The sequence below is a fragment of the Mycoplasmatota bacterium genome, assembly GCA_018394295.1.
GTDB lineage: Bacteria > Bacillota_I > Bacilli_A > Haloplasmatales > Haloplasmataceae > JAENYC01.
The window spans coordinates 634,386-692,056 of sequence record CP074573.1; the positions used below are offsets into that span (position 1 = coordinate 634,386).

The following is a 57,671-nucleotide window of genomic DNA, read 5'->3' on the forward strand; positions in this document are numbered from 1 at the left end:
ATAAATATTTCTTCAATGTGATAATTAAATATTTTAGCTATTTTATAAGCTAAAGTAATTGATGGATTGTACTTACCATTTTCTAGAGAGATAATGGTTTGTCGTGAGACATTGATTAAATCCGCTAAATCTTGTTGTGTCATATTCTGATGGGTTCTAAGTTCTTTAATTTTATTTTTCATGCAACCTCCTTCATATAATCGATGTAAAGTTAACTTTACATCGATTATATAATAGGGGATGTGCGATGTCAAGCTAACTTTACATTTATTTAAAAATTGTTTATTTTCATTATGAGTGATTAATTATAACATAGTAAATTGTATATTTAGCAACTCAAATCAAGATTTTATGATACGCTTCTTGTAAAATAGAATTAAATAAGGAGTGTGATAGAATATGAATATAGTGTTTGAAGAAAATGAACGGGAGGTTATATTTAGAGTTAAGGATTTTGAACCTAAATATGAACCTGTATTAAAAATGTGTTATTATGAAAAAGATGGAGATAGTTATATAAAGAAATACAGCGATCAAATAAACAATATTAAGATAATCCAGGAAAACTTTAAAAAGCATGCTGAAGTTATGTTTAATCAAGTTGGTTATTTTGAAGAAATTCCTTGGGAAAAAGCTTTATTAGCTTTTAGCGAAAGAATGAACAAATATCATATTGATTGGTGGCTTACAGGGAGTTGTGCTGCCTGTATAAGAGGGATTCCATTAAAGCCACATGATGTTGATATTATGGTGGATTCAAAAGATGTTGTTAAATTAAATCATCTATTTACTAATTGGATGATAGAACCTTTTATTGATACAGGTGGTTGGGTGACTAAAGATTTTGGTGTTTTATTTAAATATGCTAGAATAGATATAGCGTCTGATCCTAGTCCATCATTAGACCAACCAGAACCAGTTGATTGTGGACCTTATGCTAAGGATCATTTAGAAACTGTACAATTTAAAGGCTATCAAATAAAAGTACCACCACTACAGTTATTAATAAATGCAAACAAAAGACGGAATAGATTAGATCGAGTCAAATTACTTGGATCATATTTAAATAAATAATCTTGTTTAGAGGTGAGGAGACATGTTTGAATGGAATAAGAGTGTGCAAAAGATGATTGATATAATTGAAGAACATCTTACTAGTACAATTACACTTGATATGATTGCTGATAAATTAAATTATTCATCTTATTATTGTACAAGACAATTTCATCAATTTGTAGGAATTAGTTTAAGGAATTATATTCGTTTAAGAAAAGTAAGTGCAGCTGCGCTTGATTTAAGAGATACCGATGATAGAATTCTTGATATTGCATTTAAATATGGTTTTTCCTCACAAGAAGCATTTTCACGATCTTTTAGAAAAGAATATGGATTAAGTCCGTTTCAATATCGAAAGATGCTTAATCCATTACCTCTTTTTATCAAACGTAATACCTATAATCCTTATTTTTTAGGAATTGATATCCCTATAAAAGATATGAACAAGAAAGAAGTTAATATAAGTATTCAAGTGATTCCTAAACATCAATTCATTGGGATAAGAGACAATAACGTAGATAATTATTATGATTTCTGGGCTAGACAAGAAAAAGAATATAAGAGAGAATGTTATAAGGTGAGTGGATTACTTGAAAGTATTAAAAGTTATAATGGGGTTGTAGGTGGCTGGTTTTATGAAAATAAACAAAAAGGATACCTTTATGGAATAGAAGTTCCTTGTCCTGTGAGTCCTGTAATCCCAGTTTATTTTGAAAAATTAATAATACCTAAAAGTATATATGTTATTTTTCATTATCCACCTTATCAGTATAATGAAGAAGATAATATAGTGTATCATTTATTAAAAGAGAAAATGGATTCTTTTAATCCTAATGACTATGGATACGAGTATCATCTATCTAATCCTATTTATCAAAGACATAATCCAGAAAAATATGGTCAGGCTATCTGTGTACCGGTAAAAGTAAAGGAATAATTTTAAGTATAATTAGAATTCAATATATCTATTTAGAAGAAATGATTCTTTTAAATAGGTATTTCTTTAATTTTTTAGTATTAATTAAAGATTTTGTGGAAAAATACCATAATATGGAGAATATTCCAATATTATTACTGTACTTGTTGATAGAAATACTATATAATAAAGAAAATATAACAAAAAAGTGTAGATATACTGATATTAATTTGAAAGAGCATTTCAAAATGTACTGATTGTATGTTAATTAATGTTTGAATATAATTCATAAAATGGCTATTTAAGAGAGTTAATTATTCTTATATTCAAATTAGTTGCATATTTAAAACGTACTGTTATAATTATGCTGTATTTAAGAAAGAAAGAAAAAAATACAATAAAGAAAAATATAAAGGAGGAAAAAATGTATAAATGTGTAAAATGTGGATGTGAAGAATTTGAACAAGATCAAATGAGAGCTACAGGTGGGGCATTTGCTAAGATATTTGATATCCAAAATAAGAAATTTGTGACGGTATCATGTAAAAAGTGTGGCTATACTGAGATTTATAAGAAAAAAGGTAGAGCTATTTCTAATGTAGCTGATTGGTTTATTGGTTAATATTTGAATATATTACCAAAAATGGTGATTTAAAAGGTATTTTTTATTTTATATTCAAATATATTGCATTTTAAAAATGTATTGTTATAATTAGTTTGTGAAAAAAATAATTAATTGGAGGTTAAGGATGTTTTCTTTAAATTTTAAAAAGGATTGGCGAATGAACAAATCAATGTTAATTAGTTTCTTCGCTATAACACTTGTATTTTTTGCGGTAAATGCTATATTTTATGGATTATTGAAGTGGGGATCTTTCAGTGGTAGTACATTTAATATTTTACTTGGTATATGGGGAGTTCTAGCAAGTCTAGCAACATTATTAGGGACCATTCTAGTAATTGTTTTAATGTATTTTGTATTAAAAAATGACTTAGGTAAAACAAAAATTCAATACTCTATATTTACACCACAATCATTATTATCATGGTACTTACCAAAAGTCTTGTTTGTATTTATAGTTCAAGGATTATTTGGGCTTATCAATTTAGGATATACTTACTTTATCTTTGATATAACAAATCCTACTTTACCAGCTGCAGATCAAACTCATTTTAATGTATGGGATAATATAACTTCATTATTAACTCAAACATTCAACTTCGGATTCTTTGCGTTAATGGCATTATGTATGGCATTATATTATTCTTTTAGAAAAAAAGGTAGAGCATGGACGTTTATTGTTATTGCTGTATTAATTTATTTTGTTGGTAATATATCTTACCCAATTTATCAACAAATACAAGAACAAGTAAATCATGTTAAATTTGATAATATTCCAACAATGGTTATACCATATGTAATTAAAAATGTTATTGGTTTAATTTATGCGTTTATTTCACTTTATCTATTTGATAAGAAAATAGAATACTAACAGGAGGGAAAATAATGATAAAAATTGAAGGTTTATCTCAAAAATTTGGAAATAAAGTTGCTGTCGATAATGTAAATTTAGATATAGCTGATGGTGGAATTATTGGTTTAATTGGACCTAATGGTTCTGGAAAATCAACCATTATTCGCTCAGTTATGGGGATATTGAAACCAACTTCAGGTAGAGTATTAGTTGATGATCAATTAGTGGACCGTAAAATAAGTGAAAAAATCGCTTATATGTCAGATGTGAATGATTTATATTTACCTACAGTTCAAGATAATATAGATTACTTTACACAATTGTACAAAGATTATGATGTAGATTTAGTGATGAATATTATTTCTAGTCTTAATATTGATTTTAAAATGAATGTTAAAGGTTTATCTAAGGGTCAATGTGTCATTATTCGTTTCGCATTAACTGTAGGAAGAAAAGTTGATTATATCTTATTTGATGAACCATTAAGTGGTTTAGACCCAGTATTCCGCGAAAGTTTCATCGATCGTTTAATGAAATTCCGTAAGGATAATCCAAAAGTGACAATTATCATCACATCACATATGCTAAATGAAATTCAAGATTTATTAGACCATGTTATCGCAATTTATTTTGCGGAAATATTAGCTTATGATACTAAAGACAATATTTTAAAAGATAATACAGATTTAGAAACATGGTTTAAAGATCAATATGTAAAAGCAGGTATTACATTCTAGTAATCCTTTGCATAAAAATATCTCTATTTTTAATAGAGGTATTTTTTTATATAATGAAGTTTATTTTCATAAACTTAGTTATGAAAAGGTATTTTACTTATGATACTATAAGCAGGCTATCTATAGAATATCTATTGAAGGAACTTATTAATTAAGATATAATGAAATTAACCAATATAAAAAAATTTCAATTAGTTTGTTTATGTAAACAAAATAATCTATAATAACATTAATTTTTCATTTATCAGATTCAAGCAGTATATAAATATAACTAAGGAGGAAACAAAATGAATGTTATTGAAGTTAATCAATTAACAAAGTATTATGGGAGTGAAAGAGGGATTATTGATGTTAGTTTTAATGTCAAAGAAGGTGAAATATTTGGATTTATTGGACCTAATGGTGCTGGAAAATCCACTACGATTAGAACCTTATTATCTTTAATTTATCCAACTAGTGGTAGTGCCACTATATTTGGAAAAGATTGTGTTCTATATGCTCCTGAGATTAAAAATGAAATTGGCTACCTTCCATCAGAAGTTTTCTATTATGATAAAATGAAAGTTATTGATTTATTAAACTATTCTGCCAGTTTTTATAAGAAAGACTGTCGAAAAAGAATAAAGGATTTAGCGGAAAGTCTAGATTTAGATTTAAATAGAAAAATTGATGATTTATCATTTGGAAACAAAAAGAAAGTAGGGATTGTCCAAGGGCTATTACATGAACCAAAATTGATTATATTAGATGAACCAACCAGTGGTTTAGATCCACTGATGCAGGAAAAGTTTTTTCAAATATTGAAAGAAGAGAATAAAAAAGGCGCGACTATTCTTTTCTCATCACATATTTTAAGTGAGGTACAAAAATTATGTGATCGAGTTGCGATTATTAAAGATGGAACAATTATAAAAATAGAAGATATGAAAAAGTTAAAAGAAGATAATTATAAACGTATTAGATTAGAAACGAATATCACAATTAAAAAAGATTTCTTTAATATGGAAGGAATTACAGATTTCAATATTAAAGATAATATCATAAGTTTTCTTTTCAAAGGAGATATAAATTTAATCACAAAAAAAATTGCGGAAATAAATATTAATAATCTCTTAGTAGAAGAACCAAATCTTGAAGAAATCTTCATGCATTATTACAAGAAAGGAGAATAATATATGAATATTTTTCGCCAAGAGTTTAAGTCAAACTTAAAATCAACAATTATTTGGACTATTTCAATTGTTGGTCTAATTGTATTATATATGTCCTTATACCCAGGGTTTGCTAAAGATGCCCAGATGGTTAAAGATATGATGGCTAATTTACCAGAACCGGTTAGAAAAGGATTAGGATTTAATCCTGATTTATTTCTATCAATACTTGGCTTTTATTCATTTACCTTTTTGTATATCTTACTATTAGGATCAATTCAAGCAATGAATTTAGGGATATCTATGTTGTCAAAAGAAACTAGAGAAAAGACAGCTGATTTTCTTTTAACAAAACCTGTAACGAGGGAACAAATTGTTACTGCTAAGCTTTTATCTGCATTAACCTCTCTTATTATTACCAATATAGTATTTATTGTGGTATCTTATTTTACGATTGAACTCGTTAAAATAGATGATTACAAGTTCAATATTTTTCTGATGATTTCAGTAACCTTGTTTTTTGTACAATTATTATTTATGTCGCTTGGATTTATTTTGTCCGTCCTAATCTCTAAAATAAAATCAGTGATTTCAATTTCGTTGCCAATTGTATTTGGGTTTTTCATTATTAGTATGTTAGGGTCTGTAATTGGCGATGAACTAGTTAGTTATATTACACCTTTTAAATATTTTGATAGAGAACATATTATTTTTCATGGAACTTATGAAACTTCATATATCATTTTAGAGTTAGTTATCATCATTGTTTCAATAATAGCTACTTATATCGTCTATCACTTTAAAGACATTCATTCTATATAAAAAGGAGGGAAAATGATGAATATATTTTTAATAGAATTAAAAGCAATTCGTAAATCACTTATATTTTGGTGCTTAGGAATGGTTTTTATGGTATTTGCTGGAATGAGCAAATATAAAACCTTTGATTCAACCGGCGTATCAATTAATGAGATGATGAAAGATTTTCCTAAATCAGTCACAACCATTCTTGGATTAGGAAATTTTGATTTAACAAAGGCTAGTGGATTTTATGGTGTGTTATTTCTTTATTTAATTATTATGGCAACCATTCATGCTGTCATGCTAGGTGCGAATATTATTGCTAAAGAAGAACGTGATAAGACAGCAGAGTTTTTATTTGTTAAACCGATTTCAAGAACAGATGTGATTACCGCTAAATTATTAGCCTCTTTAGTGAGTATCTTTATTTTAAATATAACGACTTTATTATCATCAATCATTATTGTGAATAGTTATAGTAATGAAATTGGTGTTAATGGTGATATTACCATATTAATGTTTGGAATGTTCATTTTACAATTAATTTTTCTTTTTTTAGGAACTATGATTGCTGCTTATAGTAAAAATCCTAAACTTGCAATGTCAATTTCAACAGGAATCTTATTACTAACTTTTATCTTATCTGTTATTATTGATATGACAGAGAAAATTAATTTCTTGAAATATTTTACTCCATTTAAATATTTTGAAGCTAAAAATTTAATGGGTGGAGGGAATCTAGATATTATTTTTGTGTTAATATCTTTTATATTAGTAGGTATTTTCATTTATTTTACTTATGTTTTTTACAAAAAAAGAGATTTAACAATCTAAGAATAACTTAAAATAATAATATAAAGAATAATTTAAAGGAGTATCTATGATTTATATTACTGTAGGAATATTTGGAATAATTGGTGCATTAATTCGCTATTATTTAGGCGTTACAATTAATACATGGTGGGTCTATTCATTTCCTTTAGGAACCTTAATCATTAATTGTCTTGGAGCGTTAATTCTAGGTTGGTTTACTTATTCTATCACAAAATCAAAATGTCCTGAATGGTTTCGTTTAGGATTTGGTGTTGGTTTAATTGGTTCATTCACAACCTTTTCTACCTTTAGTGTTGAAACCCTTACTTTATTAAATAGTGGATTGATTTTTTATGCTTTTATGTATGTCTTATTAAGTTTATTAGGTGGTTTGTTCTTTTCTTTGCTAGGATATAAAATATCTTTGCACATGAGAAAAGGAGTGGGAATAAAACATGCTGATTAATGGTCTCTATATCGCAATAGGCGCTTTTTTCGGTGCAATTAGTCGCTTTGTTGTAAGTAAAAAAGTCAAACACAAAATACATTCAAAATTCCCTTTTGGAACGATATTAGTCAATTTACTTGGTTCATTTTTATTAGGTCTATTATTTTCCTTAAAAATGAATGATTCGATATCTTTACTGCTCGGAACTGGATTTATGGGTTCATTTACTACGTTTTCGACCTTTCAAGTCGAGAGTTTAAAACTTGGTCTTGAAAAAGAGTGGAGTTTATTGTCTAAGTACCTACTACTTAGTTATGTTTTGGGGATTACCTCTGCGTTCATGGGTTTTATAGTAGGAAAACAATTTTAATTATAATAAATTTTAGTGAAGGGTTGGAAATTAGATGGAGAAAATTTATCCAAATTGTTTTAATATAATTCCAGTACCAACAGAAGAAGGATATCTTGTCTTTCGTTGTAATGAATGCGGTGAAAACTGGCTTTATCAAGTTAAACAAAAAGAATTAGATGAAGTCAAATGTCCTTACTGTGGTAGACTAGATACATTGAATCATTATTATGAGTATGCTTATCAAGATAGTATGGAATATTACCATATGATAGCTTTAAAGAACCTTTTATCACTTATTAATGTTGAAGTAGATCTTAATGAAATAAAGAATGGAAGGTATAAAGTACAGTTTATGAATGTCAAAGAACCTAATGAAAGTGAAATGAATCATTATGTTACTCTAGCATATCAAGAACTAAAAAAACGTTTAGAAGAAAAAACAATTGAAATCAAAACGAAAATACCTATACAGGTTCAAGATATTGTTGATTTAGATGGATTTACTGAAATTAAAACCACTTGTTGTAATAAACCTTTAAAAGTAAAAGTAGATAAAAAAATCCATCATTGTATATATTGTAATAGTGATTTAAAGTAAAAGTTAGAATCTATATTAATGTTGTGGGCTAATACATTTAATTATTTATATTTGTATTAGCCTTTTTTTGCATGAATAAGTCATATTAATAATATATTTTATTATTGAGATTTGAGGTGAATATGTGTGAATAATACTTCATTTTATAAAAAATCATCATTACTGATTTTAGTTAATTTAACAACCGGTTTACTTAGTTTTTTATTTTCTGTCATCCTATCACGTAAGATAGGTGCCGAAGGGATGGGATTATATAGTTTAGTTTTACCGATTAGCAGTTTACTATTAAGTATAATATCTGGTGGGTTACTTGTTGCTGTATCTAAAGTTGTGGCTGAATATCATGCAAAAAAAGAAATGAATAACCTGCATAAATGTATAAAAATTACAATCATATTTAATTTAATATTCTCATTTATTATTATTTTTTTCGCTTATCTACTATCTTATCAAATTAGTATTTATATTGTTAAAGATTCAAGAACAGTGTATGCCTTAAGGTTTATTTTTATTTCCATTATTTGTATGACACTATCTAATACCTATAAAGGTTATTTTTATGGAAGGACAAATGTAGTTGTACCTGCATTTATTGATATTATTGAAAAAGCAACCCGGATAATATTATTACTTTTTTTATTTAAATTAAGAGTAATATCAACCATTACAGAATCTATAACAACTGCTTATTTAGTTTTTTTTATTGGTGAATTTGTTTCCTTAATATTACTTTATATATATTATCAGCTAGATCAGAAGGAAAAGCCCCAGAAGAAGGAAAAAACAGAAGATTTCATACAATTACTGTATAATATATTTTCAATTTCTTTGCCACTGATGATGACAGAATTAATTTCTTCTTCGCTTTTTACCATATCCTCACTCTTATTACCTAGAAGACTATTAAAAGCAGGATTTCCTTATAACGAAGCACTTTCTCTTATCGGTCGTTTTATAAGTATGTCCATGCAAATTGTCTTTTTTCCAATGATAATAATTTATTCTATTTCAGCGATATTAATTCCTGACCTATCAAGTAATATCAGTAAACAAGATTTTTATACTGTTGAAAAAAGGGCTTCTCAAGTCATTAAAATCTCCTTTATATTAGGAATATTTGTATGTATGGTTTGTTTGTTATTTGGTGATGGATTAGGAAGGATGGTATTTAAACGTAATGATTTAGGAAATTATATTCGGTTTATCGCATTTAGTGCACCATTTATTTATTCAGGACAAACAGCGAGAGGGATTTTAAACGGGTTAGGAAAACAAAAAGTAATCCTAAAATATTCGATTGTAATTTCATTTCTACAAGTAATTTTACTTTATTTTTTAGTAGCGATACCTAGTATTAATATTTATGGATTCGGAATCACATTGATATCAACAACATTTATCTCATTATTTATCTATATAAAGGAAATTAAAAAAGTTATTCATTTAAAATTATAATAAAAATAATAAATGCTTCAAATATTACTTTATTCGAAGCATTTATTTACTACAACATCTACATAGAAGAAGTAAAAGGCATATTCCAGTAATTACCCAACACCAAGGGAAAAAACAATATCGTCTACAAGTATAACATCTTCTTCTGTAAGGATATCCATACCATGGTCTAAAACGTCGGTAATATTGATATCTTTGAAAAACACAAAATCTTCTCCACATCGTACCACCTCTTTATTACTATTATATGTTTTAAATGGTATTTGAATTGTGTTTATTACTAGGATAAATGGGATTTAATATATAATCTTGTATTTATAATTAGGTGTTTAGGTAAGAATAAGCCGTTCTCTTTCTTCTAGATTATTTTAGATACATCCAAATAATATTCCTAATACTACACCAGCTGAAAATCCACGAAATCCATGGCAGCCACAAGGAAATCTACGATGAGGTCTATATCTATGGTGACATGGTCTACAACATATTGGACGACAAATACAACAATTTCTTCCATGTCCATAATAAGGCATCTTATCACCTCCAGTGTTTTTATATATTAATATATGTTCTATCTAATATTATAGCGTGTATACATCACCTTAAATATACGTAAATAATCTAAATATAACAGGTACATTCAGGGAGTTTGTAGTTTTTTATATGTTAATAAAAAAAAGGTAATCTTCATAATTACCTTAAAAGACTATCGCTTAAATAAATTTCTAAGCACATTTCCAAAATTAAATAAATTAGGTATTTGATTGTTAATTGGATTAAAATTAGGTTGATTTTGATAAGGATAATTGTAATAAGGGTTTTGAGGATTAAATTGATTTTGATTAGGATAATTATAATATGGATTTTGAGAATTAAATTGATTTTGATAAGGATAATTATAATAAGGATTTTGAGGATTATAATGGTTTTGATAATGATTATTATAATAAGGATTTTGAGGATTATAATGATTTTGATAAGGATTATTGTAGTAAGGATTTTGATTCATATATGGGCCTTGCTGATAGGGATTCAAGTAAGGATTATTTGGTTGATTAGGGAAAAAACCATTATTTCCACCCAAAAATTGTTTAACCATTCCAACACCACTTAATAATGATTGAATGGTTCCAATATTTTTTAGTCCAAATGAGAGTAAATTCATATTATCACCTTTTTCAATTATTCACCTAATATAAAGTATGAGAAATAAATTGAGATTGTAAGGACAATTGTATTGAATATTTTAGTGATTATTAAAAATATCAAGTTATTTTATATACAATTAACGGCATTTAAAATATAATTATCTTAGTATAATTTAGATTGGAGATTCACTATGTATAATAAAAAATCTATTGAAAAAGTTGAAAAATCAATTTTTGAAGGTCCATTTAAAAAAGTTGTAAATGATTATTGTTTATCGAATATACCAGGTACAATATTAAATAATTTTGGAATATCTAGTGAGAAGCAATTACCTGTAGATGTTTTTGGGAGTAAATATAAAAAATTTGATAAAGTGGTTTTATTTGTGGTCGATGCCTTAGGTTATTCTGCTTTTGAACGATATTATCATCACTCAAAGTTTTTAAGAAAAGTTGTGAAAGAGGGTGTTGTTTCAAAATTGACTACGCAATTTCCTTCAACAACAACAGCGAATGTGACAACATTTCATTCAGGGATTCCAGTAAGTCAAAGTGGTGTCATTGAATGGTTTTATTATGAACCATTAATTGATGCGGTTTATAGTCCCTTACTATTTAAAAAAGCAAAAGAGGATGATATATTAACCGTAGAAGCTAGTAGTCTATTACCAAATAAAAATCTGTATCAAAAGTTAAATGTCGCAAGTTATGTCTTTCAGTATCATTTATATAATGAAGGACCTTTTGGGAAACAGATGCAAAAAGGGAGTCAATCGATTGGATTTAAGAATTTAGAAGATGGATTAAATCAGTTAAAAAAGGTATTACAAAAAGATGAAAAATCGTATAGTTATTTTTATCATTCTGATTTCGATTCCATTTCACATCAATATGGACCAAATGCGTTAGAAACAGAAGAATCCTTCATTTCAATATTTAAGTCATTCGATCAATTTTTTGAAGATGTCTCAAAGATGGATTTTAAAAACACCCTTTTTTTATTGACAGCTGATCATGGTCAAACAACAGTTATTAAAGAAAATGCAGTTTATATAAACCTAGAATATCCTGAAATCTTACCCTATCTAAAAAAGAACAAAGCAGGTGAATATATTATCCCTTGCGGGTCATTTAGAGATTTATTTTTACATGTTGAAAAAGACCATATAGATTATGTCTGTGCTTTTCTTAAAGAAAAATTAGATGGGAAAGCAGAAGTTTATCCTGTAAAGGAAATCATTCAAGCAGGTATATTTGGTGAAGAAAAACCATCACAAAAGTTTTTAGAACGAGTAGGTGATATTGTTATCTTAGCCTATCAAGACCAAGCGATTTGGTGGTATGAGGAAGATAAATTTTATGTTCATCACTTAGGAATGCATGGAGGATTAACGAAAGAAGAATTAGAAATTCCTTTCTTAGTTTATCCTTGTGAATAAAGAGGAGAGATGAAATGAGTAAATTATTCGCTCTAATTGGTTTTATATTTTCGATTATCTTTTTTTCAATGGTTTTAGGAAGTGCTTTGAATAGACATGTTTGGACAGATTGGGTCAATGTTGTTTTGACTTTTATGATTACGCTATTTTTTGCTTATTTTTTAAGATATAGAAAATAAATTTTCCTTGTAGATTCTATATTATATATTAATTAAGATATAATGATTTATTCTTTATTGAATAACTTCTTTATATCTTTTTTATTCAAATAACAAAATTTGAAAAAGTGTTTTAAAATAACATTTAAGTAAAATAATAATGATGGAAAGGATGATTCCTATGAGTTCATATAAAAAAGTATCACGAATATTAACATTGGTTTTACTAGCTAATCTTTTTATAGCGATTATGAAATTGGTTGTGGGATATCTGGTTAAAAGTGAAAGTATATCCGCTGATGGATTACATTCACTGACAGATTCAACCTCAAATATTATTGGACTTATTGGAATTCGGATAGCTTCTAAACCAGCGGATACTAAACATCCTTATGGTTATAAAAAGTATGAATCCTTATCAGGCTTATTTATTGGAGTTATGCTTATTTTTGTAACTGTAAAAATAGTTTGGGGAGCTATACAATGGTTTTTTAATCCCTATCAACCAAATATTACAATTGTAAGTTTAATTGTGATGATAATTACTTTAATAATTAATATTACTATATCTTCGATTGAATATAAAAAAGCGAAAGAGTACAATAGTGCTATTTTATTATCAGATTCAATGAATACTCGAAGTGATATCTTAGTATCATCAAGTGTATTAATAACCATAATCGCAATCAAACTAGGCATATCACCTATAATTGACCCAATATCATCATTAATTGTCGCAGCAGTTATCGTCTATGCTTCAATTGAAATTTTTAAATCAACGACGGATGTACTTGTAGATAGAAGAGTTTTAAATCCTGAAAGAATAAAAGAAATTGTTTTGGCTTTTCCTGAAGTAAAATTTGTAGATAAAATAAGGAGTCGTGGAAGAAAAGATGAAATTTTTATCGATTTACATATAAAAATTGACCCTGATATGCATATAATGGAATCTCATCGATTAAATCATGAGATAGAAGAAAAATTAAAAAATGAATTTGATACTAATATTTCATTAATTGCGCATTTAGAACCAAGTGATAAATAAATGGTTGAAATAAAGTATTTAATTAAATGTTAATGCATAAAATATAAGCAAATGTCATATTTATAATATAATTTGGAGAAAGGATTGATAAAATGAAAGCTTTAGTAAATAAAGATACGTGTATAGGATGTGAACTATGTCCTTCTATTTGTCCTGACATATTTAGAATGGATGATGATGGCTTAGCTGTAGCTGAAGATACTGAAATTTCTGATGAATTAATGTCAGAAGTTAAAGAAGCAGAAGATTCTTGTCCTGTTGCTGCAATTACAATTGAAGATATGTAAAATTTATTACTATAAGTAAAAAAGATTTACGAAATTCGTAAATCTTTTTTATTATTCAAAATAAACTTTTCAATAACTTGTACAATTCCATCTTCATCATTAGAAGAAGTAATGTATTTAGCCTTATCTTTAACTGGCTTACATCCATTTCCCATTGCAACGCCTAAACCAACTGCCTCAATTAAAGAAATATCATTATATCCATCACCACAAGCAATTACTTCATTTTTATCAATATTGAGCTTTTTTAATAAAATAGATAAACAATTTCCTTTATTAATCCCTTTTGGCATGCATTCAATGAAGAAAGGCATAGACCTTGAAATAGATAATTGGTTTTGATACATGGCTTTAAGTTGTATTTCAACATTAGCTAAATGAGTTGGTTCTCCTGTCATTAAACATTTTACACTGGTTGTTTTAAGTGCATCTTTAAAATTATCAACTTGATTAATTACTAAGTCATTAATTTCAGATTCAATTTGAATGTATTGGTCATTATCTTCTGTTAAGATAGATTGATCATTATAGGCTAATAGAGAAGTATTGAGTAGTCTTGATTTATCATATAGTTCTAAAATCGTATTCATATCTAAATAGGAGTCAAAAATGAGTGAATCATCTTTCATATCAATAATTTGTCCTCCATTATACGCTAAAAGATAACCACCATATTTCTTTAATTGTAATATTTTGCTTGCTTTAAGTAATCCATGCATGGGTCTTCCTGAAGCTAAGATTACTTTTATTCCTTTTTCTTGAATTTTGATTAACATATTTTTTGTTTTATCAGGTATTTGATTTTTAGAGGTCATTAAGGTACCATCTAAATCTAATACAATGGCTTTATAAGTCATTATGATCACGTTCCCTTTCTACACATAAATCTTATCATATAACATTTTTACAAAAAAGAAAAGACATTTTATAAATTTACTATTATATTCTAATGATAAAATCCCAATGAACAATAAATAGTCAATAAAACCTATAATAGAAACACAAAATATGTTATTATAAATAAAAAATAAAGGGAGGAGAAGAAAATGATAAAAAAAGAACTTCCTATATTAGAATTCGATGAAAGTAAAGTAGCACATATAGAACCAAGAATTAAATCTAAGGTTTCTGTTCCTAATAGACTTGTTATCACTTTCTTTCGTGAAGTCATTGAGAAATTAGTAGAAGATAAAAAAATTTCTCCTTTAACAGGTTTGCAAGCAGAAGATGGAGAATTAGTGATTTATAAATATGTAGATTACGATTGTTTAATTATCCAAGGAAAACTAGGAGCACCTGCATCAGCGGGATTGAATATCGATTATATTAAAGGTAAGACCTGGACAACGGATGCCTTTTATAGAGAAACCAAAGAGAAAATAAAACTTAGAAAAGAAGAGGGATGTGTAATTGTTGAAATGGAACAATCAGCTCTCTTGGCTGTTTCGCAATTTAGAGGAATAGAATATGGAGCAATTATCTATGGTGGTGATGATTTATCTAGAGCAGTTTGGGATAATAGAGAGTGGCAATCAAGAACAGATGTAAGAACCAATTTAATAGATATTTGTCGTGAGATTGTTTTAAAAATGTAAATATTGTAAAATCCAAAGTTTTAAATAATTAAAAGATGTTATATAAGAAAAATATAACGTTTTTTTGATTTATTTAGATATTACAGGATGAAATCATTAAATTGTTTTAACACCTCATCATTTTCTTCAAAGAATACTACTAATTTACGAATTGCTTGCAAGGTATCTTGACTTAATGTGTGTTCGATTTTCTCTGCCTCTTCTATTAAATTTCCTTTAATATCTAATATTTTAAGAAAGTGTTCAACACAATTATGCCTATCTAGTAAAGCTTTTCCGAATTCTTCGCCTTGAATTGTTAGTTCAATCGTTCCATATTCAACATGTTTAATTAATTTTTTGTTAGATAATTTTTTCAACATATTGGATACAGAAGGAGGTTTAACATGAAGGGCATTTGATAAATCATTTACACGTGTGTATTTAGTGGATTGACAGAGTCTATAAATCATTTCTAGGTAATCTTCTTCATTAGCTGTTAATGCATTTTCTTTCATGTATTCGGAGAATGTATAAAAGCTATCTTTAACCATTTTTATCATTCCTTTATTTAAACTATTAAATACTATGCTAAATAATCTAGAAATATAGCAATAGCCTATACATTGTTTACAATACTACATATATTGATATTAGTATTTTAGCCAAGACTAACATAATTAGGCTAGGCTAACAATAAAGGAGATAAAAGAAAAATGCATTATTTAAGTCATATAGATGTTGGTAAGGTTGTTAAAGTTAATGCTTTACTGGCGAAGGATTTATTGAAAGAAAGGTTCTTAGCTTTAGGACTGACAAAAGGTGCTAAAGTAGAGGTCATTAGAAAAGGACCCAAAAATAATTTAACTGTTTTTGGAATTAGAGGAGCAATGATTGCTTTACGTAGGGAAGAATCTAATTTAATTATGGTAGAGAAGGAGGATTAGAGTGGGGTTAACAAAAGATTCGATTAAAAAAAATGCTCTTGTTGATTTGTTTAATATAGATTTAGCAGATAATGAACATTTAATCGCTTTAGCAGGTAATCCAAATACCGGTAAAAGTACGGTGTTTAACCAATTAACAGGTTTAAATCAGCATACAGGTAATTGGCCTGGAAAAACAGTGACGAATGCAAGAGGGAAATTTAAGCACAATAATCAAACCTATAGTTTAGTTGATGTGCCTGGTGCTTATTCGCTTTTTGCATCAAGCGAAGAGGAAATAGTAGCCAGAGATTTTATTTGTTTTGGAAATGCTGAGACAGTTATCGTTGTAACTGATGCAACTTGTTTAGAAAGGAATTTTAATTTAGTTTATCAGGTAATGGAGCTAACTGATAAGGTAATACTTGTCATTAACTTAATGGATGAAGCAAAGAAAAAAAATATCACAGTTAATCAATTAGGGATTGAACTCGATTTAGGAATTCCTGTTGTTTTAACTTCTGCTAGAAAAGGAGTTGGATTAGATAAATTAAAAGATACCCTTGATCAAGTGATTAATAATCAGTATAATTTTCATAATAAAGAAATTAAATATAATGAAGCATTAGAAGAGAAAATATCATGGGTACAATCTAGACTTGAAGGTAAAATTAATCATATTAAACTTCGTTTTTTGGCACTTCGCATCATCGATGGTGATGATCGTTTCTTTGCTTCAATGAATCGATTTTTATCAGATGATGAATTAAGTTTGATAAAAGAGATTAGAGATGAAATTAAACAAGAGATTAATCAAGAAGAAATTAGAGAATATATCAATGAAATTAATTACAAAGAAGCAGAAAAATTAAAAAATAAATATGTTAAAGAAAGTTCAAATAAGTTTCGAAGAGATCGAAAAATTGATGATATATTAACTTCAAGAAGATTTGGTATACCAATTATGTTATTACTATTAATTGGGGTTTTCTATATAACTGTTACAGGAGCCAATTATCCTTCTATGATGATAGGTAAAGCATTATTTAGTTTTGAATCGGTATTAACTCGTTGTTTAATTATATGAATGCTCCGAATTGGTTACATGGTGTATTGGTATTAGGACTATATCGAACTCTGGCTTGGGTTGTTGCGGTTATGTTACCTCCAATGGCAATCTTTTTTCCAATTTTTACTTTATTAGAAGACTTAGGGTACTTACCAAGAATTGCATTTAATTTAGATCATCTGTTTAAAAAAGCATGTGCGCATGGGAAACAATGTTTATCAATGTGCATGGGATTTGGATGTAATGCAGCAGGGGTAATTGGAACTCGAATTATTGAATCTAAACGGGAAAAAATGATTGCAATCTTAACAAATAATTTTGTGCCATGTAATGGACGATTTCCAACCTTAATTGCTATCGCAACGGTATTTTTTGCTTATGTTTCCTATGGAAATTATAATCGGGTAATACCAGCATTAGTAGTTACAGGACTTGTTGTAATTGGAATCATGGTTACACTGATGATATCTTACTTATTATCAAAAACAATTTTAAAGGGATTACCTTCCACTTTTACCCTTGAATTACCACCATATAGAAAACCACAACTTGGGAGAGTTGTCTATACCTCTATTATTGATCGAACCATATTTGTTTTAGGAAGAGCATTAGTAGTGGCTGCGCCTGCAGGAGTTATCACATGGATTTTGGGGAACACGTTTATTGGTGATATAAGTGTTATTCAATATATAGCTAACTTCTTAGATCCTTTTGCGAGTTTATTAGGGCTAGATGGTATCATCTTAATGGCATTTATTTTAGGATTACCTGCAAATGAAATCGTAATTCCTATATTAATAATGGCTTATATGTCTAGGGGAAGTATGGTTGAGTTTGAAAGTTTAGATTCCTTAAGACAACTCTTAATTAGTAATGGATGGACTTATCTTACTGCGATTAATTTACTATTGTTTAGTCTACTGCATTGGCCATGTACTACAACCTTATTAACAATTAAAAAAGAAACGGGTAGTTGGAAGTGGACATTTGCTGGATTTATCATTCCAACAGTTGTCGCAATTATTGTTTGTATGATGACAACTGGAATATATCATTTAATTATATAAATGTTTAAATTATACATAAAAAAACCTATAAGGTAATTAGTGGTTACTTTATAGGTTTTTTTGAACTGACTATATTTGTCTATATATATGATATGTTTAATTTATTAATTATATAATGAAACTTGTTAAGTAATTACATAATAACAATAATAATAATTGTGAGAAATTAAATAAAAAAACAAACGATGTACTAAATAAAAATCCTGTTGTAAATCTTTTTATGTTATTACTGTTGTATTTTGTTAGATGTTGTAAAGTGCCATCTATTATTAAGGGTAATCCCATTAATAAATAATAGATATAGTTATCAATAAAGTAGAAAATGAATGGACAAAAATAGATTCCCACTAATATTCCAGTACATCTAGCACAAATAATAAAATATTTATCTTTTATTCTAAAACTTCTCGTGACCTTTTGATGACAATTAAAAAAGATTGCTAAATAGTTCTTTTTTATGATAAAACTGAATATTAACAAAACACTCATTATGATAATAAGCGTAAAAACACCTATAAATAGATAGGTGTTTTTAATATAATTTATTCCATGTAAATAGAATATAACAACATTAATAAGCATGGGTAATATAAAAATCAATAGGTAAAGAAAAACTTTTTCTAATTTTGAAAGTTTTATATAAGATAAACACTTACATTCATTATTAATTTTTCTTCCACATGATGTGCAATACATAAAATCACCTAGTGTCATTTAACTATTTTATAAAGTTGATATAATTTAAGTTACATTTGAAATAATAAGCCACCTGAAATTAATATAAATACAAATATAATATAAATAATCATAATGAAAACTCCCAAAATAGCACTAATTAAAGCACCAATACCAGCAGCTTTTGCTGTTTTTGGTTTTTGATCCATCCATAATAAATAGATAACAAGACCAGCAACTGGAACCAAGAAACCTAATAGACCCCATAAAAAACCTCCATTATCTTTTCCAGTTCTTATCTGTTTTGTTGAAACACCACAATTTAAACAAACTGCTTGAATTCTATCAACTTCTTTACCACAATTTGAACAATAAGGCATTATATTTCACTCCCCTAAATTAATATAATATATTTTTTATTGAAAAAAAGACTCGTGTATAAACGAATCTTAAATTCTTAGATATTAAGCTGCTCCTGCAGCTGCAGCTAATAAGATAACATAGAAGAAAACCCCTAGAATAACACTTACTAAGGCACCAATACCAGCAGCTTTAGCTGTACGAGGTTTTGTTTCGTTCCAAACTAAGAATAAAACTAGACCAACAACTGGGATACAAAATCCTAATAACCCCCATCCAAATCCTCCATTATCAACTACATAAGTATCGGACGAATTAATAGATGCACCACAGTTTAAACAAACTGCTTGATTATCATTTACTTCTTTACCACAATTATTGCAAAATGCCATACCCACATCCCTTTCTAAATATTAATTAATTTTATAATAACAAAGAAGGAAATATTTGTCAATTTAATATCTAGTAAATTCCATCTATTTCGACAAAAAAATACAATTTCAATGTTAGTAAGTAATCAAAGTCAGTTTCATAAAAGTGATACAAACGGTTATCTATCAAATAGACATTAATTAATAATATGCATATCTACTAGATGAAAACTAATTTATATTTCTTATATATTAATTTTTTTAAGTGAAGACAATTATTTCGACAGATTTTTATATAATTATTCCGTACAATAAAGATAAGGAGTGACTGATAATGCTTAAAGAAATATGTAATATTATTAATTTAACTGACGATGAAAATCAAAGAATTATATCACCTAAAAAAATATATAATGAAAATTACTTATTAAGTTTAATAATGTATTGGTTTTCAAATAATAACCAATTAATCGTTAATTCTGATTCAGATCGTAAAATATGTAAAGCATTTCAATATATTGATGATGCAAAATATTATACCAATGCAACGATAGAAACTCCTTTTAAAGTTAGAGTTAAAGGTGAAAAAGATCCACTAGCTGAAAATAGTTCAACTGTTAGTGGTGTAGTGGGTCATTTTAAAGTTATCTATGGAAAGAAAAAAGAAAGACTTGTTTTATTACCCGATGCATCACAGTTTATTGTTTTAGAAGCAACGATGATAAAACCACTTAAAAAGGAAACCAAAAATTTCAAAAAATATCATCAGATTGCTCGAGATATTGGTTGTATGATTCAAACATTAAGTCATCTCGAAAATAAATTTCTCGAACATTTAGGTTTATATGTCATTGCTCCTGAAAAAACCTTAAAAATAGATTCGTTTAAAACATATACCTATAAACAAAATATTGAATCGTTAATAGAGGAAAGAGTATCTCCTTATGGTGAAGATGAAATTAAAATAAAATTTTTAGAAGTATTTAAAAAATTGTTTCAACGTATTGATATGGATTGCATTTCATTTGAAGACATTATTCGTTTTATAAAAAAGAACGATGGTGAATTTGGTGAAAAACTAGTAGATTTTTATAATCATTGTTTAAAATATCATGGGTTAAAGTAGCATTCTAAAGGGATGTTACTTTTTGTTTTAATTCTTAAATAATTATTTTTGTAATTTTCCTCGACAAAGCATTATTTAAAGAGTAAGATAAAAATGAATTAATAAAATAAAGGAAGGTTTTAAATGAGTTTTTTTGAAATTGGCATGTTAATTTGTTTTGGTTTTGCTTGGCCGGTATCTATTTATAAAAGTATTACAAGTAAAAGTGTTTCAGGTAAGAGTGTTTTCTTTTTATATGTAATATTGTTAGGTTATTTTTTTGGAATTGTTCATAAGATTTATTATGATTTTAATTCGGTAATTTATCTATACATCATAAATGCTTTAATGGTGTTTATTGATATCATATTATATTATCGTAATTTACATTTAATTAAAAAGAAAGAATTGAACTGATATAGTTCGATTTTTTTATTTATTAAATAAATATATAAAAAACTTTTAAATAATTGATTTTTTGCAGAAAATAATATGAACTAATATTATTTGTAATTCCAAAGCTATGATATTTTTTAGGAGTCAATTAACATGCAAAATAATAAACTAAAACTATATGGATTTAATAATTTAACCAAAACCTTGAGTTTTAATATTTATGATATTTGTTATACCAGGTCTGAAGAAGAAAGAATTAAATATATTGAATATATAGATGAACAGTATAATTCTGAACGTTTAACTAAAATATTAACCGATGTAACAAATATCATTGGTGCTCATGTGCTAAATGTAGCAAAACAGGATTATCATCCACAAGGTGCGAGTGTGACATTATTAATTTCAGAAGAGAAATTACCACTTTGCTTACTAGACGCTTCATGTAATGGAGGTATTTTAACAAGGACTCCAGAACATGTTGTTGCTCATTTAGATAAAAGCCATGTAACGGTTCATACTTATCCTGAAAGTCATCCTGATGGTAACATATCAACTTTTAGAGTTGATATTGATGTTAGCACATGTGGAACCATATCACCATTAAAAGCATTGGATTATTTGATTAACAGTTTTGACTCTGATATTATGACAATTGATTATAGAGTTAGAGGATTTACACGTAGTCTTGATGGAACAAAACATTTTATTGATCACAATATTATTTCTATTCAAGATTATATTCATCAAAATATATTAAGAAATTATACAACCATTGATGTTAATTTACATCATTCAAATATTTTCCATTCTAAAATGATGATTAATAATTTTAAATTAGATAATTATCTATTTGATATAAGTGAAAAAGACCTTTCTAATTCTGAGAAGACAGAAATTATTGGGAAATTAAATAGTGAGATGATTGAAATTTTTTACGGAATGAATTTGCCATTAATAAAATAATTGGAGGTAACTGATGGAACTTTGGTTTACAGAAGAACAAACAGATAATATTAGATTTTCAGTTAAGGTTAAAAATCATTTTTATACTGAAAAAAGTGATTTTCAACAAATTGATTTTTTTGAATCATTTGAATTAGGTAAATTTTTTACATTAGATGGCATTATCATGTTAACAGAAAAAGATGAATTCATTTACCACGAGATGATTACCCATATCCCACTAAGAACAAATCCATCAATTGAAAAAGTATTGGTTATAGGTGGTGGTGATGGTGGAACCGTTCGCGAATTAACCCGCTATCCACATATTAAACAAATTGATTTAGTTGAAATAGATGAGATGGTTGTAAGAACATGTAAAGAATTTTTACCTATTACTTCCTCAAAATTAGAAGATGAACGAGTTCATGTCTATTTTGAGGATGGATTGAAATTCGTTCAAACAAAAAGAAATGAATATGATTTAATTATTGTTGATTCAACTGATCCGATTGGTCCTGGTGAAGGGTTATTTTCCATGCTTTTTTATGAGAATTGTTTTAAAGCACTAAATGGAAATGGTATTTTAGTGAATCAACATGAAAGTCCTTATTATGATAAACAAGCGCATGAAATGAAACGTGTACATAGTAAAATTAAGAAGATTTTTCCAATCAGTAAAGTGTACCAAGCCCATATACCAACCTATGAGTCAGGGCATTGGTTATTTGGATTTGCTTCTAAAAAATATGATCCAATACAGAACTTTAGTAAAGAACAATGGGAAAGCTTCGGATTAAAAACAAAATATTATAATTCTGATTTACATTTAGGAGCATTTGCACTACCTACTTATGTGAAAGACATGTTAGAAAAAAGTTAGACTACAGAAAATTCTGTAGTTTTTTTTATGGATTTATAATTTCTTCAATTTAAATGGATATAAATTTATAATAAGTTTATAAAAATTTTTCATTGTTTTTTATTTTATTTTTTGTTTTCTATTTAAAATAAAACATGATATAATTTATATAATATAATTATTGATCATTTATTAAAATCAATTATTGCTTTTATGCATTAAAATCATCACATTTTTATCACAATATATTATTATAATAATGTAAAATATAGGAAATATTAATATTATAATAATAAGAAATGAAATCAAAATGAATGATAACAATGATTATTTATTTTAATAAGGAGATGAAATTATGCGAGCTTTACGAAGACTTATATTGTTATTTATTGTAGTTGTGATTGGTCTACCTATAGCAGTCGGGGGCGCAGCTCTTATCAAGGATGCTACACCACCAACATATTTAAAAGATGTGGATTTAGAGACTTATAATGTTGAAGACAAAGTTTTGGCTGAACTCGATAAATTTATGGTACAGTTTATAACTGGTGATCAAAGCATTTCTATTGATGAAAAAATGGTTAATGAGATGATTTATGCTTCTTTAGATGGATTTAATAATGAAAAGACACAACTTCTACTATCCGAAGGAGAAATAGTTTATATAGAAGGATTATGGACAAAATTTGATAATAATCAATTAACGACATATGCCCTTATGAAATATCGTGGTGTGAGCACAACGTTGACTTTATCAATTGGTATTGATAGTGCAGATGAAGATGTAAAACTATCTTTAAAGACATTTAAAGTTGGACAATTACCGCTTCCTAATTCGATATTCTCTTATGCATTAAACAATTTCGCAACTGAAATTGAAGAAGAATACACCTATGGTGAGGTTGATTTTGATGCATTATCTATCACAATTTTAAAAACTTATATTCAAGATGAAATTGATGCAAGTATGGATAGTGATATGATACTATTTGATAGTTTATCATTAGAAAATGGGAAGTTTGTTGTTAATTGTGAATTAAATGTAGAAAGTAATCCAGAAGCTGCTGTTTTACAAGAAACAATAGATGAATTCAAAGCAATTATTCAAGATGATTCATTAGTAAATAATGTTGATGGTGTATTAGATATGAATAATCCTGAAGAAAAAGCCTTTTCAGATGACTTAACAGAATTTACTGATATGTTAAAAGATAAAATAGATGATCCAACTGGAATTTCAGAACAAGATCAAGAGTTATTTAATTCATTACAACAAAACTTCCAAAATTTAACACCGGAAAAACAACAACAAGTTGCTCAAGCAATAGAAGGTAGCATAGATGAAGATGTTAAAAACGACTTAACTCAAACACTACAAGATCTAGATGTTGATGGATTTGATGAAATATCTGATTTATTATTAGGTGGTTCAACACCTCAAGAATAATCACAGATTAACTTAACAACCAACACAAACCAGTGTTGGTTGTTTTTTCTTTTTATGGGAAATAGATAATCATGACCTAAATATAAAATTGAATTGTCACAAAATGATTGGTGAAATGACTTATATCGAATACACTTGACAAAGATAGAGTTCGAAGGTAAAGTATCTAATATATTACATTAAAACTAGTTTATGTATACAGAAAGTACTATGAAAGGAGAGAAGTTATTTATCTATATAACTTCAAAATTACATAATGAAATACTTAGATAACCTATTAATCAAGGAGAATAAAAATAGTAGTCTTAAAATAGATATGGAAATAATTGATAAGACGATTGATTTGAGTAAAGATGTTGATAGTAGAATTGTTGTAAGAGGAATTGTTTTAATTGAAAACAAAATTTTAGTCGTCTACCCAAAGAATTCAAAAGTTTATGGAACACCAGGTGGTGGAGTAGATGAGGGAGAATCTTTTGAACAAGCTTTAAGACGTGAATTGAATGAAGAAGTAGGAGCAACAAATGTTGTTGTTAAAGAGTATATTGGGAATGTGAATGTTTATAGAAAAGGAAAATATAGTTCAGTTTTCAATCCAATTCATCATTATTACCTTGTTGATATATTAGAGTTTGGAGATAAAAATCTAGTTGATTATGAATTAGAATTAGAACTTGAATGTGACTTTTTAGATATAGACTATGTAATCAATGAAAATATGAAGAGTATTATAAAAGCAGAAGAACAGTGCCTAGATTTTTATCGTAATCAAATTGTTATCTTAAAAATTATAAAAGAACTATATATGCGTTAAATTGATATTGTAGACAGTTTACGAATTATGTTATTGACTAGGGATTAAATTATTGAGAATATCCAAGAGATATTGATTTAAATGATTTGAAATCAAAAATGTATATTGTATTAAAGTTAAAAGATCAAGTGAAAACTTGATTCTTTTTTATATTTATGGATGATTTATTACATATAAAACTATCTTTTTTGAGTAAATTCATTAAACTAAATATATCAAAATGAATATTGGAGATAAAAAACATATTAGAAATATGTAAAATATACGTCATATTCAAAAGGATTGTTTTTTTATGTATTTATGATATGCTCAAATTGTAGATGATAATTATCATTTATTTACTATGTTTTATGCTTATGGTATAATTTAGTAGACGATAAGGGGGTGAGTGCGTGTTTGATTATTTTAAGGATTTAACTAGTATACAATCAGCCTATTTTTACATCGCATTATTTAGTACTACATTATTTGTTTTTCAATCAATATTCACTTTTATTGATTTAGGAGATCATTTTGATTTTGATAGTGATTTCGATGGCGAAATTGATACTGATTGGACAGAAGGGATTAGCTTTCCATTTCATTTATTTACTATTCGTGGAATAATTGGCTTTTTTATGCTTTTTGGTTGGTCAGGTTTTATGTTTAGTAAAAATGGTATGAAATTTATTTGGGTGTTTATCATATCCTTTGTATGTGGATTTGCTATGATGTTTATCATAAGTTTAATCTATTATTATAGTAAAAAATTAGGTGAGAGTGGAAATGTATTTTTAACAAATGCGATAGGAAAAACTGGTGAAGTATATATTCCGATACCTAAGCAAAACACAGGAACTGGGAAAATTAGTATTATTCTAAATGATTCTTTAAAAGAGTTAGATGCAGTTACTTATAATGAAAGCCTAAAAAGTGGAGATGTAGTAAAAGTAGTTGATGTATTAAATGATAAGTTAGTTGTTGAAAAAAATAAATAATAAAGTGAAAAGGAGAAAAAAATTATGATTTTAAGTGTAAGTAGTACAATTGTTTCAATAGTAATAATTGCTGCGATTATTGCGATTAGTTTTTTCACATTTTTGATGAGTCGTTATCGCAGATGTCCTTCTGATAAGATCTTGGTAATCTATGGTCGCGTAGGAAAGGGTTCTGGAGGAGATAAAAGAAGTGCTCGTTGTATTCATGGTGGTGCTGATTTTGTGTGGCCAGTTATTCAAGATCATCAATATCTAGATTTAACACCAATGTCAATTGAAGTTAATCTTACAAATGCATTAAGTAAACAAAATATTCGTGTTGACGTTCCAAGTCGATTTACCGTAGCAATTTCAAATGAAGTTGGTACTATGCAAAATGCAGCTGAACGTTTATTAGGGTTAAATCATAATGATATTAAAGAACTTGCGAAAGATATTCTTTTTGGACAATTACGTCTTGTTATCGCAACTATGGATATTGAAGAAATAAATTCTGACCGTGATAAATTTTTAAGTTATGTTTCTAAAAATGTTGAACAAGAATTAAAGAAAATTGGTCTTAAATTAATTAACGTTAACGTAACAGATATTAAAGATGAATCTGGTTATATCGAAGCTCTAGGTAAAGAAGCAGCTGCAAAAGCAATTAACGATGCACGTAAATCAGTTGCTGAAAAGAACCGTGATGGATCTATCGGTGAAGCAAACGCTACTCAAGAACAACGTGTTAAAGTTGCTCAAGCTAACGCAACAGCTGTTGAAGGTGAAAATGAATCAAAAATATTAATTGCTAATTCAGAAGCAAATCGTCGTGAAAAAGCCGCTATAGCGGAAAGAGTTGCGATTGCTGCTGAAAAAGTTCAATCAGCAAAAGCGTTACAAGAATCTTATGCTGCTGAAGAAGAAGCAGAAAAAACACGTGCTAGTCGTGAACGTGCTACTCAAGAAGCAGATGCCATTGTAAAAGCTGAAATTGAAAAACAAAAAGTTGAAATTGCTGCAGAAGCTGAAGCAGAAAAAATTAGACGTCAAGCAAAAGGGGAAGCAGATGCTATTTTATTTAAAATGCAAGCGCAAGCTGATGGTGTTAATGCTATCTTAACGAAACAAGCGCATGGTTTTGCTGAATTAGTTAATGCTGCAGGTGGAAATCCACAACAAGCTATTTCAATGATGATTACTGATAAATTACCTGAACTTGTTAAAACACAAGTTGAAGCAATTAAAGGTATTAAAATCGATAAAGTTACTGTTTGGGATAATTTAGGAAAAGAAGGCGATGGAACAACATCAACTGCTAAATTCCTATCAGGTATGTTAAAATCACTTCCACCATTTGAAGATGTATTTAAAATGGCAGGTATGGATTTACCTAAATTCTTTAAAGGTGACAATAAAATAATAGATGTTGAAGAAGAAAATACGACTGAAGAAACAGAGTAAAATTAGACACCAGTGTGAAAACACTGGTGTTTTTTATAGATATGTTGCTTTTTTTAAAATAGTACATTAAAATAAAGTTATCTACAAAATGATATATTAATATTTGAATATACTATAATTAGTGTTAAAAGATTGGGATGATAAGATGTTACTACAGTTATCAGTTGAAAACTTTAAATCAATTCAAAAACAAATTGTATTTTCGATGTTAGCAACAGAAGATAAGTTACATGAAACCTTTATACGAAAAATAAAAGAGTATACAGTGTTGCCAAGTGCTATTATTATGGGGACTAATGGGGCAGGTAAATCAAATCTTTTTATGGCAATTAAGTATTTACAATCATTATTGACTATTGATGAGGATGGTATTCCTGTTTTTCCTCATCTATTAAGTGATGAAAAAGAGCCAACACAAATCGATGTTCATTTTTTGCTTGATGGAAAAAGGGTAGTGTATGGTATTGATGTTTGTAGTAATCAAGTTGTGAGTGAATTTTTATCTATTATTGAAAACAATCAAGTAGAGGTTATTTTTGAAAGAGATTATGAAAATTATAAATTCAATCCATCCTATGAAATAATCTTTAATGAGATTTCTCAAAAACAGGGTTCAAATCAAAAATTATTACTACCTATATTAAATCAATATTCTGACAATTTTTTGATTAAACAAATTTTTTGTTTTCTAACAAAGAATATTGTCATTGAATTAGTTAATACGACAGATGATAATAGATTTTTAAATAAAGCAATAGACCATTTTAAAGAATTAGAAAAGCAAAAACTTTTTAATCAATTATTGAAAAAAATTGATATAGGAATTAATAGTTTCGAGATTAAAGATGGTGAAATATTCCTTCAATATGAAAATATGGAAATTAACTTGTTAAATGAATCTACAGGGACAAAAAAACTGTTTTCTTTATTAGTTTTTTTAAGTGATGCTTTAATAGAAGGAAAAGTCATTATTTTTGATGAATTTGAGAAACATTTACATCAAGCGTTGGTTCAATACTTTATCCATTTATTTAATGACTCAAAAATAAATACTAAAAATGCACAATTAATTTTGTCAACGCATCATACTTCTTTACTTAACTTATCACAATTTCGACGTGATCAAGTTTGGTTTATTGAAAAAGATTTAAAAACGACGACTACTGAATGTTATTCGCTATATAACATAGAAGATGTTAAAAGTAATGAAAATATTGAACAAGGTTATATTCAAGGGAAGTATGGGGCTACTTATCATTTTAAGCATGGTGGGGTAAAAAAAGATGGAGAGTAGAATTACACGCAGATCGAATTTATTTAATAGGGAAAAAAAGATAAAAAGAAAAAAATTCAATATATTAATAAAGATGAACAAGAAATGATTGAAATATTCCGTGAAAATATAAAACAAATAAGAAATCGATTTGAAATTGTTGATTTATTAAATTCACAACAAAGAAAAGAAGAAGCATGTGATATTTTAAGATTTCAAATTGTCTATGCGATGAGTGCTTTAGATTTTTTTATGCATGAAATTTACAGTTATGCTTTATTAAAAATATTTCGCAATGAAAGTCCTAAAACTGATCGTTATAATGAGTATAAGATTCCCTTAAAACTCTTAGAACAAGCATTATATGATGCAGAAAATATAGATCATTATTTAAAAGAGACTTTTATTGATTTAAATCGAAACTATACTTTTATGTCACCTGGTAGAATAAGAGAATTACTTAATATTATTTCATCAGAAGATGAGTTTGCGATGGTAGAAAAATCTTTAAAGGCTAAGAATATTATCAGTAAACACAAACGATTAGATCGTATCCTAGATGAAATTTATGATAGAAGAAATAAAATAGCTCACCAAACAGATATTAATCATGGGAAAGATGATAAAAACGCGATTACTAAAGATGAGGTTGAGTTTTATATTAATATTATTTCTCATCTTGTAGAATCATTGTATCAAGTTATTTGCTTAAATAAATAAAAATCCCATTCATATGGGATTTTTATACTTTATTTATTAAGTTTTTTCATTAAATCATTATAGATTTTTTGTTTATATTTCTCTACTTGACGATCTATTTTGTTATCTATTTTTTCTTTTTCTTCCTCAGTTTTTCCATGGTAGATTTCATCAATAAGTTCTTTAATCTGATTTATATATTCTGTTAATTTTTGATTAGCTTCTTTTACTTTTTGATCTTTATATTTTGTTAAATCTTCAATTAATTGATTATTTTTATCATCAATATAATCGCCTGCGTCAAAATCATTTAAATCATCGTCAATAATATTTTCATCTTCAGGAGAAATAGTATCTACAATTTCTGAAATTCCATTTTGAATTAATGTGATGATATTACTATCTAAAACAGTAGAGGCATACGTTTGAACGCCTGCACCAATAACTAAAAATAAAAATAAAAGCGAAAACAATAATTTTTTCATTATATCCCTCCTTCAGTGACATTATATCTATTTGATAATAACTTTTCAATGAACAATTTTTGGAATTAATCTCATGAAAACGTTACTAATAATAATCTCATTTTTATGTATTAGGAATATACATGTAATGACGATTTTTTTAGAAGAGAAGTTAATAATGGAAATAAATGAACGTGAAAAACTTCCTTTAATTGGAGAAAAGTTTCCTAGTTTAGAAGTTAAAACAACCCAGGATTTTAAAAAAATCCCTGAAGATTATCAAGGGAAATGGTTTGTTTTATTTTCTCATCCTGGTGATTTCACACCTGTTTGTACGACTGAGTTCGTTGAGTTTGCGATTAACAACGAAAAATTTAAGAATCTTAATACAGAATTAATTGGTCTTTCAGTTGATTAAGTTTATGCCCATATGAAATGGATTGAATGGATTAATGAAAAGTTAAAAGTCCAAATTCCATTTCCTGTGATTGATGATTCTTTAGGTCTTGTCGCTAAAAAACTGGGTATGATTAGTCCCTATAAAGGAACGAATACAGTACGAGCAGTATTTATAGTTGATGATAAAGGTATTATACGTACCATTTTGTATTACCCACAAGAAGTAGGAAGAAATATTAATGAAATACTACGTACTGTAAAGGCATTACAAACTTCAGATCAATATAAAGTAGCAACACCAGCTAATTGGCCATTTAATTCTTTAATTGGTGATAAAGTCATTTTACCACCACCAAGTTCAATCCAAGAAGCACGTGAAAGACTACAAAATGCTCAGCAGGAAGGCTATACTTGTTATGATTGGTGGTTTTGTTTTAAGAGTATAAAATAATCTTTTGTTAACAAAGAGGCTCTAACTTCATCTAAATGTCTAGAAGAAGTTTAAAGCCTCTTTTTATATATTAACCTTTAATTATAAAAAACTTCGTGTTTGAATTTCGACATGATTTGACACAACTATCAAAAAAAATATATATAATTATATTATTACGATTGGAGGGAAATGTTATAAGAAAGAATTTAAATACTTTTATTATAAGTCATATGAAGTTTGTTAATTTAATTTTATCTATTTTTTTATTGATCACATTTGTGATAATGATTATGGTTGTAAAGTTTCCAATTGAAGATGGAATGAGTATGAGTATTGCTGATTCATTTTATCATTGGATTAGATATGATATATATAATAATAATTTAGAACAATGGTTATTATTTACTATTTATAGTATAGGATTACTAATAAATATGCTTTCACCATTTATATTAATAATAAGGGTTTTATTAAATAGAAGAATAACAAGGTTACTTCTAATATTACCATTATTTGGTGTTTTGCCTTTACTAATCCATTTTATATACGCAGTAGTAAATATATTTGTTCCATACTTAATTTTATATCCAACATTACTAATTCTCATTATTGTACAATTAATTGTAAATTTAAATTTTAACAAATATACGGGGGAGGATAAGAATGAATAAAATATGTAAATTATTTTTATTAATGATAACATTCTGTCTTCTTAGTTTTTCTTTAATTTCTGTTAATGCAAAAAATAAAAATTATTTTGAAGATGTTATTTATTTTGATAATTTTACAGAAAGTAATATTGAAGAATATGATTTATATCATCTTCTAAGTTACGATGAAGCAAATGTCTTTGTTAAATGGTTAGAAGATAGTTATAAATTAAAATTAGACAAGGATTATGATTTGATAAGCAATAATTTAAGTAAATTTGTTTTATTAGCCATGCAAAAAGGAATTGTAAAAAACTATTATGCAGAATACACAGTTTTGTGGTGGGGTTCAGAACACGAAGGCATAACTTCTCAAGGAATTAATATATTACAAAATGATGGAAAAACCAATGCATATAATTTCTTTTCTCAATATATATCAGTTTTAGAAGAATATTCTAAAAAACCAGATTTAGATGAGTCCATAGGTGGTACGCATTATTATGTATATGAAGGTACACCATCTACTTATGGTGAGTATTATAAAAATAATAATGGAAATTATTCAAGAAGCGCAAGAACACGATTTGAAGATCATTACAGTAGTGCGATGAATTGTTATAAAAATGGAAAACATACTCTTGCAATGCAATATTTAGGTAGAGCGTTACATTATATAGAAGATATAGGTACGACTCCTCATTCATATGGGATTGGTTATAATTATGATCCTATCTTGGTTTGGTTAAATCCACATAAAAAGTATGAATCTTGGGTAAATGATAATTATAATTCTTATTCAGAATTTAAGGCACATTCTTCATCTAAATATGATTATGTTCTTGATTCTAGTTTTCAAAATATAGCTAATGATTTAGCGCGAATTTCTAGTAGTTATAAAAATAATGTTGATAATTGTGGGGTCTATGAATGTTATATATCTGGTTATTATGATGCTGCACTAAATACCCTTCCTTTAACACAAGAAATAGTTGCTGGGATATTAAATAGATTTTATGAGGAAGTTACTAATAATAGTTCAATAAATTATATAAAAGATGGTACAACATATTTTATTAAAAATTATAAATCTACTTATTATTTAGATGTAGAAAATTCAGGCACAAGTGATGGTACTAATATTCAACAAAATAGCTATCAAGGTGGTCTAAATCAGCAATTTACAGTTGTAATGAATAGTGATGGTACATTTAGTTTTAGACCAAAAAATGCGCCTACTAAAGCTTTAACAATTAATAATGGTAACTTAGAACTAATTACATATGATTCTACTGATATTAATCAGAAATTTAAATTTACATACATAAAGTATGGATACTATCGTATAATGACAGGCAGTTCAGGTTTTGCTAGGGTATTAGGAGTTGGAAGTCCATATACTGATGTAGGAAATGATATTGAAGAATATATTTATAATCCTGATAATTTAGACCAACAATGGTATTTTGAAGAACATGCTGGTCATATATACAGGATAATATTACGTAATCTTTACTACCATAATACATTATGTGATATCTGTGGAGAATATTTTGCAGAATCACATGAATGGCATTATAATGGTTCTTACTATATTTGTCTAAAGTGTGGTATGGTTAGTGATGGACCAGTACCAGTAACTCAAAGTATTGTCTTAAATGAAAAATTATTTTATTAAATTTATGTATATATAGATAAAGGAGGAAATATTTTGAAACAAATTAGGATGATTAATTTATATATGGGATTATTACTGTTGATGTTATTATCTTATATGATATTTTTTGTAAAATATCCCATTGAAGACTCAAGGGAAGTTACTATGGCTAAGAATATTTATGATTCATATAAGCATAGTTTTAGTCTGTCTAGTGTTGATATAAATAATATAATAGGTTTTATTCTATTTTTAACGTTGATTTTAATGCCATTTCTTTTGCTAATTATGGCATTATTTAAAAAAATTTTTATGCTACTTCTGTCAATATTTACTTTATTAAGTTTATTAATTGTATTTATTATTTTAATTAATATAGGAAATCTCGGGAATATAGGATATATAGGAGATCCGTTTATTCCATATATCATATTATGTTCTTTGATATTTATTGTAATTATTGTTCAATTCATATTGAATTTTAAATACTATTTAGTTAATAAGAGAAATTTAAAAGAAATAATATAAAAAGGAAAGTGATATATAAGAATTTTAATTTATTTCATACCAAAAATTAAAGATATATTCCTAAATTTTATTTTTACGGGTTTTATTAATACACAACTGAGTTCGTTGAGTTTGCGATTAACAATGAAAAATTTAAGAATCTTAATACAGAGTTAATTGGTCTTTCAGTTGATCAAGTTTATTCTCATATGAAATGGATTGAATGGATTAATGAAAAGTTAAAAATTCAAATTCCATTTCCTGTCATTGATGATTCTTTAGGTCTTGTCGCTAAAAAACTTGGTATGATTAGTCCCTATAAAGGAACGAATACAGAACGAGCAGTATTTATAGTTGATGATAAAGGTATTATACGTGCCATTTTGTATTACCCACAAGATGTAGGAAGAAATATTAATGAAATACTACGTACTGTAAAGGCATTACAAACTTCAGATCAATATAAAGTAGCAACACCAGCTAATTGGCCATTTAATTCTTTAATTGGTGATAAAGTCATTTTACCACCACCAAGTTCGATCCAAGAAGCACTGAAAGATTACAAAATGCTCAGCAGGAAGGCTATACTTGTTATGATTGGTGGTTCTGTTTTAAAAGTATAAAATAATTTTTTGTTAACAAAGAGGCTCTAACTTCATCTAAATGTCTAGAAGAAGTTTAAAGCCTCTTTTTATATATTAACCTTTAATTATAAAAAACTTCGTGTTTGAATTTCGACATGATTTGACACAACTATCAAAAAAAATATATATAATTATATTATTACGATTGGAGGGAAATGTTAAGAGAAAGAATATCAATACTTTTATTATGAATCATATGCAGCTTATTAACTTTATTTTTTCAATTCTTTATTTAACTCTTTTTTTAATATTGTTAATTATTGTAAAGCATTCTATTGAAGATGGAATGAAAGCAAGTCTTGCTGATGGTTATTATCGTGGGATTAAATATAGTATATATAAATATCATTCTTTTCAAGTATGGGGATTTTTCATATTAGAAAGTTTAGGATTATTAGGAAATGTATTGTTGATATTATATTTAATTATAATTTCTTTATTTAATAAGAGAATTATAAAATTATTATCAATATTGTCACTTTTTAGTATTATTTTTCTAGCATTACCATTTATATATGGAATATTATATATATTTATACCATATTTAATATTATGTCCAATACCCTCTGTGTTAGAATAGTTGTCATGGAGCTCTAAAAATAGTATAGTAGACATAGTAAGTTATTTCAAGACAACTAGTTGTCTTGAAATAAAATTTAAAAACTTAGTAAGGAGAACAACTTTATGGCAAGATACTCAAAGGATTATAAGTTATCATTAATACAAAGAATGATGCCACCACATAATGAATCAGTCAAAGAATTATCAAGAGAATCAGGAATACCAGAAATAACACTTTTTACTTGGAAAAAGAAAGCGAAAGAAAATGGAATCCCTGTTAACGAACAACCTTTAAAATCAGAAGAATGGAGTACACAAGATAAGTTTCATATTGTCTTAGAAACTGCAACATTAAGTGAAGTAGAATTATCTAAGTATTGTAGAAATAAAGGACTATATGTTAATCAAGTTAAAGAATGGCGAGATGCATGTATGCAGGCTAATGGTGGTGTAGCTAAACAAGCAACAGAACTACAAAAGCAGTTAAGAGAAAAAAATCAAGAACTTAAGAAATTAAATAAAGAACTACAAAGAAAAGAATCAGCACTTGCAGAAGCAGCAGCCCTTCTTGTACTTAGAAAAAAGGCAAGTGCGATTTGGGGGAAGACGAGGAAGATTAATCAGTGCCACAGATCGCAAAAAAGCAATATCACTGATAAGAGAAGCTGTAGATAATGGAGCAAGACAAGAAAAAGCATGTGAAGAAATAGGAATTAGTTTACGAACACTTCAACGATGGAGAAGTGATTCATCACCAAATGAAGATCAAAGACCTATTAGTAAAAAAAAAGCACCCAAAAATAGATTAACTAAAAAAGAACGAGAAGAAATTTTAAAAGTCGTAAATCAGCCTGAATATAAAAACTTATCTCCTAATGAAATTGTGTCGCTCCTAGCTGATAAAGGAATATATTTAGCATCTGAATCAACAATATATAGAATCTTAAGAGAAGAAAAACAACTAAAACATAGAGGAAATACTAAAAAACCCCAAAATAGACCTATATCAACACATTATGCCACAGGTCCTAATCAAGTTTGGATGTGGGATATTACTTATCTAAAAGGACCAATAAAAGGGATGTATTATTACTTATATTTGATCCTAGATTTATTTAGTAGAAAAGTAGTAGGATGGGAAATATGGTCTGAACAATCTGCTCAACACGCTAGTGAATTAGTTAAAAGAGCAGTATTAGCAGAAAATATACTTTTACATAAAAAACCTTTAGTGCTTCATTCTGACAATGGAAGTCCGATGAAAGGAGCCACTCTTTTAGAGACCCTTTATCAACTAGGTATTACTCCATCAAATAGTAGACCTAGAGTAAGTAATGATAATCCTTATGCGGAGTCTATATTTAAAACATTCAAATATTGTCCAGGTTACCCAGATAAGGGCTTTGAGACTATTAAACAAGCAAGAACTTGGACATTACAGTTTATAAACTGGTATAACTATGAACATCTTCATAGTGGGATAAAATATTTAACTCCACACCAAAGGCATTCCGGTTTATCTAATAAAATATTAAAAAAGCGAATTAAAGTCTATGAACAAGCACAACTTAAACACCCAGAAAGATGGTCGAGAAACATAAGAAATTGGAGTGTGGAAAACATAGTTTGGTTAAACCCAGAAAAATCATCAATTTTGGAAAAAGAAGAAACAAAATCTTCTTAAAAAAATTAAAAATATGCGACAACTACCTTGACATTAAGCGAATATTATTTATTATTATTATTGTGCTATTATTTGTTAATTTAAAATATATAAAATACAAGGAGAAATATTTTGAAACAAATTAGGATAATTAATTTACATATGGGATTATTACTGTTGATGTTATTATCTTATATGATATTTTTTGTAAAATATCCCATTGAAGATTCAATGGAAGTTACCATGGCTAAAAATATCTATGATTCATATAAGAATAGTTTTAGTCTGTCTAGTATTGATATAAATAATATGATAGGTTTAATATTATTTTTAATATTGATTTCAATGCCATTTCTATTGCTAATTATGGCATTATTTAATAAAAATTTTATGCTACTTCTGTCAATATTTACTTTGTTAAGTTTATTAATGGTATTTATTATTTTAATTAATATAGGAAATATCGGGAATATAGGATATATAGGAGATCAGTTTAATCCACATATCATTTTATGTTCTTTGATATTCATTGTCATTATTGTTCAATTCATATTGAATTTAAAATACTATTTAATTAATAAGAGAAATTTAAAAGAAAATATATAAAAAGGAAATTGTATAAACCTTAATTATTATTAATCCGCGTTTGAATTCGACATGATTTGACACAACTTTCAAATATAATTAAATTATTACGATGGAAGGATATTTTATGAGAAATTTCAATACTTTTATTATAAATCATCTGAAGTTGTAAATTTTATTATATCAATTCTTATATTGACCACATTTTTAATAATGGATATAGTTGTAAAGTTTCCAATTGAAGATGGAATGAGAATTAGTATTGCTGATTCATTTTATCGTTGGATTAAATATGAAATATATAATAATAATTTAGGAAAATGGTTATTATTTATTATATATATTATAGGGTTATTATTAAATGTGCTTTCACCATTACTCTTACTAATAATAGTTTTATTTAATAAAAGAATAAGAATATTATTTTTAATACTACCAGTATTTGGTGTTTTACCTTTAATAATCTTTTTTGTAGGAGCAGTATTAGATATATTTGTTCCATACTTAGTTTTATACCCAATATTACGTATTCTCATTTTTGTTCAATTAATCATAAATTTAAACTTTAGTAAATATAGGGCTGATAAGAATACACATGTATTGAAATAACGATCAAAAAAAGAAATAATTATATCATTACAATTGGAGGGATATGTCATGAAAAAATATTTTGATTCTATTATTATGAATCATATGAAGCTTTTTAACTTTATTATTTCAATTCTCTTACTGACATTATTTTATATATTGGTTTTTATTATAAAATATCCAATTGAAGATGGGATGAGAGCAGGTCTTATTGATTATTACTATGGTTGGATAAAGTATAATATATATGATAGTAATCTATCCAATGAAACTTTCTTCTTTATCTTATTATTTCTAGGATTATTAGGAAGTATCTTATTGTCTATATATTTAATGATAATTGCTTTATTAAATGAAAGAATAATTAAATTATTATCAATATTCTCATTTTTAAGTATCATATTGGTAACATTAGTATTTATACGTGGCATAATATTTGTATTAATACCATTTTTAATGATATGCCCATTATTATTTATTATCATTATTGTACAATTAATGGTCAATATAAACTACAATAAATACAAGAATAATTAATGACTAATAAATATTTTAAATTTAAAATAAAGAAAATCATATCAAAATTAATCCATTATTTATGAATTCTATATCGATATGATTTGCCAGTACTATTAATAAAAAAGGTATTACTTTGATTGGAGTGATATGAAATATGAGTCATATGAAATTAGTTAACTTTATTTTATCAGTTCTTTTATTGATTATATTTTTAATAATGGTTATTGTTGTGAAAATTCCTATTGAAGATGGAATGAGTGAAAGTATTGCTGATTCATATTATAATATGATTAGATATCATATATATAATTACAATTTGGAACAATGGTTATTATTTATTATTTGTAGTATAGGATTATTAATAAATATGATTTCACCATTATTCTTACTAATAATAGTTTTATTTAATAAAAGAATAAGATTATTATTTTTAATACTACCAGTATTTGGTGTTTTGCCTTTATTAATCCATTTTATATACGCAGTTGTAAATATATTTTTTCCATACCTAATTTTATTTCCAACTCTAGTAATCCTTATAATTGCACAATTAATTTTTAATATAAAATATAATAAAGGTACTACCATATAGATAATTTTATATGAAACTAATGTCTTTTAAAATAAAGTACTTATTGAAGCATGTGTAAGGTCTGTATTATCCCTTTAAGTTAACATAAGCATCATAAACATCTTTTGCGTATCGTTCTATCTTTGTGATTCTAAAATTATCTTTTCTAACACAAATAGCGACACTTTCTCCTTTAGCTTTTATGTCGTTATCTGTGTTTTTTATTACGTGTTCATAGACTGTTTTTATAGATGAAAATTCCTTAACACGTGTTTCTACAATAATTTTTTCTCCATATCGACAGGGATGTAAATACTCAACCTTTACTTCTCTAATTGGGAATATTAAATTTTTATCTTCTAATGATTGATAAGAAAATCCCAAATCAGAAAGGAACTTAGTTCTTCCTAGTTCAAACCATACTAAATAGTTCGCATGATAAACAACCCCCATTTGGTCTGTTTCGCTATAGCGAACTTCAATTTCTTTTTTTGATATCATTACTGTCACCTCTCTTCTACCTATCATTATATAAACAAATAATTGATTTGTAAAATTAAATTATGTTTTATGTTTTATAATAAGCAGAAAAAACTATTGAATTTATTATATAGTTCATATATAATTTAAGAAATAAATAATAATAGGGGGAAGTCATGTTTGTTAAAGTAACTAATGAAAATTTAAATGTGATGATGGACTATGTTAAAAAAGAACCAGCAATTAATCTCTTTATCATAGGGGATATCGAACAATTTGGTTTAGATGTAGATTTCCAAGAAGTCTATCTACAGTACCAGGATAATAATATAACTGGATGTGTATTACGTTATTATCAAAGTGTTGTCATTTATAGTGATATAGATGATTTCAATGTTGATGAAGTAATGAATTTAATCAATACTTTCCAATACGAACGGATAAGTGGGAAGAAAACAATTATTGACCGCATTACTCCATATTTGACAGGTAATTATGAGGTTGATGAATGTTGTTTTTGTCAATTAAATGAAACTTCTCAACTTGATAAACCAAATAAACCCATTCACTCTGCAACAATAGAGGATTTAGATAAAATCATTCCCTTATTAAAAATGGTTGGGTTTTATCACAAAAGTTATAAACAATCAAATTCAAATAAAATAAAAAAGCAAGTTGGTAGAGTTTATTATATTGAACAGGATGGGATTGTTATTTCAAGTGCAGCAACCTCGATTGAAACAAGTGTATCAGCAATGATTGGTGGTGTATGTACGCATCTAGAGGAACGTAAACAGGGATTAGCCTCACAAGTTGTTTCAAAATTAAGTTTTGATCTATTAAATGAAAATAAAACCCCTTGTTTATTTTATTCAAATCCCGAAGCGGGAAAAATATATCATCGCCTAGGATTTAAGGCGATAAGTAATTGGACGATGATATGTTTTGAAACTGATGATATTTAAATCTAATATGCTATGAATTACTATATTAAAAAATGGACTTTAGTTTAAGTCCATTTTATATTTATTCCCAATTTTTATAGCTTCCCATATCATATATATTTTTATATCCTAAAGATTTGAGTGTATTAGCAGCTATTCGACTTTTATTTCCAGTATTACAATAAACAATGATGTGGGTATTTTTATCAGGATAATATTTTTTAATAACAGCTTCAATTTGATTATAAGGGATGACAATGCTTGAATCAATTCCATTTTCTTGATGTTCTTCTGATGATCTAACATCTATAAACACAGAATTATTAGGGTTTTCATCTAATATTTGTCTGACTTTATCGCCATCAACTGTTTTAATTGTTTGATCATTAAGGGATAATATAATAATTCCAGCGATTAACACTACAAAAATTGAACCTATAATTATAAAAAATTTCTTATTCATATAATACCTCCTGTGGGTATTATATCATATCTTATTAAGTGATGAAAACAGAAAAGATGAAATAATACTTAATATCGAGTATTTTATACTAAAATGAAATAAATTAATGTTTAATTTTGAATTTGTATGCTCAATTTCATTTTTAATCCGTATTTTTTTCATAATATTCATAGAATTTGCATTTTTTAGGAAAACTACTAAAATAAAGAATGTACTAATAAATGAGGTGAAAACATTGGAAAGAAGATTAAAAAAATTTAAATTTATATTTGTCTATGGATTTACAGTATTACTATTATTCTCTTTATTATATTTTGGATTATTACCAATATCCATTTATAGTAATCGATTTCGTTTTTGGTTAGTTGTAATCCCAGCATTAGTAGCAGTACCGTTTATTTTTCAATATCGATTGGTTTATAAAAGTCGATTAAGAAAAAATATTGATGTATCATTTTATAAAAAAGGTTTTCTTCAAGTTAAATATGTTTATTATGCTTTAGGTGTTGCAGTCTTAGTTTTTATTATATTGGGGGTTTCAACTTGGCCTATCTTTAATACAACACGTTATCGAGAATTAATACAGGTAACAGAAAGCGAAGGATTTACGCAAAATATTAAAGACTTTAGTGAAACAAAAGTACCAATTATTGATAAAGATTTAGCGATGCGACTTGGTGACAAAAAGCTAGGTGAATTAAATTTAGGTAGTCAATTTACTGTTAATAATTATACAATGATTAAAATGGAAGATGAATTGTACTGGGTAGGTGCCTTAGAGTATACAGGTTTTTTCAAATGGATCAATAAAAAAGATGAAGGGACACCAGGTTATATCAAAATTAATGCGACAGATACATCTGATGTTGAATTAGTTAGTGATTATAAATTAAAATATGTTCCATCTGCTTACTTTGGTCAGGATTTAATGCGAAGAATTTATTTTTCAGGAAATATGGATAAGGTATTTAGTGATTATACCGCATTTGAATTAGATGAAACTGGTCATCCTTATTATATTAAAACAGTTTTAAGCAAAAAGTTTGCTTATACAAAAGGACGAGATGCTATTGGTGTAGTAGTATGCGATGCAGTTAATGGTGATGTTCATTATTATGATATAAAAGATGTCCCAAGCTGGATAGACCGTATTCAACCAACTGATGTCATCATTGAACAATTAGGTTATTACGGAAAATATGTTCATGGATTTTTTAATACTTTGTTTGCTAAGAAAGAAGTCTTACAAGTATCAGAGGGATATAGTTATGTTTATAATGATGGTGTCTTTTATTTATATACTGGCTTAACCTCTGTTGGATCTGATGAATCTATTGTAGGATTTACCTTAACTAATATGAGAACAAAAGAAACTACCTTCTATCGAATTGGTGGTGCTACTGAGTATTCTGCACAAAATTCAGCACAAGGAGCTGTGCAAGATTTAGGGTATAAGGCAAATTGGCCGATATTAGTTAACTTTGAACAAACACCAACTTATTTTATGACCTTAAAAGATAAGGAAGGTCTAATTAAAAAATATGCTTATGTAAATGTAAAAGATTATTCTGTTTATGGGATAGGAGATTCTTTACAATCAGCACAAAGTAATTACCGTGAAAATTTAAGAACCTCTACAACTAATCCAAATAAAGGAATAGACTTAAAAGAAGTGACTTCTACAGTTGTCCGAATTGTTCCAGTTAATGGAACATCAAATTATTATTTTGTTTTAGAAAATGATTCAACAAATGGATATACTGTTGCCTATAATGTTAGTTTTGAAGTACCACTAACAAGTGTAGGTGATCGAGTAAACATCAAGTATTATGATAATCAAAGTCAATCACATGTTTATACAGTTGAAGAATTTGATAATTTAGAACTAACGATTACAGAATAAATTAAAGTTAAAAGCATCACAAGTTGTGATGCTTTTTGACTGTATATGGCAATATGCGACATTTCAATGTGCTATAATTTGTATGTCATGTTTTTTTGAAATCATAATACAATTACATAGAATGGTGGGGGTCATTAAGTGATAAAGACAAAAAAATACACAAATCATAATTATTCATCTGCATATGAATTAATTGATAATTTATATAAAAGAGATGAACCATTTGGTGATATCATCAAAGAAACCTTTGAAATTATGGGGAATCTATTAGACATAGATGTTTTAGAAATTAATATTTATAATCATAGTTACTCAGGGTTTATTAATAAACATGTTTGGAATAAACCAGGAATAAAGAGTAGACGTTTTAAGAATATGAAATCAATCTCAATTACTTCTTCAATGTTTGATTTATATAAAGATAATAAATATATATTATTTAATGACACAAGGAAATTAATGGGTGAAAATAAAGATTTTCAAAGATTATCTAAATTTCTTCATATTAGATCTATTTGTATTTTTCCAATTAGAGTAGGTAAAGAGGTAGTAGCAGAACTTGTTTTAAAATATCATCTTAAAAGAAGAAGATTTACAGAAGATCAAATTAATTTTACATCAAAATGTCATCAATTGATTGAATCACATTTTATTAAAAAATTTCAGGATATTATATTAGATTTAAATAAAAATTTTTATTTAGAATTAATTGATAATTTCTTATACCCTGTTGCATTACTTGATTATAATTTTAACTTAATCAAAGTTAATAGAGAATTTGAGAATTTTTTTGATATATCAAAAAAAGATATATTAAAATTAGATTTTGTTGATTTTATTTCAGAAAGCGAACGCAATAAGATTATAAAAATTTTAAAGAAAATATCTGTAAATAAAAAAGATTATCATGAGATATTTAAGATGATTAATAATGAAAAGAAAATTATCCAAATTATTCCCTTTCCTTTAGTGAATCATGATATTAAATTATTAGGAATCATGTTTAAAGATGTTACTAATTTAAAAATCAAAGAAAAAAAATTAATTAAAATGGCTTATTTTGATTCAACGACAAATTTATATAATAGAAATTATTATAAGGAGGTATGTCAAGAAGTAAATACCATGGATTATCAATCATTAGGGGTTATTTTGTTTGATATAGATAATTTAAATCAAATCAATAAACTTTACGGACATGAAAAAGGAGATAAAGTCATTAAAGAAGTTTCAGGGATTATAAGAGATGTATTTGAAGATGATTATCTCGTGTCACAGTTAGGTGGAGATGAGTTTATCGTTTTTATGCTAAATCAAACGGAAGAAGAATTGAAACAAAAAATAATGCGAGTGAATTCGATTATAGGAAAACAAGTTGTTGGTCATTGTATCTCTAATGGATACAGTTTCACTGGTAATAAAAACGATAAAATACAAGATTTGATTCATCAAGCAGATACTCAATTACATACTGAAAAACAAAATAAACAAAATTAAAAAGAAATGGTAACAATGATAAATAGACCGATACTGTAGTCGGTCTATTTTTTTTTGATTAGTTTTTTGAAATCATTTGGAAGGGGTACTTCAATAACAAAAGGTGATAGGGTAATTGGATGTAATAGCGTTACTTGATGGGCATGTAAGGCTTGTCTATTAATATAAGGAGATTGTTTACCATAAAGTTTATCACCTAATAAAGGGCAATTAATAGATGCCATGTGAACTCTAATTTGATGTGTTCTCCCTGTGAATAGTTCAAGTTTAATTAGTGTATATTGAGGATATCTCGTTATCACTTGATAATGTGTTTTCGCTATAACCCCTGTTTTAGAAACAATTCTTTTTTGTTTATGGTGACGGTCTTTGCCGATTCTTTGGTTAATAATGTCTTGATTCTGTGGAGGATAACTTTTTATTAACGCTAAGTAATAACGTTTGATTACTTTATTCATTAATAAATAATCATATAAATTATGTACAAAGTAATTTTTAACAAATATAATTGCGCCAGTTGTATCTTTATCTAAACGATGAATATAACGAACACGATGTTTCTGGTTGTTCTTTTGATAATAATATGCAACAGCATTAACTAAAGTATTTAGACCAGTTTTTGAACTGGGATGAACTTCAATATTAGCTTGTTTATTTACCACTAGTAAGAAGTCATCTTCATAAATAATATCAATAGGAATATTTTGCGGAATAAAATCAATCGATTCATCGATAAAAATAGGGATTTTGAGTTTATCATTTCGTTTTAAACGCAAGGTGAAATTTTGCATCACTAACTTATCATTTAAAATAACATCATGATTCATTCTTAGTGAGTGAATCATTTTTTTTGATAAATGGTAGTGATTTAAAAGTTCTTCAATGGTTTTATTATTAAATTCATGATTAATTGTAATTACTAAATATTGATTCATACGTTGGTAATCCATTTTATCACCTTAAATAGCTGTTTTTTTAGAATTTATTTGAATATTACTTCCATTTTTAGTAAAATGATTATTGAGGTAAAAAAATTCAAATTCATATTACTATTAGTTTACCATATGAAATGAAGATATTAAATAATGATTTGAATGCTTATAAGGTTATTCAAAATCATGATAAGAAAAATTATAAGGAAGTGATTGTATGTTTAAAGATTTTAAATTACCTGAGTTTAACTATGAACAATTTTACGATGTCGTGGTAGTCTATGGATTAAAAGTAATAATCTCGCTTATATTATTATTTGTTGGTTTAAAATTAATTAAATGGTTTATTAAGCGTATTAACCGACGTTTAGATAAATCTAAAATAGACCCATCATTAAAATCATTTCTATCACCATTAATTAGAGTTATTTTGAAAATAACTTTATTACTATCAATAATAAGTATGTTTGGGGTTGAAGTGACCTCATTTATCGCTTTACTTGGCTCATTTGGATTTGCGATAGGATTAGCGTTACAGGGAAGTTTATCAAACTTTGCTGGTGGTGTTTTAATTTTGTTATTTAAACCATTTAAAGTAGGCGATTATATCGAAGCACAAGGATTTAGTGGTACTGTTAAAGATATTCATATCTTCTATACTATATTATCTACTCCTGATAACAAAAAGATAGTTATTCCAAATTCAGGATTATCGAATGCAAGTTTAATCAATTACTCTGCCTATCCTACAAGACGTTTAGAATTAAAATTATCTTGCAGTTATGAAAATGATACTTTAATGGTTAAACAAATTCTTGAAAAATTAATTTCAGACCATCCACTCATTTTGAAAGATCCTAAACCTGTAGTATACTTAAATGAATATGTGAATAATTCCATTAATTTTATAGTCCGTGGTTGGGCAAAATCAAGTGATTATTGGAAAGCTTATTATGAATTAATGCTTTCAGTTAAAGGTGAATTTGACCGTCAAGGCATATCAATTCCATATCCACAATTAGATGTACATATGAAAAGTGAAAAATAGAGTGTTAAGCTCTATTTTTTTATATAATTTATTAATAAATGGTTAAGATTATATACACTCAAGAATTAAAGTGTTAATATATAATTAGTAAAAGTTAATGAAAAGGAGTGGTTTTTGTGAAAAGAAATTTATTGATATGTTTTATGTTTTTAATTAGCTTGATTTTACTTTCCTCATGTAGTTCTGACAAACATAATAATAATTATCAGGAAAATTATGTTTATACGACAACAACATCAATGAAAGGTGATTTTAATACTGAAGAATACAATATCATTGAGGAAAATCCCATTCAAGATGTGTTAAGTTCACCACTCTCTACTTTCTCAATTGATGTCGATACAGCCTCCTATGCTAATGTAAGACGTTTTTTGAATGAAGGTAGCATTCCACCTAAAGGTGCAATTAGAACTGAGGAAATGATCAACTACTTTACTTATGACTATCCATCGCCTGAAGATAAACCTCTGGCTATGTATACAGAAGTAGCACCTTGTCCATGGAATGATAAACGCAACTTAGCAATGATTACCATTCAAGGAGAAAAAATTGATACAACTAATTTTCCACAAAGTAATTTAGTATTTTTAATTGATGTATCTGGTTCAATGTCAGATTCTAATAAATTACCACTTGTTAAATCTTCATTGAGACTATTAGTAAATCATTTAAGAGAAGATGACCTGATTTCTATTGTTGTCTATGCGGGTTCATCTCGAGTTGTTTTAGAACCAACAAGAGGAAATGAAAAAGATACGATTAATCAAGCAATCGATAGTTTACAAGCCGGTGGTTCAACTGCTGGTGGATCTGGAATTCAATTAGCTTATGAACAAGCCAATAAATATTTTGCTGAAGGCGGTAATAATCGTGTTATATTAACAACAGATGGTGATTTTAATGTTGGTGTATCTTCTGATAGTGAACTGGAAGAATTAATTGAAGAAAAACGTGATGATGGAATCTTTTTAAGTGTATTGGGATTTGGAACAGGAAATTATAAAGATTCAAGAATGGAATTGTTAGCGGATAAAGGAAATGGAAACTATGCCTACATTGATAGTTTTATGGAAGCAAAAAAAGTATTGGTTGAACAAATGAGTTCAACGCTTTTAACAATTGCTAAAGATGTTAAAATCCAAATTGAATTTAATCCTGCAGTTATTAAAGGCTATCGATTAATTGGTTATGAAAATCGCATTTTAGATGACAGCGATTTTCAGGATGATAAGAAAGATGCAGGCGATATTGGTGCTGGTTTTACAGTTACAGCATTTTATGAATTGATTATGACCGATTCAAATGAAGAAATCGATAGTATTGATGATTTGAAATATCAGGAACGTCAGTTTACGAATTTTGATGATGTAATGACTATTAAACTACGATATAAAGAACCAACTGAAGATATCAGTCAATTAATGGAAGAAGTAATTAAGGTTACAGATATTGTAGATAATCCATCTCAAAACTTTTTATTCGCTAGTTCTGTTGCTGAATTTAGCTTATTATTAAGAGATTCTGAATATAAAGGGAATGCGAATTTCGATCAAATCATCCAAAGAGCAACCCTTTCTAAAGGCGAAGATGAGAAAGGCTATCGTTCTGAATTTATTCGTTTAGTAGGACTTGCGAAAAGTCTAATCAATCGAGAATAGTATAAGTTTAAATTGATATAAAAACTTGAATGTAAATTGTACTAATGAGTACTTTTACATTCAAGTTTTTTATTTATTATCAAATGATTTGATACACATAGAAGCTGATTCTAAACAAACTTGCTGTGTCATTTTTGTACAGACATCATTAAAGTTTTCACATTCTTTTGCGGTGACTTCTGCTAAATGGGCACAAATTAAGGCCATTTTTTTTGCGTGTTTCGATTTTCGTGTTAAAAAACCAACAGTCATCTGTGCATGTATTTCACATTCTACTAAATTTTTGATCAACTCACCACGATCTTTGAGGTCAGGTGCATTAAGGCATTCATCCAGGCATTCATTACAAGCTTGTGCACAATCATTTAAAAAATCAATACAGATTTGATATTCACTCTCAATAAAATCCATGCTTATCCTCCTTTGTTCATTATAGTATAGTAAACAAAGAGAAGTAAAATACATTATTTTGGATTTATTTGTAAAATATATAGTTTTAAATATAGTGATTCATCATATCCCCAAACAATAGGATGGTCTATATCTTGTGTTCTATAGTCTATTTCTCTGATGGTTTTATGCGCATCATGTGCTGCTTCTTCAAGCATTGTTTTAAATAATTCTGGTTTCATATAATGAGAACATGAAGCGGTTACTAGAAAACCACCAGGCTTTACTAATTTCATTCCTCTTAAATTTATTTCTTTGTACCCTCGATAAGCACTTTTAATTTTCTTTGCTGATTTGGTGAAGGCAGGTGGGTCTAATATGACTACATCATAAAGTTTAAATGCATCTGTATAAGCTTTAAGTAAATCAAAAGCATTTCCACAAATAAAATTAATTTTGTCTTCTACTTTGTTTAATTCTGCGTTCTTTTTAGCAAGTGCTAAAGCCATTTCTGATATGTCGATAGCGTCAACTTCTTTTGCTCCATAGCTAGCAGCATGTAAAGCAAAACCGCCTGTATGGGTAAAACAATCTAAAACTTTCGCATCTTTCACAATTGCTTTTATGGATGCGTGATTGGCTTTTTGATCTAAAAAACTACCTGTTTTTTGACCACCTGCGATGTCTACATAAAAATTAACACCATTTTCACTAATAATTGTGACTGGGTCAAATGTTTGATACAGGAATCCTTTTTTTTCTTCTAACCCTTCTAATAGACGAACGGAATTATCATTTCGTTCATATATTCCTTTCGGTTTAACTAGTTCAATTAGTAATTTCACAATTAAATCTTTATACTGATCAATCCCATAAGTTAATGTTTGAATGGATAAATAGTCATTGAATTTGTCAACAATTAATCCTGGTAATTGATCAGCTTCACCAAAAATGAGTCTGTAACTTTCGCTAGTCATCATTTTTTGTCTGTATAGATAGGCATTTTCAATTCTTTTCCGAAAAAATTCTTCATTGATTTCTTCATCAATATTTCGGGTCATCATTCGAACTAAAATAAGTGATTTTGGATTTATATATCCTTTACCTAAAAATCTTCCTTTATGATTATAAACTGATACGATATCGCCTGATTGATAATCTCCTTCGATATGGTCTACTTCATTTTTATATACCCAAGGATGATTTTTTTCTACTCTTTTTTTAATACCTAATTTTAATATTACTTTTATCATAAATGCTCCTTTTTTTATTCATTCCATACCATTATATACTGTTATTATTTGTTAATACAAGGTTTTTATGAAGATGAATGATAAATCTAACTTTTGAAAATAATAAAGAATGATATGAAGGAGTGATTTAAGTGAATAATGATAATAAAAATTCTAAAAATAAAGATGGAATCGAAGAAATACGTGCAAAGAGTGAAGTGTTGAATGATAATAAATATAATGTGGAAATTGCACAAGATTTTTCTATACCAAATGTATCTAGTCATATAATCGATGTCAATCAACCGATCATTGGTTATACTGCAGGACTAATTACACGAGATTTAGTTAGTCAAGGAGAAAAAATTGCAGCTGAGAAATATAAAAATAAAAAATAGGTTATAGAATAAAATCCACCAACTTTTAAGTTGGTGGGTTATTTTTTTTACAATTAGGACAAATTCCAAATAACTCTAGTTTATGATTTGTAATGGTGAAGTTTGTTTCATTTTCTATCGTTTTTTCAAAACCATTGAAAGGGCAGAAATCAATTTCAACCATCTTTTGACATTTATGACAAATTAAATAATGAGTGTGTTGATGGTGATTGAGTTTATAACAAGCTTTGGTATCTTCTTTAACAATGGGTTTAATCACAATTCCTTTTTCTAAAAAAGTATCTAAAATCCGATAAACAGTTGATAAATTGATAGAAAGATCATTTTGTTTACAATAATGATAAATCTCTTCTGCGGTTAAGGGATTTTCAGATGCAGTTAATAGTTTAAGTAAAAATAAACGATGTTTTGTTTTTTTAAGACCAATTTTACTTAATAGTGTTTCTTGAATCATACAGTCACCACCCTTTATTTAATTATATCATATAGATGGTATTAACCTAACTTTTTTTTGAGATAAAAAGCGATAAAGAAGAACCCGTTTACAACAACAATAGTAGAACCAGTAGGTGAATTGATTATAATTGATAATAATACACCTATTATAATGCTTAAAATCGAAACAATTAAGGATATTTTAATTGTGGATTTAAAACCTTTAGAAACTTGTAAAGCTGTTACAGTAGGAAAAATGATTAAACTAGAGATTAACATTGTTCCTACAACACGAATTCCTAAAACAATTGTGAGAGAAGTAAGAATTGAAATAATATAGTTTAGTCGTTTGGTGTTAAGTCCTAATACTTTTGAGAATTCTTCGTCATAGGTTAAAGCAAATAAACTATTATATAAAAATAAGACTGTAATAGTGACCACAATAGATAAGATAATTGATAAAATAACATCAAGATTGGTGACTAATAGAATACTTCCAAATAAGTAACTAGATAAATTGACGTTAAAACCACTTGAATAACTCGCGATTAAGTAACCTAAAGCTACTGAAAAAGATGCAACTAAGCCAATGGCAGCATCCCCATGAATTTCTGCTTTTTCATTTAATTTCAAAATTAAGATTGAAGCTAGGATAACAAGTGGAATAGAAACATAAAGAGGGGTTATTCCTAGAAATAGAGCGATAGCAATTGTCGCAAAACTAACATGTGCTAGACCATCCCCTATCATTGAGTACTTCTTTAAAACAAGAAAAATTCCTAAAAAAGAACTGCTGATGGCTACTAATATACCGACAAGTAGGGCTTTTAAAATGAAAGTTGAGGTAATCGCTTCTAATAATAATTGTATTGTTTCATTCATTTTTAAACCTCCAATTCTTGTTGTGAGATTGCATAATCAGCACTATTTCCAAAATAAATTAATTTTTGATTGATATAGAGTATTTTATTGTTTTCATTTTCTAAATCATTAATATCATGGGTAATATGTAAAATGGTCACTAATTCTTCTTTATTTAATCGTTGTAATATTTCATAAAATTGTTTTTTGAAATTGGGGTCTAGAGCACTTGTTGGTTCGTCAAGTATTAAGATACTAGGAGAATTAACAATCGCTCTAGCTAGTAAAACACGTTGTTGTTGCCCACCAGAGAGAAGACCAATCTTCCGATTTTTCAATTCATAGATGTGTAATTTTTTTAATGTTTCCTCAATTTTTTGATGATCAGTAGAAGTTATTAGTTTTGGATGCTTTTTAGTTCCTAATAAACCAAGTGAGACGATTTCTGAAACTGTTGCAGGAAAATGTTTTTCTGTTGTAAAAGCTTTTTGTGGAAGATATCCAATTGGTTGATTGTATCGTTTGATGGTTCCTTTATAATGGTCGATTAATCTTAGAATTGCTTTTACAAGCGTTGTTTTTCCTGCACCATTTGGTCCAATTATATTAATATAATCTCCTTTTTCAACGGAGAATGAAATATCATTAATCACATCAAAATTCCCATAGGATACATTTAGATGATCAATTGTTAAAACTTTATTCATCGTATATAAGCCCCTTTTTAAAATTTTCAATATTATGATACATTATAGAGAGATAGGTAACGTTTTGTTTGAAATCTTCCTTAGATACATTCCCTGCTCCATTTAAAGGTAACATCTGTGCTCCTGTTTCTAAAGAGATGATTTTTGCTACTTTAGGATTTATCAATTCTTCATAAAAAATGGTTTTAATACCGGTTGAATCAATTAAATTAATTAATTCTTGTATTTTCTTTGGAGTAGGTAAGGTATCAGGAGAAAATCCATTGTAAGGTGATTGATATTCTAGATTGAATTGATTCGCAAGATATCCAAAAATGAAATGTCCTCCAAAGATAATGGTATCGTGTTTTACATGACTAAATAAATCTTGATAAGCAGAATCAAGCGCTTGAAGTTGTTTTTTATAGTTTGAAGCATTATCTCGATAAAAACTTTCATTTTGTGGGTCTACTTGAATTAACCCTTTTACAATGTTGTCAACCATTATCATCGCATTATTGGGATCTAGCCAAATATGGGGATCATAAGTATGATGGTGGTGAAAAAGATTTTCCTCTTCTTCTCCTGATAATAAAGATACACCCTCACTAGATTTTATAATCATTACATTATCTTCATCTAATACGTTAATAATTTTAGTTGCCCACACTTCTAAAAAATCACCAGTATATATAAATAGATCTGAGTTCCGGATTTCAAAAATACCTCTTGGTTTTGGTTCATAAGAATGTGGTTCGAAACCAGGAGGTAAAATTAATTGAACATCAACTTTGTCTTGAACAATTTCTCTTGTGAAATCATATAATGGGAAAATAGTAGTAACCACTTTTAATTTATCCTCATTTTTATCATCAAATTGACAACTTGTCAATATTAAGAAAACGAATAATAATAGACTTAAAGATAAGCTATATTTAATGTATTTCATGACATCCTCCAAATCATTAATAGCATTATTATGATATTTTCTATGTAATATTATGCATCAAAATAAATGTAAATGCAAATCATTTGCATTTATTCTAAAAATATTTCTTTCGAAAATAAAAAAAAGAGAGGAATTATCCTCTCTTTAACCTCTTAAATCAATTAACGACGGTTTTGATTTCTTTGGTTTTTTCTTGCTCTACGGCAATCAGCACATCTTACAGGATCATTTTCAAATCCTTTTTCTTTGTAAAATGCTTGCTCACCTTCAGTGAAAACGAATTCATTTCCGCAATCTTTACATATAATTTTTTTGTCAGCCATGGGTTTACCTCCTTCTAAGATAGGTATAATATTTAGATTTACTGTCATTTATCTTAGACGAGGGTAAATTCAAATATTAGTTCCTAATGATTTCTTTTATATTCTAACACATTATAATTTTAAACACAACACTTTTTATTTAAAAGTTAACCTTATTTAATACATGTTGAAATTAAAATTATAATTTATTATATTTTTTTGTAAAATAATGTTTTTTTATACGTAAATGTAGAAAAATAATGATATAAAATATAAAATTTTATATAATTTGTAATATTATGGTAAAATAGATAATGGAGGTAAGAAACATGAAAGAAAAAATATTGAATTTAATGAACCATCCAGATTATAAACGATTATCAGTTGAGGAAATCGCAGGACAACTTTATATAGAAGATGCTGCATTATTTAAAGAAATGGTTAAGACGCTTGTACAACTTGAGGATGAATTTATACTTTATCGTGATAAAAAAGATCGTTATGATTTAATTGAACGTTTTGGCTTTAAACCAGGAATCTTACAAATCAATAAAAAAGGATATGGATTTGTAACCTTGTTAAATGAAGAGACAAATGACATTTTTATTCCTAAAACAGCTTTAAATGGCGCTATGAATCAAGATAAAGTACTGATAAAAGTCATGAAAAAAAAGACTGGTGCTCGATTTGAAGGTGAGATTTATAAGGTTGTTGAACGTGGAACTCATGATGTGATTGGCGTTTATTCTGAAGATAAAAATGCTGGTTATGTAATAAGTGACGATAAACGATTTAGAGGAAAGATTATCATTAATAAAAATAAATCCAAAGGAGCAATGCCAGATCATAAAGTTAAGGTTCACATTGTTAAGTATATTTCTGATGGATTATTAGAAGGTGAAATTGTTGAAATATTAGGACATAAAAATGATCCTGGAATTGATATATTATCAGTTGTATACAAGTATAATATTCCGACTCTTTTTTCTGAAAAAGTGTTAGACCAGGCAAAAATGATTCGTGATGAAGTAAATGAATCTGATTTAATAGGTAGAAGAGATTTAAGAGATCAATTAATTGTCACAATTGATGGAGAAGATGCGAAAGATTTAGATGATGCTGTGACAGTCAGTAAATTAGATAATGGAAATTATAAATTAGGTGTACATATTGCTGATGTCTCTTATTATGTAAGAGAAAATGATGAGATTGATAAAGAGGCTTTAAAAAGAGGAACAAGTGTCTATTTAGTTGATCGAGTGATTCCAATGATTCCTCATCGTCTCTCGAATGGTATTTGTTCTTTAAATCCTCAAGTTAATCGCTTGGTTATATCTTGTGAAATGGAGATTAATGCTTCAGGTGATGTGGTTAAATATGAACTATTTCCTGGTATAATTAAAACTGTAGAAAGAATGACGTATACAAATGTGAATAAAATACTAGTTTCACAGGATGAAGAAGTCATGAAACGTTATGAACCTTTACTACCATTGTTTAATAATATGTATGAATTATATAATATACTTAATAAAAGAAGAAAAGAACGTGGAGCAATTAATTTTGAAACCAATGAAGCAAGAATTATTGTTGATGAAGCTGGTAAACCACTTGATATAAAACTAAGACTTCGAGATGTTGCCGAAAAAATCATTGAGGAATTTATGCTTTGTGCAAATGAGACGGTTGCCGAACATTTCCATTGGTTAAACTATCCATTTATTTATCGTATCCATGAGAATCCAGATAGTGAAAAGATTAAAAGATTCTATCAACTATGTAATGCTTTAGGATATGTGATTAAAGGTAAAGAAAATAAAGTTCATCCTAAAGCCTTCCAAGAGATATTAGAAAAAGTAGAAAATACAAAAGAAGCAGCTGTTGTCAACACGATGTTAGTACGCTCAATGGCTAAAGCTCGTTATTCTGAACTTAGTCTAGGCCATTATGGTTTAGCAACAGATTTTTATACACACTTTACTTCTCCAATAAGACGGTATCCTGATACCATCGTCCATCGACTAATAAGGGAATTTGTTTTTGATTCAAAATGTGATGAAAAGAATTTTGAAAAATATTCTATTCTATTAAAAGATATTGCACTTCACACCTCTAAATGTGAACGTAACGCTGTAGATTGTGAGCGTGAAGTGGATGATATGAAAAAAGCTGAATTTATGGAAGATAAAGTAGGGGAAGTTTTTGAAGGAATCATTAGTTCAGTCACAAATTGGGGAATTTATGTAGAATTACCGAATACCGTTGAAGGATTAGTACATGTATTAGATATGACAGATGATTATTATGAAATTGATCAAAAGACAATGTCTTTAATTGGTGAACGTACGAAAAAGGTTTATCGGTTAGGAGATGATGTGAAAGTAAAAGTCATTAGTTCAAATAAAGAAGAACGCGAAATAGATTTTGAAATTGTTGGGGTTAAATCACGTAATCGAAATAAAGTAGTACTATCGAAGAAAAGAAGTCAAAAAGATAAATCAAAAAAAAATGACCGTAGCAAAAGTAAAAAAAATAACCATTAATCAAGGAATTTTTTAGGATGTGACCGAGTTATGAAAGAAAACGTTAGTCTATTACGACTATTTTGGAAATTTTTTAAAATCGGAATTTTCACCTTCGGAGGAGGATATGTGATGATTCCCTTAATTGAAAAGGAGATGGTAGAAAATAAATGGATTGATAAAAAGGATATTGCTGATATCGTAGCTGTTAGTCAGTCGATACCAGGGGCGGTAGCAGTAAATATGTCCCTCTTTGTTGGATTTAAAATAGCCAAAAAAAAAGGAGCAATAAGTGCTGTTTTTGGTTGTATTCTCCCATCATTTATAATTATATTAATTATTGCGACACTTTTAACGAATATTCAAGATGAAGTGATTGTTCAACATGCATTTGTGGGTATATTATCTGCCGTTGTTGCTTTAATTATTTTATCAGCCATAAAAATCGCTAAAGTAGCTATCCTAGATAAGGTAACTTTATTTATCACCATTATAACTGTTATCCTACTTTTATTAGGACAGTTTTTAACCCTATCAAAGGTACTCACTGGTATATTACCCATATTACTGATTATATCTGGTGCTTTAACTGGTTTATTAATCTATTTCTTTTACCCCAAAAAAGTTAGACAATTATTTAAAGCGGGTGAAGATAAATGACAGTGTTGTTATTGCGTTTATTTTTCACTTTCGCTAAGATTGCTTTGTTTAATTTTGGTGGTGGATTTGTCATGATTTCTTTAATAAGACAGGAAATTGTGGGTGCTAGCGGATTTGGATTAACAGATTTTGAGTTTAGTAATATTATTGCAATATCGCAAATGACTCCAGGTGCAATTGCGATAAACACCGCAACATATGTTGGGTATAAAATTGCTGGGGTTTTAGGGGCTGTTTTTGCGACCATCGCTATCCCTATTCCTTCATTTTTTATAGTAATATTTTTATCACCCATTTTAGTAAAATATAAAGAACACCATTTAAATAAAATGATATTTTATGGTATTCGTGCAGTAGTTGTCGGTCTTATTATCAATGCTGCAATAATTGTCAGTCGAACACCATTTTTTGCTTATGAAAATAAAGAAAAAGAGATATATAGTCGTTTTCAATTGATAAAAATATTTAAAAATGTTCACCTTCCCGATTTTATTAGTCATTTAAATGTTGGAAGTATTGGTATCTTTTTAATCAGTTTATTGTTACTTATTAAGTATAAAATGAATCCTATTTTAGTTATATTTATTTCAGCGTGTTTAGGAGTATTAATTTTTCATTTTAATGTTTAGGAAAGAAAGAGTGAAATTAATGAAAAAGTTATTTTCTCATTTTTTAAGTGCTTGTTTAGGTGCATTCTTGGTTGTTATAGTAATGATTGGCTTTGATAAACTCTCAACAATCTATCCAATTTATGTACCAAATATTTTTTATAAGGAACAAATTAATTATACTGTTAATGTCGATTCAAAAGTAAGTGAGGCAATTGATGAAACAGGAAAGAATGTTGTTCAAGTAAATAATTATTTAGGTAATAAATTACGTTCAGCTGGTTCTGGTGTCATTTATAAATTAACAAATAATAGAGCTTATATTGTTACCAATAATCATGTAGTGGAAGATGCATCTAAAATAGAAATTGAAACAACTCATGGGTATAGAGTAATGGGTCAAATTGTAGGAACAGATCCAGTTACAGATTTGGCAGTTATCTCAATTCCAAAAGGAACAATTGATTATTATATGGAATTTTCTGATTCACATGCGATAAAAGTAGGTGAGTATGTAATAGCGATTGGAAATCCATTAGGGTTATCAGGGAGTGCTACTTTAGGAATTGTATCTTCTAAA

General features: G+C 27.6%; 67 protein-coding genes and 3 pseudogenes (2 of these 70 cut by a window edge). 51 read left to right on the plus strand and 19 right to left on the minus strand.

What is annotated here, in order from left to right; all coding sequences use genetic code 11:
• Positions 1 to 182, minus strand: partial view of a helix-turn-helix transcriptional regulator gene (locus tag KHQ81_02695; protein ID QVK18641.1) — the 5' portion only. The gene continues 16 nt to the left of window position 1, outside the view; the window shows 182 of its 198 coding nt (coding positions 1–182); its start codon is at positions 180 to 182; its stop codon lies beyond the left edge, outside the window.
• A 406-nt stretch (positions 183 to 588) separates the two neighbouring features.
• On the opposite strand from KHQ81_02695, the gene KHQ81_02700 reads away from it, so the two are divergent.
• The 12 genes from KHQ81_02700 to spoVB all read left to right on the plus strand — a co-directional run bounded on the left by KHQ81_02700 (position 589) and on the right by spoVB (position 9,802).
• Complete coding sequence (locus KHQ81_02700; GenBank protein QVK19531.1) at positions 589 to 1,074, plus strand: hypothetical protein; 486 nt, start codon at positions 589 to 591, stop codon at positions 1,072 to 1,074.
• Positions 1,075 to 1,096: 22 nt separating this feature from the next.
• Positions 1,097 to 1,993, plus strand: coding sequence for an AraC family transcriptional regulator (locus KHQ81_02705; protein ID QVK18642.1), 897 nt, complete (start codon positions 1,097 to 1,099; stop codon positions 1,991 to 1,993).
• Positions 1,994 to 2,336: 343 nt separating this feature from the next.
• Entirely contained in the window at positions 2,337 to 2,594 is a 258-nt protein-coding gene (locus KHQ81_02710) for a zinc ribbon domain-containing protein (protein ID QVK18643.1), read from the plus strand.
• 127 nt (positions 2,595 to 2,721) lie between these two features.
• Positions 2,722 to 3,465: a hypothetical protein gene (locus KHQ81_02715; GenBank protein QVK18644.1), complete on the plus strand. Its 744-nt coding sequence runs from the start codon at positions 2,722 to 2,724 to the stop codon at positions 3,463 to 3,465.
• Positions 3,466 to 3,479: 14 nt separating this feature from the next.
• Positions 3,480 to 4,184 carry an ABC transporter ATP-binding protein gene (locus KHQ81_02720; GenBank protein QVK18645.1) on the plus strand — a complete coding sequence of 235 codons (705 nt, stop codon included), beginning with the start codon at positions 3,480 to 3,482 and terminating at the stop codon, positions 4,182 to 4,184.
• A gap of 287 nt (positions 4,185 to 4,471) precedes the next feature.
• Entirely contained in the window at positions 4,472 to 5,356 is an 885-nt protein-coding gene (locus KHQ81_02725) for an ABC transporter ATP-binding protein (GenBank protein QVK18646.1), read from the plus strand.
• Between the two features lie 3 nt (positions 5,357 to 5,359).
• Positions 5,360 to 6,157 carry an ABC transporter permease subunit gene (locus tag KHQ81_02730; protein ID QVK18647.1) on the plus strand — a complete coding sequence of 266 codons (798 nt, stop codon included), beginning with the start codon at positions 5,360 to 5,362 and terminating at the stop codon, positions 6,155 to 6,157.
• A gap of 15 nt (positions 6,158 to 6,172) precedes the next feature.
• A complete protein-coding gene (locus KHQ81_02735; GenBank protein ID QVK18648.1) occupies positions 6,173 to 6,970 on the plus strand; it encodes an ABC transporter permease subunit in 798 nt (265 codons plus the stop codon).
• Between the two features lie 46 nt (positions 6,971 to 7,016).
• Positions 7,017 to 7,415: a fluoride efflux transporter CrcB gene (gene crcB / locus KHQ81_02740; protein QVK18649.1), complete on the plus strand. Its 399-nt coding sequence runs from the start codon at positions 7,017 to 7,019 to the stop codon at positions 7,413 to 7,415.
• Positions 7,405 to 7,767, plus strand: coding sequence for a fluoride efflux transporter CrcB (gene crcB / locus KHQ81_02745; protein QVK18650.1), 363 nt, complete (start codon positions 7,405 to 7,407; stop codon positions 7,765 to 7,767). The genes crcB (KHQ81_02740) and crcB (KHQ81_02745) overlap by 11 nt, the downstream gene beginning before the upstream one ends.
• Before the next feature lie 34 nt (positions 7,768 to 7,801).
• On the plus strand, positions 7,802 to 8,347 hold the full coding sequence (locus KHQ81_02750) for a hypothetical protein (protein ID QVK18651.1): 546 nt from the start codon (positions 7,802 to 7,804) through the stop codon (positions 8,345 to 8,347).
• Between the two features lie 120 nt (positions 8,348 to 8,467).
• Complete coding sequence (gene spoVB / locus KHQ81_02755; GenBank protein QVK19532.1) at positions 8,468 to 9,802, plus strand: stage V sporulation protein B; 1,335 nt, start codon at positions 8,468 to 8,470, stop codon at positions 9,800 to 9,802.
• A gap of 368 nt (positions 9,803 to 10,170) precedes the next feature.
• Here the strand turns inward: spoVB and KHQ81_02760 are convergent, their stop codons facing one another.
• Positions 10,171 to 10,335 carry a hypothetical protein gene (locus KHQ81_02760; protein ID QVK18652.1) on the minus strand — a complete coding sequence of 55 codons (165 nt, stop codon included), beginning with the start codon at positions 10,333 to 10,335 and terminating at the stop codon, positions 10,171 to 10,173.
• A 173-nt stretch (positions 10,336 to 10,508) separates the two neighbouring features.
• Positions 10,509 to 10,967 carry a hypothetical protein gene (locus KHQ81_02765; protein QVK18653.1) on the minus strand — a complete coding sequence of 153 codons (459 nt, stop codon included), beginning with the start codon at positions 10,965 to 10,967 and terminating at the stop codon, positions 10,509 to 10,511.
• A gap of 174 nt (positions 10,968 to 11,141) precedes the next feature.
• Here KHQ81_02765 and KHQ81_02770 point away from each other — a divergent pair, with 174 nt between their 5' ends.
• From KHQ81_02770 to KHQ81_02785, 4 genes are all read left to right on the plus strand, one after another.
• Entirely contained in the window at positions 11,142 to 12,389 is a 1,248-nt protein-coding gene (locus KHQ81_02770) for an alkaline phosphatase family protein (GenBank protein ID QVK18654.1), read from the plus strand.
• Positions 12,390 to 12,403: 14 nt separating this feature from the next.
• Positions 12,404 to 12,568 (plus strand): hypothetical protein, encoded by a 165-nt coding sequence (locus KHQ81_02775; protein QVK18655.1) that lies wholly within the window; start codon positions 12,404 to 12,406, stop codon positions 12,566 to 12,568.
• A gap of 142 nt (positions 12,569 to 12,710) precedes the next feature.
• Positions 12,711 to 13,592 (plus strand): cation transporter, encoded by an 882-nt coding sequence (locus tag KHQ81_02780; protein ID QVK19533.1) that lies wholly within the window; start codon positions 12,711 to 12,713, stop codon positions 13,590 to 13,592.
• Positions 13,593 to 13,684: 92 nt separating this feature from the next.
• Positions 13,685 to 13,879, plus strand: coding sequence for a ferredoxin (locus tag KHQ81_02785; GenBank protein ID QVK18656.1), 195 nt, complete (start codon positions 13,685 to 13,687; stop codon positions 13,877 to 13,879).
• Between the two features lie 26 nt (positions 13,880 to 13,905).
• Here the strand turns inward: KHQ81_02785 and KHQ81_02790 are convergent, their stop codons facing one another.
• The gene (locus KHQ81_02790; protein ID QVK18657.1) at positions 13,906 to 14,736 is read right to left on the minus strand and encodes an HAD family phosphatase; all 831 of its coding nucleotides are present in this window, start codon (positions 14,734 to 14,736) and stop codon (positions 13,906 to 13,908) included.
• 189 nt (positions 14,737 to 14,925) lie between these two features.
• On the opposite strand from KHQ81_02790, the gene KHQ81_02795 reads away from it, so the two are divergent.
• Entirely contained in the window at positions 14,926 to 15,474 is a 549-nt protein-coding gene (locus tag KHQ81_02795; GenBank protein ID QVK18658.1) for a hypothetical protein, read from the plus strand.
• Between the two features lie 80 nt (positions 15,475 to 15,554).
• Here the strand turns inward: KHQ81_02795 and KHQ81_02800 are convergent, their stop codons facing one another.
• The gene (locus KHQ81_02800) at positions 15,555 to 16,007 is read right to left on the minus strand and encodes a metal-dependent transcriptional regulator (GenBank protein QVK18659.1); all 453 of its coding nucleotides are present in this window, start codon (positions 16,005 to 16,007) and stop codon (positions 15,555 to 15,557) included.
• Positions 16,008 to 16,169: 162 nt separating this feature from the next.
• On the opposite strand from KHQ81_02800, the gene KHQ81_02805 reads away from it, so the two are divergent.
• Positions 16,170 to 16,400: a ferrous iron transport protein A gene (locus KHQ81_02805; protein ID QVK18660.1), complete on the plus strand. Its 231-nt coding sequence runs from the start codon at positions 16,170 to 16,172 to the stop codon at positions 16,398 to 16,400.
• A gap of 1 nt (position 16,401) precedes the next feature.
• Positions 16,402 to 18,515: pseudogene (feoB, locus tag KHQ81_02810) on the plus strand (ferrous iron transport protein B).
• Between the two features lie 108 nt (positions 18,516 to 18,623).
• Here feoB and KHQ81_02815 read toward each other — a convergent pair.
• The 3 genes from KHQ81_02815 to KHQ81_02825 all read right to left on the minus strand — a co-directional run bounded on the left by KHQ81_02815 (position 18,624) and on the right by KHQ81_02825 (position 19,942).
• A complete protein-coding gene (locus tag KHQ81_02815) occupies positions 18,624 to 19,211 on the minus strand; it encodes a DUF2085 domain-containing protein (protein ID QVK18661.1) in 588 nt (195 codons plus the stop codon).
• 50 nt (positions 19,212 to 19,261) lie between these two features.
• Complete coding sequence (locus tag KHQ81_02820) at positions 19,262 to 19,570, minus strand: zinc ribbon domain-containing protein (protein ID QVK18662.1); 309 nt, start codon at positions 19,568 to 19,570, stop codon at positions 19,262 to 19,264.
• 84 nt (positions 19,571 to 19,654) lie between these two features.
• Positions 19,655 to 19,942, minus strand: a complete 288-nt coding sequence (locus tag KHQ81_02825) for a zinc ribbon domain-containing protein (GenBank protein QVK18663.1) — start codon at positions 19,940 to 19,942, stop codon at positions 19,655 to 19,657.
• Positions 19,943 to 20,255: 313 nt separating this feature from the next.
• On the opposite strand from KHQ81_02825, the gene KHQ81_02830 reads away from it, so the two are divergent.
• The 10 genes from KHQ81_02830 to KHQ81_02875 all read left to right on the plus strand — a co-directional run bounded on the left by KHQ81_02830 (position 20,256) and on the right by KHQ81_02875 (position 29,903).
• Positions 20,256 to 21,047 (plus strand): hypothetical protein, encoded by a 792-nt coding sequence (locus tag KHQ81_02830; GenBank protein ID QVK18664.1) that lies wholly within the window; start codon positions 20,256 to 20,258, stop codon positions 21,045 to 21,047.
• Between the two features lie 123 nt (positions 21,048 to 21,170).
• Positions 21,171 to 21,443 carry a hypothetical protein gene (locus tag KHQ81_02835; GenBank protein QVK18665.1) on the plus strand — a complete coding sequence of 91 codons (273 nt, stop codon included), beginning with the start codon at positions 21,171 to 21,173 and terminating at the stop codon, positions 21,441 to 21,443.
• A 132-nt stretch (positions 21,444 to 21,575) separates the two neighbouring features.
• On the plus strand, positions 21,576 to 22,388 hold the full coding sequence (gene speD / locus KHQ81_02840; GenBank protein QVK18666.1) for an adenosylmethionine decarboxylase: 813 nt from the start codon (positions 21,576 to 21,578) through the stop codon (positions 22,386 to 22,388).
• A gap of 13 nt (positions 22,389 to 22,401) precedes the next feature.
• The gene (gene speE, locus KHQ81_02845; GenBank protein ID QVK18667.1) at positions 22,402 to 23,250 is read left to right on the plus strand and encodes a polyamine aminopropyltransferase; all 849 of its coding nucleotides are present in this window, start codon (positions 22,402 to 22,404) and stop codon (positions 23,248 to 23,250) included.
• A gap of 334 nt (positions 23,251 to 23,584) precedes the next feature.
• A complete protein-coding gene (locus KHQ81_02850) occupies positions 23,585 to 24,676 on the plus strand; it encodes a hypothetical protein (protein QVK18668.1) in 1,092 nt (363 codons plus the stop codon).
• A gap of 316 nt (positions 24,677 to 24,992) precedes the next feature.
• Positions 24,993 to 25,490, plus strand: a complete 498-nt coding sequence (locus KHQ81_02855; protein QVK18669.1) for an NUDIX domain-containing protein — start codon at positions 24,993 to 24,995, stop codon at positions 25,488 to 25,490.
• Between the two features lie 392 nt (positions 25,491 to 25,882).
• Positions 25,883 to 26,467, plus strand: a complete 585-nt coding sequence (locus KHQ81_02860) for an NfeD family protein (protein QVK18670.1) — start codon at positions 25,883 to 25,885, stop codon at positions 26,465 to 26,467.
• 24 nt (positions 26,468 to 26,491) lie between these two features.
• On the plus strand, positions 26,492 to 27,910 hold the full coding sequence (locus tag KHQ81_02865) for a flotillin family protein (protein ID QVK18671.1): 1,419 nt from the start codon (positions 26,492 to 26,494) through the stop codon (positions 27,908 to 27,910).
• A gap of 145 nt (positions 27,911 to 28,055) precedes the next feature.
• A complete protein-coding gene (locus KHQ81_02870) occupies positions 28,056 to 29,204 on the plus strand; it encodes an ATP-binding protein (protein QVK18672.1) in 1,149 nt (382 codons plus the stop codon).
• 84 nt (positions 29,205 to 29,288) lie between these two features.
• The gene (locus tag KHQ81_02875; protein QVK18673.1) at positions 29,289 to 29,903 is read left to right on the plus strand and encodes a hypothetical protein; all 615 of its coding nucleotides are present in this window, start codon (positions 29,289 to 29,291) and stop codon (positions 29,901 to 29,903) included.
• A gap of 29 nt (positions 29,904 to 29,932) precedes the next feature.
• Here KHQ81_02875 and KHQ81_02880 read toward each other — a convergent pair whose 3' ends face one another.
• Positions 29,933 to 30,367, minus strand: a complete 435-nt coding sequence (locus KHQ81_02880; protein QVK18674.1) for a hypothetical protein — start codon at positions 30,365 to 30,367, stop codon at positions 29,933 to 29,935.
• 157 nt (positions 30,368 to 30,524) lie between these two features.
• Between KHQ81_02880 and KHQ81_02885 the strand changes: the two are divergent.
• The 12 genes and pseudogenes from KHQ81_02885 to KHQ81_02940 all read left to right on the plus strand — a co-directional run bounded on the left by KHQ81_02885 (position 30,525) and on the right by KHQ81_02940 (position 39,144).
• Positions 30,525 to 31,196, plus strand: a pseudogene (locus KHQ81_02885) (peroxiredoxin).
• 272 nt (positions 31,197 to 31,468) lie between these two features.
• Entirely contained in the window at positions 31,469 to 31,849 is a 381-nt protein-coding gene (locus KHQ81_02890; protein QVK18675.1) for a hypothetical protein, read from the plus strand.
• Positions 31,842 to 33,506, plus strand: coding sequence for an RICIN domain-containing protein (locus tag KHQ81_02895; protein QVK18676.1), 1,665 nt, complete (start codon positions 31,842 to 31,844; stop codon positions 33,504 to 33,506). Before KHQ81_02890 ends, KHQ81_02895 begins: the two co-directional genes overlap by 8 nt.
• 33 nt (positions 33,507 to 33,539) lie before the next feature.
• Positions 33,540 to 34,013, plus strand: coding sequence for a hypothetical protein (locus tag KHQ81_02900; GenBank protein QVK18677.1), 474 nt, complete (start codon positions 33,540 to 33,542; stop codon positions 34,011 to 34,013).
• A 116-nt stretch (positions 34,014 to 34,129) separates the two neighbouring features.
• Positions 34,130 to 34,620 (plus strand): annotated as a pseudogene (locus tag KHQ81_02905) (peroxiredoxin).
• Between the two features lie 302 nt (positions 34,621 to 34,922).
• Positions 34,923 to 35,216: a hypothetical protein gene (locus KHQ81_02910; protein QVK18678.1), complete on the plus strand. Its 294-nt coding sequence runs from the start codon at positions 34,923 to 34,925 to the stop codon at positions 35,214 to 35,216.
• A 104-nt stretch (positions 35,217 to 35,320) separates the two neighbouring features.
• Entirely contained in the window at positions 35,321 to 35,872 is a 552-nt protein-coding gene (locus KHQ81_02915; GenBank protein QVK18679.1) for a transposase, read from the plus strand.
• Positions 35,766 to 36,881 carry an IS3 family transposase gene (locus tag KHQ81_02920; protein QVK18680.1) on the plus strand — a complete coding sequence of 372 codons (1,116 nt, stop codon included), beginning with the start codon at positions 35,766 to 35,768 and terminating at the stop codon, positions 36,879 to 36,881. The genes KHQ81_02915 and KHQ81_02920 overlap by 107 nt, the downstream gene beginning before the upstream one ends.
• A 111-nt stretch (positions 36,882 to 36,992) precedes the next feature.
• Complete coding sequence (locus KHQ81_02925; GenBank protein QVK18681.1) at positions 36,993 to 37,466, plus strand: hypothetical protein; 474 nt, start codon at positions 36,993 to 36,995, stop codon at positions 37,464 to 37,466.
• Positions 37,467 to 37,658: 192 nt separating this feature from the next.
• Positions 37,659 to 38,054 carry a hypothetical protein gene (locus KHQ81_02930; protein QVK18682.1) on the plus strand — a complete coding sequence of 132 codons (396 nt, stop codon included), beginning with the start codon at positions 37,659 to 37,661 and terminating at the stop codon, positions 38,052 to 38,054.
• A 48-nt stretch (positions 38,055 to 38,102) separates the two neighbouring features.
• Positions 38,103 to 38,570, plus strand: a complete 468-nt coding sequence (locus tag KHQ81_02935; GenBank protein QVK18683.1) for a hypothetical protein — start codon at positions 38,103 to 38,105, stop codon at positions 38,568 to 38,570.
• Positions 38,571 to 38,706: 136 nt separating this feature from the next.
• The gene (locus tag KHQ81_02940; protein QVK18684.1) at positions 38,707 to 39,144 is read left to right on the plus strand and encodes a hypothetical protein; all 438 of its coding nucleotides are present in this window, start codon (positions 38,707 to 38,709) and stop codon (positions 39,142 to 39,144) included.
• 66 nt (positions 39,145 to 39,210) lie between these two features.
• Here KHQ81_02940 and KHQ81_02945 read toward each other — a convergent pair whose 3' ends face one another.
• Entirely contained in the window at positions 39,211 to 39,624 is a 414-nt protein-coding gene (locus tag KHQ81_02945) for an acyl-CoA thioesterase (protein ID QVK18685.1), read from the minus strand.
• A gap of 155 nt (positions 39,625 to 39,779) precedes the next feature.
• Between KHQ81_02945 and KHQ81_02950 the strand changes: the two genes are divergently transcribed.
• Entirely contained in the window at positions 39,780 to 40,568 is a 789-nt protein-coding gene (locus tag KHQ81_02950; protein ID QVK18686.1) for a GNAT family N-acetyltransferase, read from the plus strand.
• 61 nt (positions 40,569 to 40,629) lie between these two features.
• Here the strand turns inward: KHQ81_02950 and KHQ81_02955 are convergent, their stop codons facing one another.
• Positions 40,630 to 41,010, minus strand: a complete 381-nt coding sequence (locus KHQ81_02955) for a rhodanese-like domain-containing protein (protein QVK18687.1) — start codon at positions 41,008 to 41,010, stop codon at positions 40,630 to 40,632.
• Positions 41,011 to 41,245: 235 nt separating this feature from the next.
• On the opposite strand from KHQ81_02955, the gene KHQ81_02960 reads away from it, so the two are divergent.
• On the plus strand, positions 41,246 to 42,913 hold the full coding sequence (locus tag KHQ81_02960) for a hypothetical protein (protein ID QVK18688.1): 1,668 nt from the start codon (positions 41,246 to 41,248) through the stop codon (positions 42,911 to 42,913).
• Between the two features lie 138 nt (positions 42,914 to 43,051).
• Positions 43,052 to 44,410: a GGDEF domain-containing protein gene (locus KHQ81_02965; GenBank protein ID QVK18689.1), complete on the plus strand. Its 1,359-nt coding sequence runs from the start codon at positions 43,052 to 43,054 to the stop codon at positions 44,408 to 44,410.
• Positions 44,411 to 44,454: 44 nt separating this feature from the next.
• Here KHQ81_02965 and KHQ81_02970 read toward each other — a convergent pair whose 3' ends face one another.
• A complete protein-coding gene (locus KHQ81_02970; protein ID QVK18690.1) occupies positions 44,455 to 45,360 on the minus strand; it encodes an RluA family pseudouridine synthase in 906 nt (301 codons plus the stop codon).
• A 199-nt stretch (positions 45,361 to 45,559) separates the two neighbouring features.
• Between KHQ81_02970 and KHQ81_02975 the strand changes: the two genes are divergently transcribed.
• The gene (locus KHQ81_02975) at positions 45,560 to 46,390 is read left to right on the plus strand and encodes a mechanosensitive ion channel (GenBank protein ID QVK18691.1); all 831 of its coding nucleotides are present in this window, start codon (positions 45,560 to 45,562) and stop codon (positions 46,388 to 46,390) included.
• A gap of 143 nt (positions 46,391 to 46,533) precedes the next feature.
• Positions 46,534 to 48,048, plus strand: coding sequence for a VWA domain-containing protein (locus KHQ81_02980; protein ID QVK19534.1), 1,515 nt, complete (start codon positions 46,534 to 46,536; stop codon positions 48,046 to 48,048).
• 69 nt (positions 48,049 to 48,117) lie between these two features.
• Here KHQ81_02980 and KHQ81_02985 read toward each other — a convergent pair whose 3' ends face one another.
• Positions 48,118 to 48,459, minus strand: coding sequence for a four-helix bundle copper-binding protein (locus KHQ81_02985; protein QVK18692.1), 342 nt, complete (start codon positions 48,457 to 48,459; stop codon positions 48,118 to 48,120).
• A gap of 53 nt (positions 48,460 to 48,512) precedes the next feature.
• Positions 48,513 to 49,691 (minus strand): class I SAM-dependent rRNA methyltransferase, encoded by a 1,179-nt coding sequence (locus KHQ81_02990; GenBank protein QVK18693.1) that lies wholly within the window; start codon positions 49,689 to 49,691, stop codon positions 48,513 to 48,515.
• A gap of 131 nt (positions 49,692 to 49,822) precedes the next feature.
• Here KHQ81_02990 and KHQ81_02995 point away from each other — a divergent pair, with 131 nt between their 5' ends.
• Entirely contained in the window at positions 49,823 to 50,068 is a 246-nt protein-coding gene (locus KHQ81_02995; protein QVK18694.1) for a hypothetical protein, read from the plus strand.
• 25 nt (positions 50,069 to 50,093) lie between these two features.
• Here the strand turns inward: KHQ81_02995 and KHQ81_03000 are convergent, their stop codons facing one another.
• The 5 genes from KHQ81_03000 to KHQ81_03020 all read right to left on the minus strand — a co-directional run bounded on the left by KHQ81_03000 (position 50,094) and on the right by KHQ81_03020 (position 53,322).
• Complete coding sequence (locus KHQ81_03000; protein ID QVK18695.1) at positions 50,094 to 50,522, minus strand: transcriptional repressor; 429 nt, start codon at positions 50,520 to 50,522, stop codon at positions 50,094 to 50,096.
• Positions 50,523 to 50,563: 41 nt separating this feature from the next.
• The gene (locus KHQ81_03005) at positions 50,564 to 51,385 is read right to left on the minus strand and encodes a metal ABC transporter permease (protein ID QVK18696.1); all 822 of its coding nucleotides are present in this window, start codon (positions 51,383 to 51,385) and stop codon (positions 50,564 to 50,566) included.
• Between the two features lie 2 nt (positions 51,386 to 51,387).
• Positions 51,388 to 52,071: an ABC transporter ATP-binding protein gene (locus tag KHQ81_03010; protein QVK18697.1), complete on the minus strand. Its 684-nt coding sequence runs from the start codon at positions 52,069 to 52,071 to the stop codon at positions 51,388 to 51,390.
• Positions 52,064 to 52,999, minus strand: a complete 936-nt coding sequence (locus KHQ81_03015; GenBank protein QVK18698.1) for a zinc ABC transporter substrate-binding protein — start codon at positions 52,997 to 52,999, stop codon at positions 52,064 to 52,066. The genes KHQ81_03010 and KHQ81_03015 overlap by 8 nt, the downstream gene beginning before the upstream one ends.
• Positions 53,000 to 53,160: 161 nt before the next feature.
• A complete protein-coding gene (locus KHQ81_03020) occupies positions 53,161 to 53,322 on the minus strand; it encodes a zinc-ribbon domain-containing protein (protein ID QVK18699.1) in 162 nt (53 codons plus the stop codon).
• Between the two features lie 308 nt (positions 53,323 to 53,630).
• Between KHQ81_03020 and rnr the strand changes: the two genes are divergently transcribed.
• The 4 genes in view from rnr to KHQ81_03040 are tightly spaced (at most 30 nt apart) and all read left to right on the plus strand, a layout consistent with a single transcriptional unit that may run on beyond the window.
• The gene (rnr, locus tag KHQ81_03025) at positions 53,631 to 55,844 is read left to right on the plus strand and encodes a ribonuclease R (GenBank protein QVK18700.1); all 2,214 of its coding nucleotides are present in this window, start codon (positions 53,631 to 53,633) and stop codon (positions 55,842 to 55,844) included.
• A gap of 30 nt (positions 55,845 to 55,874) precedes the next feature.
• Positions 55,875 to 56,483: a chromate transporter gene (locus KHQ81_03030; GenBank protein QVK18701.1), complete on the plus strand. Its 609-nt coding sequence runs from the start codon at positions 55,875 to 55,877 to the stop codon at positions 56,481 to 56,483.
• Between the two features lie 2 nt (positions 56,484 to 56,485).
• Complete coding sequence (locus KHQ81_03035; protein ID QVK19535.1) at positions 56,486 to 57,112, plus strand: chromate transporter; 627 nt, start codon at positions 56,486 to 56,488, stop codon at positions 57,110 to 57,112.
• Positions 57,113 to 57,131: 19 nt separating this feature from the next.
• Positions 57,132 to 57,671 carry the 5' portion of a trypsin-like peptidase domain-containing protein gene (locus tag KHQ81_03040; protein QVK18702.1) on the plus strand. Its footprint extends 513 nt past the window's final position, so 540 of the gene's 1,053 nt are visible here — the first part of the coding sequence; its start codon is at positions 57,132 to 57,134; its stop codon lies off the right edge, out of view.

Coding starts and splice junctions, on each gene's coding strand:
- KHQ81_02700 (QVK19531.1), top strand. CDS start 589: ATGTTTAATCAAGTTGGTTATTTTGAAGAAATTCCTTGGGAAAAAGCT.
- KHQ81_02705 (QVK18642.1), top strand. CDS start 1,097: ATGTTTGAATGGAATAAGAGTGTGCAAAAGATGATTGATATAATTGAA.
- KHQ81_02710 (QVK18643.1), top strand. CDS start 2,337: ATGCTGTATTTAAGAAAGAAAGAAAAAAATACAATAAAGAAAAATATA.
- KHQ81_02715 (QVK18644.1), top strand. CDS start 2,722: ATGTTTTCTTTAAATTTTAAAAAGGATTGGCGAATGAACAAATCAATG.
- KHQ81_02720 (QVK18645.1), top strand. CDS start 3,480: ATGATAAAAATTGAAGGTTTATCTCAAAAATTTGGAAATAAAGTTGCT.
- KHQ81_02725 (QVK18646.1), top strand. CDS start 4,472: ATGAATGTTATTGAAGTTAATCAATTAACAAAGTATTATGGGAGTGAA.
- KHQ81_02730 (QVK18647.1), top strand. CDS start 5,360: ATGAATATTTTTCGCCAAGAGTTTAAGTCAAACTTAAAATCAACAATT.
- KHQ81_02735 (QVK18648.1), top strand. CDS start 6,173: ATGAATATATTTTTAATAGAATTAAAAGCAATTCGTAAATCACTTATA.
- crcB (QVK18649.1), top strand. CDS start 7,017: ATGATTTATATTACTGTAGGAATATTTGGAATAATTGGTGCATTAATT.
- crcB (QVK18650.1), top strand. CDS start 7,405: ATGCTGATTAATGGTCTCTATATCGCAATAGGCGCTTTTTTCGGTGCA.
- KHQ81_02750 (QVK18651.1), top strand. CDS start 7,802: ATGGAGAAAATTTATCCAAATTGTTTTAATATAATTCCAGTACCAACA.
- KHQ81_02760 (QVK18652.1), bottom strand. CDS start 10,335: ATGCCTTATTATGGACATGGAAGAAATTGTTGTATTTGTCGTCCAATA.
- KHQ81_02765 (QVK18653.1), bottom strand. CDS start 10,967: ATGAATTTACTCTCATTTGGACTAAAAAATATTGGAACCATTCAATCA.
- KHQ81_02770 (QVK18654.1), top strand. CDS start 11,142: ATGTATAATAAAAAATCTATTGAAAAAGTTGAAAAATCAATTTTTGAA.
- KHQ81_02775 (QVK18655.1), top strand. CDS start 12,404: ATGAGTAAATTATTCGCTCTAATTGGTTTTATATTTTCGATTATCTTT.
- KHQ81_02780 (QVK19533.1), top strand. CDS start 12,711: ATGGAAAGGATGATTCCTATGAGTTCATATAAAAAAGTATCACGAATA.
- KHQ81_02785 (QVK18656.1), top strand. CDS start 13,685: ATGAAAGCTTTAGTAAATAAAGATACGTGTATAGGATGTGAACTATGT.
- KHQ81_02790 (QVK18657.1), bottom strand. CDS start 14,736: ATGACTTATAAAGCCATTGTATTAGATTTAGATGGTACCTTAATGACC.
- KHQ81_02795 (QVK18658.1), top strand. CDS start 14,926: ATGATAAAAAAAGAACTTCCTATATTAGAATTCGATGAAAGTAAAGTA.
- KHQ81_02800 (QVK18659.1), bottom strand. CDS start 16,007: ATGGTTAAAGATAGCTTTTATACATTCTCCGAATACATGAAAGAAAAT.
- KHQ81_02805 (QVK18660.1), top strand. CDS start 16,170: ATGCATTATTTAAGTCATATAGATGTTGGTAAGGTTGTTAAAGTTAAT.
- KHQ81_02815 (QVK18661.1), bottom strand. CDS start 19,211: ATGTATTGCACATCATGTGGAAGAAAAATTAATAATGAATGTAAGTGT.
- KHQ81_02820 (QVK18662.1), bottom strand. CDS start 19,570: ATGCCTTATTGTTCAAATTGTGGTAAAGAAGTTGATAGAATTCAAGCA.
- KHQ81_02825 (QVK18663.1), bottom strand. CDS start 19,942: ATGGCATTTTGCAATAATTGTGGTAAAGAAGTAAATGATAATCAAGCA.
- KHQ81_02830 (QVK18664.1), top strand. CDS start 20,256: ATGCTTAAAGAAATATGTAATATTATTAATTTAACTGACGATGAAAAT.
- KHQ81_02835 (QVK18665.1), top strand. CDS start 21,171: ATGAGTTTTTTTGAAATTGGCATGTTAATTTGTTTTGGTTTTGCTTGG.
- speD (QVK18666.1), top strand. CDS start 21,576: ATGCAAAATAATAAACTAAAACTATATGGATTTAATAATTTAACCAAA.
- speE (QVK18667.1), top strand. CDS start 22,402: ATGGAACTTTGGTTTACAGAAGAACAAACAGATAATATTAGATTTTCA.
- KHQ81_02850 (QVK18668.1), top strand. CDS start 23,585: ATGCGAGCTTTACGAAGACTTATATTGTTATTTATTGTAGTTGTGATT.
- KHQ81_02855 (QVK18669.1), top strand. CDS start 24,993: ATGGAAATAATTGATAAGACGATTGATTTGAGTAAAGATGTTGATAGT.
- KHQ81_02865 (QVK18671.1), top strand. CDS start 26,492: ATGATTTTAAGTGTAAGTAGTACAATTGTTTCAATAGTAATAATTGCT.
- KHQ81_02870 (QVK18672.1), top strand. CDS start 28,056: ATGTTACTACAGTTATCAGTTGAAAACTTTAAATCAATTCAAAAACAA.
- KHQ81_02875 (QVK18673.1), top strand. CDS start 29,289: ATGATTGAAATATTCCGTGAAAATATAAAACAAATAAGAAATCGATTT.
- KHQ81_02880 (QVK18674.1), bottom strand. CDS start 30,367: ATGAAAAAATTATTGTTTTCGCTTTTATTTTTATTTTTAGTTATTGGT.
- KHQ81_02890 (QVK18675.1), top strand. CDS start 31,469: ATGGTTGTAAAGTTTCCAATTGAAGATGGAATGAGTATGAGTATTGCT.
- KHQ81_02895 (QVK18676.1), top strand. CDS start 31,842: ATGAATAAAATATGTAAATTATTTTTATTAATGATAACATTCTGTCTT.
- KHQ81_02910 (QVK18678.1), top strand. CDS start 34,923: ATGAAAGCAAGTCTTGCTGATGGTTATTATCGTGGGATTAAATATAGT.
- KHQ81_02915 (QVK18679.1), top strand. CDS start 35,321: ATGGCAAGATACTCAAAGGATTATAAGTTATCATTAATACAAAGAATG.
- KHQ81_02930 (QVK18682.1), top strand. CDS start 37,659: ATGGATATAGTTGTAAAGTTTCCAATTGAAGATGGAATGAGAATTAGT.
- KHQ81_02935 (QVK18683.1), top strand. CDS start 38,103: ATGAAAAAATATTTTGATTCTATTATTATGAATCATATGAAGCTTTTT.
- KHQ81_02940 (QVK18684.1), top strand. CDS start 38,707: ATGAGTCATATGAAATTAGTTAACTTTATTTTATCAGTTCTTTTATTG.
- KHQ81_02945 (QVK18685.1), bottom strand. CDS start 39,624: ATGATATCAAAAAAAGAAATTGAAGTTCGCTATAGCGAAACAGACCAA.
- KHQ81_02950 (QVK18686.1), top strand. CDS start 39,780: ATGTTTGTTAAAGTAACTAATGAAAATTTAAATGTGATGATGGACTAT.
- KHQ81_02955 (QVK18687.1), bottom strand. CDS start 41,010: ATGAATAAGAAATTTTTTATAATTATAGGTTCAATTTTTGTAGTGTTA.
- KHQ81_02970 (QVK18690.1), bottom strand. CDS start 45,360: ATGGATTACCAACGTATGAATCAATATTTAGTAATTACAATTAATCAT.
- KHQ81_02975 (QVK18691.1), top strand. CDS start 45,560: ATGTTTAAAGATTTTAAATTACCTGAGTTTAACTATGAACAATTTTAC.
- KHQ81_02980 (QVK19534.1), top strand. CDS start 46,534: ATGTTTTTAATTAGCTTGATTTTACTTTCCTCATGTAGTTCTGACAAA.
- KHQ81_02985 (QVK18692.1), bottom strand. CDS start 48,459: ATGGATTTTATTGAGAGTGAATATCAAATCTGTATTGATTTTTTAAAT.
- KHQ81_02990 (QVK18693.1), bottom strand. CDS start 49,691: ATGATAAAAGTAATATTAAAATTAGGTATTAAAAAAAGAGTAGAAAAA.
- KHQ81_03000 (QVK18695.1), bottom strand. CDS start 50,522: ATGATTCAAGAAACACTATTAAGTAAAATTGGTCTTAAAAAAACAAAA.
- KHQ81_03005 (QVK18696.1), bottom strand. CDS start 51,385: ATGAATGAAACAATACAATTATTATTAGAAGCGATTACCTCAACTTTC.
- KHQ81_03010 (QVK18697.1), bottom strand. CDS start 52,071: ATGAATAAAGTTTTAACAATTGATCATCTAAATGTATCCTATGGGAAT.
- KHQ81_03015 (QVK18698.1), bottom strand. CDS start 52,999: ATGAAATACATTAAATATAGCTTATCTTTAAGTCTATTATTATTCGTT.
- KHQ81_03020 (QVK18699.1), bottom strand. CDS start 53,322: ATGGCTGACAAAAAAATTATATGTAAAGATTGCGGAAATGAATTCGTT.
- rnr (QVK18700.1), top strand. CDS start 53,631: ATGAAAGAAAAAATATTGAATTTAATGAACCATCCAGATTATAAACGA.
- KHQ81_03030 (QVK18701.1), top strand. CDS start 55,875: ATGAAAGAAAACGTTAGTCTATTACGACTATTTTGGAAATTTTTTAAA.